We start from the raw sequence: 41,182 nt of genomic DNA, 5'->3' as shown, positions 1-41,182 counted from the left end.
GAGCAATCACCTGAACGGGTCAAAAGTTACTTTCAGGATATCCACGTAAAATATGCCGCATGAAAAATTCAAACTTCATCTGGCCGGATCAATAAAGACAAGCCCGATCAGCCCGATAATGGCGAACATGGGGTGAAGCAGAAGAAGCTCACCGGGAGCATGGCGGGCAAACTGGTAGTGCCCGATGATTTTGACACGATGGCGCGCGATGAGATTGAAAGACTATTTTCCGGTGAAGATCAGGTGAAAGAGAAGAAGTGAGTTTGCGTTACCTATACTATTTTGAGTCCACAAAACACTCGAAGAAATGAAGCCGTCGGTTAATGCCTGAGGGCTTTTTTTTCGCCCCGCTTATGTCTAACACGCTGCCGGGCTGGGGGTTTAGGTAGCAATTCGGCATCTAGTTCACGTTGAACATCGTCGAGTGTGCGCGTTTGTCTGCGACACGGGATCGCGGCCAGCTCTAAGCCGACAGTCCGGAGCATATTGCTAAGCGTAAGTACGCCGATATCTAAGCCATTCCCACGCTCAAAGTCAGATATAGTTGTGGTACTTATACGTGATAGTTTCGATACGTCCTTTTGCGTCAACCCGGCTGCAATCCGGGCAGTACGGAAGATTTCTGAGAGTTCGAATAAGTACATGTTTAATTCCCGGCAAAGCGTGTTTTAACGTTAAATTCTAGCTTAATTAGCAGTATAGTAGTAGTTATTTGTAGCCGAAGTGGTTAAAGGCCAGGTTGCCAGTTGCAGAACCGGAAATATCGGCTGCGCCTCTATTTTGCCCGCGACGAGAACGGAATGGGTCGGAAGTGATCGGCAGACGTGAAATAGCTGGAAAACGACATTTATAGTGATTTGATTGGTTAAATTAGCTGAAATACGACAAGCCAACCGCCTATAAAAAAGCCCTGGATTAGCGGGAATTTCGGGAAATAGGTCGTAAAGGCCCTAAAACACGAACCCTCAGCAGATACAGGCCTTGCTATGCGCGGAGGCTCGAAGTTCTAATCGTGTTCCTAGAGATTTGAACATGTGCAAAATTTGCACATGTTTCCTCATGCCGGACGGTTAAATCGTTGATTTGCTTACCGAGGGGCTAGCGCTAATCTGAATTAGCAACCAGGAGATATGTTTTGTGAGCAAAATAGAACTTGAAAAGAATCAGGTTGATCACCCGAAAAAGCCCAATCGACTGGGCTTTATGGCGGATGCCGAGACTGCTCTAAAAGACTTGTTAGCAACCGGACAAGGGTATGATGCGGAAGATGTTCATTCGTACATCCGCAATAAAATAGAAGGTAAGAACCCTGCCAAGCCCAAATCGAAATATATCTTATAGCGTATCTTCTGCGGCATGGAATACACCTTGAAATTCCCGGATCAACTGAAGGCTTATTTACGCTCGTTCCGAAAAGCCCGGGGGCTTACCCAGATTGAGCTTGCAGTAAGATTGGGGGTTGCTCAATCAAGGATTTCGGCAATCGGAAAGAACCTCGGTGTGCTAAGTGTTGATAACCATTTCGAGCTTTTATCAGTGCTAAATGTAGAATTGGTACTTAGAGATCGTCACCCTGGGCCAACATCAAAAGACCAGGACACTTGGTGAAATTCATAGTTTAGTATAGCAAGCGTAAAATTAATATATACAAATCATATAGATACAGTATGTAGATTAGAATATAATATTCATTTTTGAACGTTATATATGAGCGAAGAATCTGACTCTTTCAATGAAAAACTTAAAGCAGTTATCGATGAAATGACGCCCCGGTGTCTCGACGACATCATCCGCGAAAATCGGGAGCTGGCTGAGTTGAGAATGGCTACAGATGCGGATATCCAAGGAGTTCCGGCAGAGATCGAGGAAGCCAGGATGGTGACCGATGCGGTTGAGAACTGGCGTTTGATCACATTGTACGTGCCACCACTGGAGTTGGCTCACGTCCTGCTGCTGGGCAAAAGCGAAAAGAAAAAAGGACCTGTACTAAGCTCAAAAATACTAGAAATCGACTTAAATAAAGGTCTGGTAGGTACTGAAAGCGGCTCGCTCTATAAGCTCGGGAAGCCAGGGGCCGGTGAACCGCCGACCGAACATTTGGTACAGGTATGCGCTACCCTACATTTTTGGGGCAGCGGTGAAATTCTGGGTGTGCCGACGTTTATATAAGTGCTGAGGATCTTCCAGAATCGGATGCCGTAAATTTTGCAACCGCTTGTTGCAAAATTAACAAAAAGCAGAAAATGCGCCGGAAAGGCTTATGGGATAAGGCTTTCGAGCAGACTTAACCGAATCCTTCGCGGGCAAAGCAACGTGAGCCGCAGGCAGGTGTATGCAAATTTTGCATACGCTCATTTTGATTTTAAGTATGCGCGCATTTCACGCATGACGCGATCCGATTCCGCCGCGTCCAGCACTGACTCGGCACACGCAGGGCAGAAGTCGCCTGTCACCGCCGCAATAATAGTGCTTTCGCTCATGTAAGTGTAGGGCAGGTAGCGCGTGTCGTGTATTAGTTCCGCCGCGCCGCAAATAGGACATTTCATTTTCAGATCCGGTCGAACTCTTTACCAGCCAATCCGCCCGTCTGGGCAATATCCGCAGCATGTTGGGTTAACTCCCGCGCTTCTTTGAGATCCGCATCCCATTTTGCCTTGAATCTCTTATCAAAAACCAGGCGCCCGAACAAAACAAGCACTCCCAACACCTTAGCGGCTTTGATCAGCATCATGCCGCCCCGGTACCTTCGTCTATCGCGCTTTGTAGCGATTCCGCATCAGTCAAATTGCCGTCAACCGGAATGCCCTTTAGAATCCCTTTTGCCGCTTCTGGTTGGTCGTCGTCGTCCATGATCCCGTTGCGCCGAAAAATATCAGGTAACGCTCTTCTTTCTTCTTCCGTCACTTCTCTATACCCGGCCGCGATGGCCTTGGGTGTCATAAGAGGGAAATCGTTCCTGTCAGTTTCTTTGTAGTCAAGGATTTCTTTTCCAACGTCCGGCATATCCAGCCATTTCCGCTCTTCTGCCGTTAGCTCCGGGAAATCGTTTCTGTCTTCAGATTTCATATTAGTCTCTTCCTTTTTCACTCTTATATTTCCAGTATAGCCACATGTCCAAGCCCTTTAAAGCCCTTGCCCCTGTTGCCCCGTCTAAAGCCGAGCGGCAAGCTTTCTATCACCAAAAAGTAAAAGACTCCGGGCTATCAAACCAGGTAGCCGCCAGGCAGGCAGAGCTAACCCCGGCCGATGTTGAACGTCAGTTCCGGCTTATTGCCTGGCACCGTTAGACCTCTCTAATCTTTGCTGAGACTCTCATCGAGCGCCGCCATTTTTGCCTCTTCGTACGCCTGAACCTGCGCCAACACCCGCATTTCTTTAAGCTGCCTGATCACCTTGTTCCAATATTCCGCGCCCAAATCGCCATCATTTGAGCCCAATTGAAAAAGTCTATTCAGCAATTCATTGAACTCTTCATCTGTCATCATCGCATTTTCCTCAATCAAACAATCTCAGTCTCTGGTGTGGTGGGGCAATATTCGTAAAACGTTGCAATGCTCACGCTCAAATCCCACGCAGATTTCCCGGATTTCAACAGTATCTTCGCGCTCTCCATTTCCGCCAAGGAAGTCGGGACATGCAAAACACCGGCCTATTTCCCCATTATTCTAGAAGAAAATAATACTTGAAAAAACCACTTAAGCCACATTAATCAGGCTTTGTATAAAACTGGCACAAATAAAGAGACAGTACGGTTATCTGGGAATAATTGCGCGCTTATTTACAGGATATGCCCCCTTTCATCACCATGACTCATTATCCAGAGGATTTATAGTGCCTGAATTCATTGAATTGGGATCAGTCCCTTCGGTCAAAATTCGTGCACGCTTATCTTGTAGTAAAATTTCAACTTCCAACGCGGACAGCACCCGAAAAAGCTGGTCGACACTTAGCACACCGGGGTTCTTCTCAATGACGGCTATTCGTGATTGATTCACACCGAGCATTTTAGCAAGCTGGGCTTGTGTAAGCCCATGTGCTTTGCGGAATGAACGCAATTGCGGCGTAAGCTGGTTAGCAAATTTGAGTGCATAGTTCATGATGCATAATATACTCTATAGCGTATATTATGCACTTGACACATCCTGTTAACGATGTAGATTGTTATGCGTATCCCTGGTTCAAAGGAGTTGATGCACTATGCAAAATCAGCCGGTTAATTTAACAGCTCATGTTGAGCAGTTACCCACAAAAATACTCGAAGAACTTGATAATCGCGCCTGGGCGGATCGCAATGCAGAAGCCTTGTCGGCGCATGGAGTGAACATCGCTAGCACAGGATTGGCGGGCACCGAGTTTGATAGGATTTAAACTTTGGCAAAATTGACTTCTATTCAAACTCAAGCATCGCGAGTGCCGTGATACTCTATCTAGTCACTATTCAGAACGACCACATCTAAGATCAAAACCCGTGCGACTGCTCAATTACAATTAATTATATCATTATGATATAATTTTGCTTTGTACATCATTATGTTCAATATTCATCATGAGTTCTTTCATTTTGCCGACTATACGCAAGAAGCAATGACGCAATGAATGACAACGATTTGAACAAGCACTATCGGAAAGGTAAGGTGCAATCATGCGTATATCAGCAGCTCAGTTTGATATCCCGACTATTCAGGCAACCTGGCAAGCTTTTGAAACAATGACAGGCATTCGGCCAATTTACGATGAAACCGACTACGATCACATGGTTATTTTCATGAATGTTTTGTTGGATACCATAGGTGATAGCGAAACTCATCCTCTGTCCGGGTTGCTGGACCTTGTGAGTGATCTCGTTTCGAATTATGAACAAAAACAATTCGCCATTGAACTCGTTGAACCTAAAGAAGCTCTACGGTTTTTGATGGAGGCGCGCGGCCTAAAACAAGAAGACCTGTCAGCGATTGTTCCCCAGAGTAATCTATCGACCATACTGGCAGGAAAACGGAAAATTAGCGCATCTCTTGCTGGTAAGCTGGGTAAATTCTTCGGGATCAGCCCAGCCGTATTTGTACCAGTCTCTACATAACACATGGTTCACATGTCAGTAGCCGGGTAACCCTGTAAAAACCGCTGTCTACCTACCCTGCCGGAAGTTAAGTAAACCCAACAATCTCGGGTATTGTTCTGCGCAGTACTTAACATATTTCACACACTTATGATTTCTGTTTTACACTAAAATCTATATGGCACATGTCAGTGTGTGCGGTATGTGTGCGGCAGCGCTCTACCGGTGGTTATTTTGGCCATTTAACAAGTTTGAACTGAGCAACAATCTCCGGGGGGATTAATTCGGCACGACGAACGGCATCTTTATTAGATAAACTTTCCTGCTGAACCTTTAGACGAAATGCTGCTTGCCTCTCGGATTTCGATGGGATTGCTGGCGTTTGCTTGTTTTCTTTTGGCTTGTCCATGAGTGTATGATAGTGCAAATCCTATGAATTTTCATCGTGAAAGTGACCGAGTAAACATGGAATCGAAGCCGAGTGCAAAGCCCTTTTGATCTTTACAGAAAAGTGGGGTTTCAGAACTGGAGGCAGGTGAGTGAAAGATCTCCAGTCGCGGATCATTTTGACCAAGTTAATCTACAGCAAGCGCTACCGGGCTGGATGGCAATAAATAATTGACCATGCGCGCCAGCGGACGCCAAATAGATGAAATTCAATATGGTAGCAAGCCGTATTGGGTAATTGCTGACCATACTCCCATTTATCCTCCCCTGCATCCCCAATCATTATGCAAAATTCCCTGCATTGCTTTGCCGTTAAATTGAACCAAAGACTCTTTAAAAGCCACCTTTAATATAAAATAAATGTTAGTTTATAGCTGAACGTTATTAAGTTAATTGTTATGCTGTAGACTAACAAAAATGAACACTCAAAAACTTCGGCAGCACCAAGTAGATAAACATTTAGAGCCATTTAGACAGTTGGCGAGAAGACGCGTGCCTACTGGAGGATGGCTTAAAACAATCCGGCTTGCATTAGGGCTGACTCTTAGGCAGCAAGCCAAGCGCTGCAATATCGCGTTTCCAACTTTACATAGCACAGAGCATTCGGAAGCTGAGGACAGAATCACCTTGGGACAGCTTCGCAAAATGGCTGCGGCCCTAGATTGTGAATTGGTTTACGCCCTGGTGCCTAGCAAGCCACTTAGTGAAATCACTGAAACCCAAGCCGAGAAAATTGCGCAAGAAGAAGTGTTTAGCGTCGCTCATTCGATGGCACTGGAAAATCAACGGCCAACGGATACTTTTCTTGCCGAACAGATTGAGTCTCGAAAACGAGAGTTGCTCACAGGGAAGTGGTCCAAACTCTGGGGCTGAGTGAAAAGCTATCGAACGCACCTAGCCATTTGCGAATCAATTCAATCCAAAAGTCCTCCCACAGCTCCAAATACTTTCATATGATTCATATTCAAGCATATCAGTGACCGATCTTGGCTGCACCCACTTAAATAGTTGCATGCTGTGAAAAAGCAAACATATTTCCTCATTACGCTGCTGTCTTGCGATAATTTACAGCATAGCGGTCGAAGTCCGCCCATGACCCAAACAAGTTATCAACCGCCATCAAAAGATCGGAATAACGCCTGAATCTGAGTGTCCATGGACCAAACTCGCCGCGATTAAACTTTTCCCGATGAAATGCATCCTTTAGCCAGTCACCACGGACATCCTTCTCTTTCTGGTAAATTGACTTAAAATATGCAGAGCCATAGCTTGCCTCCATATCATTGCATGCTGCTGCTGTGTTGCCTCCCGTGATAGCTGACACCACTTTTGCAAATAAAACCAGGTCTGTCCCTTCCATTTTTCCACTGTTACAAGTGACATAAGCCAGATTTGCCAATCGGTTCACCGACTCTGAAAAACTGTACGTAGGTAGCCAGCGCTTACCGCAACCTAGACAATGGCTTTCTGGCAGCTCCATGCTACGCGGATGGCGTGCCTGACGCCCGCAATACGGACAATTCTGGATCAGATCGCAGCCATGCTTGTGGCAGGTTGCCACTCCGTGCAATTGGTGGCTACGATGCCAGTATGCGAAGCCCATCTCATTTTGTTCTTCTTGAATACATAATGGACAGCATTGAAGTGAATGCTGTAGCAGCAAAGTGTGACAGCAGTAATAAATCCGATCAGTTCCAAATCGAGCGCCGCTTTCGGTATTTAATATTGCTTGTTTAATATGGTTTTCACCGAAAATCCTGTGTAGTGCAGGCAAAAGCAAGTGTTTAGCCAAAATATCCTGCCTTTCCTTGAATAAATGTGGTGGAACCTTGGCTAGCAAATGGCTAGTATGATTAGTCATCAACTTGGGTACTACTTGGCAAAATTTGCCGAATAGCTCATTAAATGTCTGACGGGGAGAAGCATGACCCGCAAGTTGGTGGTAACGGTAGACCACACTATCGAGCAACTCATCCGATTGCGGCATGGGAAAGAAACTTACGTGTGCTTTGTGTTGCTGCATCATCGTGCGACCTCCTTAAATGTGCGTAAACTCAGGATAACGTTGGCGATAGCGGTTGCATGTTCAGGACTCCCATCCCACACGGAACTGAGCGCATCCATCAGCAGCGTATTCCGACGGGGATCGTGCATACCGAATACAGCGAGCTGATTTGCAAATTTGCATAATTTCTGAACATTTGACGAGGCCCGGATTAACTGGCCTGCGAGGATTCTTGAAACTTGGGACTGATCAACACCAATGGCGCTTGCAATCTGGGTTTGCGTAATCACCTTTGCTTCGACTGCGTGGCGTAGCCGATCAAGGGTTGCAATATGTTCGGGAGATAAATCATTTTTCATAATTGCATACTATAATATGCAATTATGAAAATAAATACCAGCACAATCACATCATTTCATGACAGTGAACATCAAACCTGATCTTTTCGAAGCCGCACCTTCCTTCCTGCCGATATTGCTGCCAGGCGAGACGCTTTATAGTTGGTGCGCACGCTATCACCGATTAAGCGGAAATCACTTGGCAGCACACACCAGCAAACAACTTTTCGGATCACCCACTGCTGGGCTTATGCAAGACTTCCCGTCACACCTGTCTGTTTTTGTGGAGCGATCGGGAGGACTACTGGGGGATATCGAAGCGTTGGCACATCACCATACTTTGCTTGGCTTTTATACTGCCTTCCGCCCTGCGGAGGTGAGTCAAAGCGCGCTGGCTTCTATGGCAGGGACCAGTGTTGAACGCCTTAAATTCCGATTAGGTCTTCCCGCCAGCCGTTTAGGCGCGACTCATCCATTGAAAGCCTGTCCCGTTTGCATGCTGGAAGATCAGCACCGCTTTGGGAATGCCTATTGGCACTTGGAACACCAGTGGCCAGCAGTCTGGGCATGCCTCGCCCATCAGCAGCCACTTTGGTCATGCGCTGCGAAGACAAAAGCTCTCAACAACCTGCAATGGCTGCTTCCTGGGGATATCCAGGAGAAATACTGGAATATCCCGGAGCAAGCCATAAATAGCTGGCACATCCTTGAACGAATGGCAGATTTCGCCAACCAGTGCCAGCAGATCGCTGGTCTACACCTGGACCCGAAGATACTGCGCCAAACCTATCTGGTGGGGCTGAAACAGCGAGGATGGCTAACGCGGTCTGGAATGATCAGGATGATAGAGACGCGAACGAACTTCCTTCACCAGGCCCACGCGCTGGAAGCCATTCCCGGCTTCGAATTCATAGCTTCCGTGCGAGATGAATCGAGCGGTTTCCTGGGCGTATTACTGCGTGCAGTACGCGGCCATAAACACCCAGTCAAACATCTGCTGCTGATGGCATTCCTGTTCAGCAGCTGGCAAATATTTTGGGAGATTTATCAGGCCATGCTGGCTGTAACGGCTAAAAAGCGGTCACAAAACCCACTTACAGACGATGACCCTCGTCGCCAGAGATTGACTGAACTAATAAAACAGGAAGGGCTATCCGTCAGCGAATCGGCCAGACGACTTGGGGTGAAACTGGATCTCGCCTTGTTTTGGGCCAGACAGGATGGCCTGCCCTATCGTCGTCGTCCCCGTGCGATCCACGCAACGTTACTGCCTGTTCTGCATGAGGCATTAAGCACCGGTGAGAACCGAGACGAAGTAGCTAAGCGTGTGGGCATCTCTGTCGATGCTGTGACGCGCTTTCTGAATAGCCACCCTGATCTCAAAACAAGCTGGACCGAAGCCCATCTGGGCAAACAGCGTGAAACTTATCGGGCACATTACCTAGCGATTTTGGCAGAAAACCCGGGAGCCTCGCTGACTTTCCTGCGAACGCTCCCTGGTTGTGGTTACAAATGGCTTTACCGCAATGACCGAGACTGGTTATCCGAACACCTACCCAGCCTTTGGCAAACTAGACCAATGAAGTAACGCCATTCAGCCTCAACCAATCTGGTCATCACCCATCATCATTTTTTTTGCACTTACTCTGGAAAAAAGCATCCAGCTCATCCAGTAAGTTACTCCCCTGCGCGGTTATTGATGCACTTCCGTTTGACTGCAAGTTTTTGTTGGCACGACGTGTCTGACTGACTTTGAACGCCCGCTGATCTTTAGCGACGATATCCCTGGAAGTAGCAGGGGAACGCAGCGAAGAGCTAACTTCACCGCCACTCAGTAGATCGCCATTGTTTCGGCTATGGCCTGTCGCCCATTTGCTCTGGAAGTAGCACCAGTCGATATCGCTGTAAGCATTGAGCCGGACTGCGTCCTTGGCGACAAAAGCATCGATGATCGGCTTCATCTCTTTCAGAAACGGACTGATCTTGGCTGCATTCATTATTATCGCCACAGTCAGAAATTCCTGACCCTGGTGTGCTGCCAGTTGCTGGCTTTCTGCCAGCAGGCGAATCAGCGCAGCAGGAAACCCTCCCGTTAGCCGGAATAACAATTCCTCCACTTCACGAGTGAGCGGCCCGCGTTCAGGCAACAATTGGCAACGCCACAAGCCACGCACCAGTATCCGCCAGCCATCCTCATCCGGCCCCTCCGCAGGATCCAGGCGAATCCTGTCTGTAGCGGCCAGGCGGCGTACAAGTTGCGATGATTTGCCGTCCTTTTCCTCAAAGGTAAAACCTCGTGGGTTGCCAGCCAGCACAATAGGGATACCATTATTCAACAGTTTCATGACGAAGTTTCTGACTCGTTCGGTGATTCCGCTCTTGCCAAAATTGATGTTCTGCACCTCGTCAAAAACGAGTATTCCGCAGAAGTGGGTCTTCAATTTCCGGATAATCTCCGGAATCATTTTGGGAAGATTCAGCCTATCCGGCTGCTCATCAGTACGCTGAAGACAGGTGTCGATTGCACTCCACAGTTCCCGCAAAAGTTCTTCCAGTCCACCCGCCGTGCTCATATCCAGTTTGAGCCAGACTATTTGCGTGACCGATGCCAATTGACTGCCAACCTCTTTAAGTTGAATCGTTTGTGGCAATCTGGAGAGAACACGATCAATAATACGTGTCTTGCCAACCCCGGTGATTCCGGAGATAGAGGTCCCCTCAGCCTGGAATGCATTTGGCTCGGAATAGGTCAACTCCGGGTTAACCATGTTGTGATAGTAGCTTGTCCAGAATTCAGACTTGCGGGGGTCGCGTTGAGCGTAATTTTTTCTCAGAACTGTCAGCAACGTACGTGCCAGTTTCACCGCCGAAGGTGTTGGCACAAAAACCTCGTTCAAATAATTAGGCAAGAGACTGAAATCCCGGCGGGTCTCGCACCAGACAGGATCCCGAAAGGGATCAGCAGCAAGCCATTTGATCATGTCCTCATCATCCTTGATATTTGGAATCCATTTCAGGAGCGGATTACCCTCCTCGGCACCAGTCAGATTAACCTTTTCATGGTTCAGGTCACGCTTCATTGTGAATCACCTTCATCCAACCATTTATCGTAAGGATTGAGTACGTCCTTGTCCTCGCTGAAATCATACTTGGATTCATTTGTCGTCATTGAATCCAATGTGGTGGGTGTATCCTCCTCTTCATTGTTTGTAACCAGCTGAGTGAGGAGTGTGGCAGCTTTCCCCGTTTGTGCGATTTCATCAATGCGATTATTCCGCCTATTTTTCAGTCGAGAACTTTTGCTAGGCGGTTTTGACAGGCGTTTAACAGCCAGATCTTTCTCATCCTGGGCATTTTTTACTACTGCCTCGCGTTCCACTGCCATTTCAATCCGTGATTGCCTCGCTTTTTTTTCCAGCTGCCGGGTCTTTTCACTTAGCCTTCCTTGTGTAAGAAGGATATCTTGCAAGGTGGATTCTTCGAGCTGTGGATCATTGCTAACAAGCTCAAGCGATTGCAGGCCGACTTCCGGATCGAGATACCACACACGGCGCAGATCATATGGATTGTGGTACAGCTGTATACGAAAACTTCCTCTTCTGCGAGCCGTTTCCAACCAGTTATGTTGCTCGGCTATCGGCCCAAGATAACGCAATTCTCTGACGACAATCTCATAACCCCCCGTGGATTCACTCTTGGCAATGAGGTACACACCATCCGCATGCACCACGGCATCGATTATTTGACACAAATTAGTCACCAGGCGATCTTCGTCGCAATCCAGATAGGCGACATACCCTTTTTTACGGGCCCATTGCCAGATACTCATGCGAGTCGGCTGCACACCATCTTGCAACATTTCGGTGCTCAATTGCTTGGGCACCGGATCCTTGGTGTTGTGATGAATTATGGCCCGGATAAGATCAGCCGTGAATTCGTAAATAGTGAGGCAGGCATCCAGGGCAGGATCGGATTCGCCACGCTTGCGGTGCTTGCCGCGGGTGGTGCCGGGGAGCCGGTGGGATGAGGTGGCGTGCAACGCATGATGTTTTCCCTCGACCAATGGCTTAAAATCCCCGCGCCCAGTCTGCACATACTCCAAAGAGGTATTGATACCACTCAGAGCCGTGCGCACGTCATTGCAGTTAAACTCCCCCCGATCAACAAGCAGTGTGTTGAAATGAATTTTGGGAAATGCATCTTCAGTGATCTGGATACCATAGCGAGCGCAATAATCCACCTTTGAACTAGCAGCGTTAAGCATAGCCAGCTTGGCCGCCGCACCATCGACCGACCACCCCACGTAGAGCCCGGCGATTATCCCAGTAAACTCGTCAACAATTATCACCCAAGAACATTTCCCGACATTTTTGCTGCGATCGAACATGGAAATAAGATGGACATCGTTGGATGAGGCATCAGCCTGTCCGATCGCGCCGATTCGTCGCAGCCCTGCCGTTGGCATCCCAGCCATGGGGCGATGATTCATCAGCCAGTCCAATTTATACAAATGCTGTTTACAAGCCTTTTCTCCACCGTCCTGGCGTTCGCCGTGATATTGGAATTGATTGATAGATGGCGCCTCCTCCAAAGAGATCGGGACGGGTTCCGGTTTTCCATCGCGATGTTCCCAACTACTGGTATAGAAGGTTCGTATCATCTTGTCGTAGGCAGCCTCGACACTAACACCCGGAATGACATAAGTTCGCCAACCAAATTGCAGATGGTCAATGTCCTCTCTGGTCAGGGCAAAATTACTGTTGGTATCCCCATTGCGCTTGGCGGCAAGAGTTTTCCTGCCGAGGCTGATCTTTTTCCCAGCTCGATGTTTTCCCTTACCGCCACAACGTGTAGTTTGTGGCAGGATAGCCGAAACGACTGAGCCTGCTGCCCAGTACCGATATAACGCCAGATAGACACTCTGCTTGCTGACGCCAAATTCGCGGACGCTAAGCATAACTAGGCTATTCAGTGTACATAACCCACAAAAATAGCGTTCTTCCTGAGACACGATCGGCTCGATGATTGACCACCAGCGGTTGCGATAAGCCACAACAAACGGCGGATAACCCGGCTTCCTGGAAGGATAGAGGCCTGCAAGCTGTGCTTCGCCCATTAACGAACGGGGATCTGGTTTCAATGTGCTGCTCTTGGCTTCTCCACGTTTCAGCGCCGATTGTATTAAGTCGAATGAAAATAAACACGGAGAATTGCGCTTTGTCTGATTGATCGGGATCAGCACTATCTGGTCGTTTTTCGCATTAATCCAGAGCACTCTCACCAGTTCTTCCATGGGGAAAATTCCAGGTATGCTCAAAATCTGGTTACGCAAGAGTTCAGTCATGGCTGCCTCCCAGAATCTGTTCGGCGCTTTGTTTCACCCACGCAAAATCTGTCAGTTTGGCGGGACGCCTCATGATGATAGGGTGCCGCAAGTCAATGGGAATATGCCGCCACCACAGGCCGTGATTAAAAAGAGCATTTGCCTGATTATCATCGAGATTCAGCTTTGATGCGGTCATCTGCCGCGCTTTACCAACAGGTAGACCAGCGCGTAGCAGCTCGGTAATGGCGCCACAATAGGCTACAACAATTCCTTTAGACAAGCTGTCTGGCAAAATTGAGGCTGGAAAAGCCAGCTCCAGATTCTCCCGCAAAGCACTGGAAATTTCACCATTGGATAGCAGCAGCCAGCGTATACCCAGTTCTTTGGCATAGGCCATCTCCAGGATCAACCTTTCTTTGACGCGCGGCTTGGCAGCAACCTTGCCGTTCACTATGTCAGCAGGCTTTGCGGCAATGGCAACAGCCTTCAACATGCCGTCATGGAATACAGTGAGCATCAAATCCGTGGTGGCGAAATAAGGGATATTGCTGCCCGCAAAACGTCCGTGAGCGATACCCAGCTCCTTGGCAATCGCCAGGGTACCGCTACTGCTTGGCAACCGAATCTGTTCCATCTCGGTTCGTCCTGACAGTGGGTGAGAATGCGGAAATGGCCAAAGGGGAAACTGCTCGCGCAGATCCTCCACCCCAAGCCACATGACCCACAAGGCTATATGCCATTCGTTGCGAGACAGGAAGTGGCCGTGGCGCCCCAGTATAGGCAGGTGCCGATAGTTCATATTTCCGTTCGAAGGAGAGCCACGTCTGGATATGATTAACCAGGGCTGATAATCAGCGCCATGTCCCATACCGCGTCCTGATTTGATCTGGTCGCGCAGATTTTTTTCGATAGTATTCATTAAGAAAGTCCTTTTCGTGAGGTGAAAATACCCGGACAGGCGCCAAAGGCTTTAGTCCGGCACAGAAAAGACCTAACCCCGTTAACATCCCAATAGGGCGAGTGCTCCCCTCAGTAAAAACACAGAGTTTCAGCTGATGACAAAATAGGGCGAAAAGGGGCTTGACTTCGAAATGAAACAGCAAGATACTTACGTTACAAGTTCGTTAGTATTTTTCTGGATTCAGACGAAGCCGGTCAGGCCTTTATGGTTTGGTTGGCTTTTGTTTTTCCAGGGTGGGCATTCTCCTTAATTTACTGAAGTTGATTATTCGGACGCTGGCGCAATACGCGACAGATCCCTCTCCAGAATTGCCCAACTTCCCAAGCTGGGCAATTCCACGCATTGCGTTAACCGGACAAATTCTCGTCGCAACGAAAGCGGCATTCCATCAGGAAACCGCAGCACCCCTCGGCTGAATTCAGCGGCTTCAAGCAAGGCCACAACCTCACTTTCTGAAGCACCCAGTGCAATACTCAATCGGCCCAGCCATGTTGAACTTGGAATCTTGGTACCACGTTCAATCTGGCTGATGAACGCGCGTGTACAGCCCATCTGAACCGCGATATCCGCCTGCCGCAAGCCATGCTGCCTGCGCAGTTTGCCCAGTAGTGAGCCAAAGCTGAGTAGTTTTTCAGAGGAAAGCATGTGCATCCGGGAAATCTAATTTGGTAACAAAACAACTATAATACCAGCCAGATAAAATGTCTATTTGTTCTTTTATTACAATATGTTATTTCGGGCGATCGCCCGGTTTTTTTCGGGCGATCGCCCGATTTTTTTGTGTATATTTTTCACCTGTTGAAAAATCGATCACCATGGAAATACCTTTTTAATGAAAAACACAATGCGCAAAGCATAAGAATAAAGAATTTTAGTGCTATGATTACCCTGCATAAAGGGAGGGTCATAGCGCATCTACAGCGTGGCCCAATAATAAGTATTTTTGAGTCTGGTACCTGGCAAAATATGCCATGCTGGGCTCAGGTATGTCTGCTCGTCAGGCACTACCCCATAGGAAAACGGATGGCGAAGAAAGCTGCAAAGAACAACGACAGTTCTGCAACCATCGGCTTCGAGGCCAAACTCTGGCTCGCTGCCGACAAGCTCCGAAACAACATGGACGCGGCGGAATACAAGCACGTTGTCCTTGGCCTCATCTTCATCAAATATATTTCGGACGCTTTTGAGGAAATGCGCGCCAAGCTGCTTGAGGGTAAAGGTGACTACGAAGGCGCCGACCCCGAGGACGCTGATGAATACAAAGCTGAAAACGTTTTCTGGGTGCCCAAGGAAGCACGCTGGTACGAGCTTCAGGCGGCAGCCAAGCAGCCCACCATCGGTAAGGTGGTGGACGACGCCATGGTCGCCCTCGAACGCGATAATCCGCGCCTCAAAGGCGTGCTCCCGAAAGATTATGCCCGCCCTGCGCTCGACAAGCACCGCCTCGGCGAGCTCATCGATCTAATCGGCACCATCACGCTTATCGCCACCGCTACAGAGGGCGAGGATGCCAAATCCCACCGCTCGGTTGATCTGCTTGGCCGCGTTTATGAATACTTCCTCACCCGCTTTGCCAGTGCAGAAGGCAAGAACGGCGGCCAGTTCTACACTCCTAGTTGCATCGTTCGTACCATCGTCGAAATGCTTGCCCCTTACAAAGGACGTGTCTACGACCCCGCTTGTGGTTCCGGTGGTATGTTCGTGCAGTCTGAAAAATTCGTCGTTGAACACGGCGGTCGCATCGGCGATCTCAGCATCTACGGCCAGGAGAGTAACGCCACCACGCGCCGTCTGGCGATCATGAACCTCGCCATTCGCGGGATTGAAGCGGATTTCGGCCCGGAGCAGGCCGACACCTTCCGGCGCGATTTGCACAAAGACCTCAAGGCTCAGTTCGTCATCGCCAACCCGCCTTTCAATGACTCCGACTGGCACCGCGTGGATGATGACGTGCGCTGGCAATACGGCGTGCCACCCAAGGGCAACGCCAACTTCGCCTGGGTGCAGCATTTCATCCATCACCTCGCACCCGACGGCTTCGCCGGCTTTGTGCTCGCCAACGGGAGCATGTCCTCCAACCAGTCCGGCGAAGGTGATATCCGCAAAGCCATTATCGAGGCGGACCTGGTGGACTGCATGGTGGCGCTGCCCGGCCAGCTCTTCTACAGCACGCAAATTCCGGTCTGCCTGTGGTTTCTCACGAAAAGTAAAAATGCCCGAACGGTTGGGCATCCCGATGACGATGTGCCGGATTTTCTGCGCGACCATCGACGCGAAACGCTCTTCATTGATGCGCGAAAAATGGGCACGCTCATTGACCGTGTGCATCGTGAACTGACAGAAGAGGACATTAAAAAGATCGCAGAAACTTACCACGCATGGCGTTCCGACGATCTGGCGTGGCGAGGCGCGGCAAATACGGCTGGATACACACTGCCCGCTGAACCTGGGTCGGGCTACCAGAATATTCCCGGTTTCTGCAAATCCACCACTACCGCAGAAATCGCCGCCCATGGTTACGTCCTCACACCTGGCCGTTATGTCGGCGCCGAGGAGGTCGAAGACGACGGCGAACCCTTCGAGGAAAAGATGGCGCGCCTCGTGGCCGAACTGAATGAGCAATTCGCTGAGTCCGCAAAACTAGAGCAGACCATCAAGGTGAACCTGAGGGGGTTAGGATATGACAGGTGAGTGGGCAGGGACAATTCTCGGCGAGCTGATCAAAGCCGGTGATGCTCACCTTCAAACCGGGCCGTTCGGAACGGCATTGAAGGCTGCGGAATACTCGGCAGAAGGTGTTCCGCTCATTTCAGTTGGTGAAGTCCGGCAGGGCCACTTTGAAGTTAGTGACAAAACGCCTCGTGTTAGTAAAGAAACCACGAAACGGCTTCCAAAGTTCATCTTGGAAATTGGCGACATCGTGTTTGGCCGCAAAGGGGGCATCGACCGTAACGCAATTGTCCACCCGCAGCAGCAGGGCTGGTTCTTGGGTTCGGACGGTATTCGCCTTCGTCTTTCTGAGAAGTACAGCAGTCTGTTCTTTAGCTATCAGATGCGCAGTCCCGCCACCCGCGCGTGGCTTCTACAAAACTGCGAAGGTACAACTATGCCATCGCTAAATCAGCAGATTCTTGGCCGTGTTCCCATCGTGCTTCCACCCATCACCGAACAAAAAGCCATAGCGCACATCCTCGGGGCGCTGGACAACAAGATAGAGTTGAACCGGCGAATGAACGTGACGTTGGAGGCGATGGCGCGGGCGCTGTTCCAGAGCTGGTTTGTCGATTTCGACCCCGTCCGCGCCAAACTCGACGGGTGCGAACCTGCTAGACTGGATGCATATACCGCTGCTCTTTTCCCCGCATATTTCCAAGACTCCCCCCTCGGCCATATCCCACAGGGGTGGGAAATTTCCACGATAGGAACGAAACTTTCTACTGTGCTCGGCGGCACTCCTTCGCGCGAGAAGCCAGAATATTGGACGGGGGGCACTGTGGCTTGGATCAACTCCGGAAAGACGAATGAATTTCGGATCACCGCCCCTTCGGAAATGATCACAAGGGAAGCGCTGGAGAATTCATCAACGAAGCTTTTGCCGCGCCGAACCACTGTTCTCGCAATTACAGGAGCCACATTGGGCCAAGTAAGTATCACGGAAATTGAGTGTTGTGCGAACCAATCCGTGGTTGCCATCCCGGCGTCCGAAGAATTCCCCACTGAATTCATTTACCCTTGGATTCAGGAGAACATAGAGAAACTCATCTCCTCACAGACAGGTGGTGCCCAGCAGCACATCAACAAAGGGAACGTCAACGAACTCGTTCTACTCTGTCCCGACCACCAAGTCATGAATGCCTATCTGACAAAAGCGAAACCACTCTTCGACCAGATCGCCGCCAACTGCTTCCAATCCCGCACCCTCGCCACCCTGCGCGATGCGCTGCTTCCCAAGCTCGTTTCTGGCGAGTTGCGGACAAGGCCTTCAACCACGTTAGTACAAGGGGAGGCTTTTTGAGCGCCGAAGCCACACTCTTACCGAAAGAAGTAGCAGCATTGGTTCATCACATCGAACTGAATCGCTCGGGTTGGTGGGACAAAGTGGTTCAACGGCTCACGTTAGCCGCTGTGTGGTGGTCAGATCATCCAGCGAGCGTCAATGAAATCAAAAAAACACTGTTACAGGAGTTCAAACTGTCGTTGAGCCATGACAAACTACGTGCAGTGCTCAGTGTTTTGGAGAAGCAAGACCTCTTGGTCGCGCTTCACGAAGGGCAATACCGCATTCCGGATGCACAACGTTTAGTGTTTGAGCAGGATATCGCAGCGGCTGAGAAAGTCGAATTAAATGCGCGCGAGTTCTTTTGCAAACTTGCGAGTGAGCTTTGCGCAGGCATCGACGCAATTAGTGTCTGGAGCGCATTTCAGACGGAGTTACTGACACCACTCATTAAAGAGCTTGGTGCCAACGCATACCACCTTATTACTGGCGAAAGTCTGCATGTAAACCATAATTTAGTTAATTATTTCTTAAAGAAATTTAAGCCGGAATTTCATTCAGGCTTAAGAGAACTTGTAACCAGTTTTCTGGACCCAAAGCAAGATGAAGTGCGCGCGCATGTCAGCCGCATGCTGCATGCACGCTTTTGCGTGGAGGCCGGAGGGCTTCCAGAGTCCGCAATTCAGAAACTAAGTGCCACCGTCAGCAAACAAGCTAAGTTTCGAGTATTTGTAGACACTAACCTCTTGTTTTCACTGCTTGAATTGCACGAGAATCCTTCGAATGACGCCGCACGTGAGCTCCTTGAGCTGATCACGCAGCTGAAATCTAACCCCAAGGTACAGCTATTCATCGTTCCAAGGACGATTGAGGAAGCAAAAACGTCGATTGCCTCGGCAAAGTATCGCCTCTCAGGAATTCCCGCTGGCGAAAATTTTACTCAAGCTGCCTTGAACGTAGGCGTCTCGGGAATGGTGGAGAGGTTCCTATCTGAGCGTCTGCGCCGTGGTGGTAAGTTAACTACCGAAGACTGGTTCGACCCATATCTAAATGATTTCGTGACGATTGCACGTGGGAAAGGGGTGGAATTCTTTAATGAAAGCCTTGACTCATATGCGATTCGGCAAGATGTTATCGACGATATTCTTTATGTCCAGGATTCTGAGAAACGATTTGACGAAGGCAGGAGGAAATCTTACCAAAAAGTGGCGCACGATATGATCCTGTGGCACTTTGTTAGCGACCAACGCCCATCCTACATCGAATCCCCAATCGATTCTCGGGATTGGATCCTCACCGTCGATTACCGACTGATTGGTTTTGATGAATATAAACAGAAGAATTCAGGATCGAAGATACCTCTTTGCCTCCATCCAACCTCGCTAATTCAGCTTCTACAGTTTTGGGTACCCCGTACCAAAGAATTTGAGGAAGCCATGCTTGGTAGCATGCGCCTCCCATTCTTATTTCAAGAGTTTGACGCTGAAGGAGAACGCACCAGCCTAAGAATCCTCAAGGGTCTTGGGCGATTCGAGGGGCGCGACGATATTTCCGTGCAAACGTTAACCAGCGTCATCCTCAATGACGGGTTGCGTGCTCGGCTTCCATCCAAAAAAACGGGGGACGGGGAGGCCGAGATTGCTTACATACGCGATGCCCTCGTCGAAGAGATGAAGGCACGCACTACTGCTGAAGCCAATAAGGCGCAACAGTTGCAGACTATTGTGAACGAAAAGGAGGCTGCACTTAATGCACTAGATGCCAGTGAGCGATTGAAGACTGCGGAAGTCATTAGGTTAAACAAAAAAATTGAAGAGAAAGAAACTCGAGAGAAAGCAACAGATGAAAGACTCACCACGCAAGGCGCTGAAATTGAAGAACTGAAAACACAATTGAAGCGTACCGATGAGAACAATAGGCAGCGCTTCGCCCTATTCGCCTATTTTGGACTGCTCTCATTGGTGCTTCTGGGTGCGGGTGTTGCCGCATGGCAAGCGGATCGATTGTTTCCTGATTGGGCAAAATTCATCGGGAAAAATCCCCTCAGGGGGCTGGTGGCTGTTCTCGTGTTCGTAGTTGGTCACCTGCTGCTAGAGTACTGGTCGAGAAGAAATCAGCGGATTGCGCAGCTCTGGTTCTTGAAGCAGATTGGAAGGTTTAGGAGGTGGCTATGGGCATTGGTGGTTTTGAGTTTTATGCTTGGGGTGATCGGCAACCTATACGCCAATCAGATACAGAAACAGATTGATCAGGAACAGAGCGCCCTATCCAGTCCAGAACGTAGGCCTTCACCCGTTTATGTTCCAGACTCTAAAAAGACGCCAAGCCTGAACTAATGCGAGATTTCACCAAATTCATCGTAGAAGACTTCACCTATAACAAATGCTATGACACGCTTCAGACACGTTCCATTCTGGGCATGATTTTCATTTAGACGCAAATCGCCAATGCCCACACTCAATGAATCTATCGTAGAAGACGCTGCCTTGACCTGGTTCGAGGAGTTGGGCTACACCATCAGCCACGGCCCACACATGGCCCCAGGCGAGCCCGCGACGGAAAGGGATTCGTTTAACGATGTGGTACTGACAGGGCGGCTGCGCGAGGCCATTTGGCGGTTGAATCCGGCCATCCCGGAAGAGGCGCGCGAGGATGCGCTTCGCAAGATACTGCGGGTTGGAACGCCTTCGCCAACGCAGACCAACCGAAACTTTCACGCCATGCTGCGCGATGGGGTGCCGGTGGAATACCAGCGTGCTGATGGCAGCATCGCGGGCGATCATGCGCGGCTGATGGATTTCGATAACGCCAAGAACAATGACTGGCTGGCGGTGAACCAGCTCACAGTGATCGAAGGTCAAAATAATCGTCGGCCTGACATCGTGGTTTTCGTCAACGGCTTGCCACTGGCGGTGATCGAACTGAAGAACGCGGCGGATGAGGATGCAACGATCTGGTCGGCGTTCAATCAACTGCAAACCTACAAGCAGCAAATCGGCAGTCTGTTTCACTATAACGAAGTGATGGTGGTGTCCGATGGCACAAATGCGCGTATCGGCTCGCTCACGGCGAATCAGGAATGGTTCAAGGTGTGGCGCACGATAGACGGCGAGGGCGATGCACCGAAGACTGCGCTGGAGTTGGACGTGCTGGTGCGCGGGGTGTTCGAGCCGCGCCGCTTCCTCGACCTGCTCCAGCATTTCATCGTCTTTGAGGAAGACACGGACAGCGACCGCCTTCACAAAATCATCGCAGGCTATCATCAATTTCATGCGGTGAATGCAGCCGTAGAGGAAACGGTGCGCGCAAGCAGCATGGCAGACGAGAGCCATCTGCGCCAGGACCTCGGCACCTATTGGGCAGGCAGAATGCACGGCGGCAAGCCGGGCGACCGCCGCGCTGGGGTGGTGTGGCATACACAGGGCTCTGGAAAGAGCTTCTCCATGCTCTTTTACGCCGCGCGTGTCGTGCGGCATCCGGCGATGCAGAATCCCACACTGGTTGTGCTTACTGACCGCAATGATCTCGACGACCAACTCTTTGGCCAATTCCTGCGCTGCCACGAATTACTGCGCCAGATGCCGGTCCAGGCTGAGAGTCGTGAGAAGCTGCGCGATCTACTACAAGTGGCTAGCGGCGGCGTGGTTTTTACTACCATCCAGAAATTCATGCCGGACAAGGGCGAGAAAATGCCCGAGCTGTCGCCACGGCGGAACATCGTGGTGATCGCCGATGAAGCCCACCGCAGCCAATACGACCTGATTGACGGTCTGGCGCGCAACCTGCGGGATGCGCTGCCAAATGCGTCTTTTATCGGTTTTACCGGCACGCCTGTCGAGAAGAACGATGCCAACACACGGGCGATCTTTGGTGATTACATCAGCATCTATGATATCCAGCGCGCCGTGGCGGATAAAGCAACGGTGCCAATCTACTATGAGAGCCGTATCGCCAAGCTGGCGCTGAACCAGGCCGCGCTGCCGAAGATCGACGAAGAATTCGACGAGATCACTGAGGGCGAAGAAGAAGACAAGAAACAGAAGCTCAAATCCAAATGGGCCGCACTAGAGGCGCTGGTTGGTGATCCAAAACGTATCTCGCTCATTGCAGAAGATCTCGTGCAGCACTATGAACGCCGCCTGGAAGCCATGGATGGCAAGGCGATGGCTGTGTGCATGAGCCGTCGTATCTGCGTGGACCTCTACAATGCCATCATTAAGCTTCGCCCCGACTGGGCTAGTGCCAAGGACGACGATATCGAGGCTGAGAAAAAGCAGGCGTGCTTGGTGAAGATTATAATGACCGGCAGCGCTGATGATGGCCCTGACTGGCAACCACATATTCGCAACAAGCCGCGCCGGCGCGAACTGGCAACCCGCTTCAAGGACAGCAAAGACCCGTTTCGCATCGTCATCGTGCGTGATATGTGGCTGACGGGCTTCGACGCGCCCTGTCTGCACACAATGTATGCCGATAAACCAATGCGCGGCCACGGCCTGATGCAGGCAATAGCACGGGTTAACCGTGTATTCCGCGATAAACCCGGTGGCTTGGTGGTGGATTACCTGGGCCTCGCCGATCAGCTAAAGCACGCCCTCGCCACCTATACCGAAAGCGGCGGCCAAGGCAGCCCGAGCATTGATACCGCCCAGGCCATCGCGGTAATGCAAGAGAAACACGATGTAGCCTGTGCCATCATGCACGGTTTCATCTGGGATAACTGGACGATTGGCACTTCCGCTGAACGTTTAGGATTGATTCCCGCTGGACAAGAACATGTGTTGCAGCAAGAAGAAGGAAAACAGCGCTTCGTACAAGTGGTGACCGATCTCTCCCGTACCTTTGCGCTGTGCGCAGCGACAGATGAAGCCATTGAGTTACGCGACGACATCGCTTTCTTCCAGGCCATCAAGGCCCAGCTCGCAAAAACCTCCGGCACACAACGTCCACCTGAAGAACTTGACCATGCCATCCGCCAACTCGTGTCTACGGCGATCATGGCCGACGAAGGCATCATCGATGTCTTCACCGCCGCTGGATTGAAAAAACCAGATATATCAATTCTCTCGGAACAGTTCCTCACCGAAGTGCGGGGACTAAAACACAAGAACGTTGCCGCCGAATTACTTGCCAAGCTGCTTAAGGATGAGATCAAGCTACGTTCAGTGCGCAATCTTGTACAAAGCCGCCAGTTCAGCGAGATGCTCAAGAGCACGCTCAACGCCTACCACAACCGAGCCATTGCAACGCAGGAAGTGATCGAGGAGCTCATTAAGCTTGCCAAGCAGATGAGTGAAGCAAACAAGCGCGGCCAAGATCTCGGCCTGAACGACGATGAGATCGCCTTCTACGATGCCCTAGCCGCTAACGAAAGCGCGGTGATAGCTATGGGCAATGATGAATTGAAAGTCATTGCCGCCGAACTCGTGACCCAAGTGCGCAAGAGCGTGACCATCGACTGGTCCGTCCGAGAAAGTGCAAGAGCCAGAATCAAAGTAATGGTGAAACGTATCCTGAAAAAGCACGGCTTCCCACCGGACTTGCAAGAGGAAGCGACGAAAACTGTTCTGGCACAGGCGGAGTTGCTATCGGCAATGTGGGCGGCAGCATAAATGTGGAAGTGTAGTTTTTTTATGAGGATCGCCATTCATAATTGCAAATCGTAGTCGTAGTTATTAATTGATCACCGCAATTTTTCCACTACAGATTGTGCGTTCATAAAAAAAGGGGTTCGAAGATAAACTTCGCACCCCTTAATTACATCATTTGTTCAAAACTTTATTGTTTGGGTTGCCCCGAAATTACCTCAAAAGTTCAAAACTTTATTCTTCTGTTCAAAACTTTATTACCACGAAACAACAAATCAGAATTAAGCAAAGTTCTTTGCTACGAAATCCCAATTTACCAAGTTGTTCATGAATGTCTCAACGAACTTTGGACGCATATTGCGGTAATCGATGTAATAAGCATGTTCCCAAACATCAACGCACAATAATGCTTTGTCGGCTGTAGTCAACGGTGTACCGGCAGCGCCCATGTTGACGATATCAACAGAGCCGTCAGCTTTCTTTACCAACCATGTCCAGCCTGAACCGAAGTTGCCAACAGCTGATGCCTGGAAAGCTTTTTTGAATTCATCCACTGAACCCCATTTTGCCTTGATTGCGTCAGCCAGTGCGCCGGTAGGTTCACCGCCGCCATTTGGCTTCATGCAGCTCCAGAAGAATGTGTGGTTTGAAACTTGCGCAGCATTATTGTAAATACCGCCAGCTGGCGCTTTCTTGACAATGGCTTCCAGATCCAGGTTCTCGTATTCGGTTCCCTTGATCAGGTTGTTCAGGTTTGTGACATAAGCCTGATGATGCTTGGCATAGTGGTACTCAAATGTTTCCTTGGACATATGTGGCTGTAGTGCGTCCATGGCGTAAGGCAGTTCTGGTAACTTATGTTCCAATTGAATTCTCCTTTAATCAACATAAAAACCGGGATAAACCCGGTACGAGGCAAAATAGTTAACTTCAAATTATATACTAGCCTATTGGCTGCAACAATAGTTGACTGAATTCATCATGTATTCCACTTTCCGCTTGTATCTTGCCATTTAACTATGACACAACCATTAAATAGAGCAGCAGCAGGTTAATCACGATTGAAACAGTGGCTACAGCCTGCCATGTCCGCATGGGGTTTCTTCCTGCCAGCGGTGTACGTTGCGGTGCCAGCAGAGGATTAAACTCCCCGCGTTCCAAGGCAATTAAAAATTCATCAGTGGTTTCAAAGCGCTGATTGATATCTTTTGCTACGGCTTTCAGCAGTATATTTTCCAGCCATTGGGGAATATCCGGTCGATAACGGGTGGGGGGCACCGGCTCACCAAAGCGGGGATGCTGAAACGGTTCGATTTCGCCGTATGGATACTTGCGCGTTAACAGGTAGTAGAGGCTGACACCCGCTGCATAGATGTCTGTTTGCACCGTAGCTGGCTCCCCGACAAATAGCTCTGGTGCCATATAACTCGGTGTGCCCGCATTGCCTTCAACCTTCTCGGAGATCATACTGGGATTCAGCGCTACGCCAAGATCCAGTATCCGCAGCTTGCCATCTTCGCCACTGTGTAAATTATCCGGCTTGATATCACGATGAATGATATTGAGGCGATGCAGTGCACTCAACCCTTTCATCAGGCGAATGCCTATCTGCGAGGTATCTGCGATGGAAAAGTGTTGCCCACTATCAATCTTTTGCTGAAGGGTAGCACCTTCGTGAAAAGTCATGACATAGTACAAATAGTGACGATTTTCAGATGAAAGCGGAATGATTTGCGGAAAATAATGAGCTAAAACGCGTTTTGCCAGCCACTCTTCGCTGATCAAACCATTACAGCTTTCTGGATCATCCTTGAGTATGGGTTGCAACGTTTTCAGCACGAGGATCTGGTTGCTGACGCTATGCTTTACTTTATACAGCAGTGTTGCGCGCGAGTCGTGTATGACTTCCAGCACTTCAAACTCGTCGATTTGTTGCCCGGGCTTGAGGCGAGGAGGTACGGGCAGATCACGTCCTTCAGCCAGTAAATCCAGCAGGTTTTCATCTGGCAGTTTATTGACCCGTACAACTAACGCCGTGGCGTTGTCATGCCCGCCTTTGGTAAGCGCCTCATTGACCAGTTGGTCGGCCGCTCGCTGGGGGTCCTGGTGCAAATGCAGCAGTTCATGAATAACCTTGTCGCCCAAAGGTTCCCATACACCATCTGAAACCAGCAGGTAGCAATCCCCTTCCTGCAACTCACCATCTGCATAATCCATGACCAGATGCTGATCCAGCCCGATCGCGCGCTTTAACACGTGGCTCATGTCCGGGCGATCCCATACATGATCCGTTGTCAGTCTTTCCAGCTGTTGCCCGCGTAACCGGTAAACACGGCTATCACCAATATGAGCAGTGTAAAAACGATTACCACGTAGCACCAGCATGCTCAAAGTGCATGCCATACCTGCAAGTTCACGGTGAGAAGCACCTTGAGCAAGTAACCAGCGATTGATCGCGACCAGCAATTTATCTAACGCAAAGGGGATTTCCCAGGTATCGGGAGTTGCATAATAATCTGACAGTACGCCACGCACGGCAAATTCCGACGCTTCACGCCCGCCATTCCCACCACCCACACCATCTGCCACCGCCAGAATCGCGCCTTTTGTGGTGAGCTGACTATCATCCGGAGTAACGATTCCGCAATAATCTTCATTGCGGTCACGCGGTCCTGTTTGACTTGATTGCCCAACACTGATTTCTAACGGCATGATGTTTGAGGTTTATAAAGGCAAAATAAAATACAGATTAGCAGGGTTTCCTTGATTCAAGAATACCCTGCTAATCCGGGAGGAGAATTTGTTTAAATTTTTGCAGAGGTTAAATGTGCAGCGCCCCAAGTGGTACGCCAGCGTGTTTTCACTCTCAGCAATCCCACCAGCGCAAGTACGGCCAATGCAGCAAAAATCAGGAAGCCGATCTGATAACTGCCTGTGGCCTGTTTTGAATAGCCCAGACTGGAAGCAAGATAAAATCCACCAACACCCCCCGCCATACCGACCATGCCGGTCATTACACCAATTTCCTTGCGGAAGCGTTGAGGCACCAATTGAAATACCGCACCATTGCCCATGCCCAGTGACAGCATCGCGCCTACAAACAGGGCAAGTGCAACATATTGGCTGCTTGGTCCGGCACTCACCGATACCAGAAAGATAGCTGCCAATGTGTACATAACCAACAGGGATCGTATACCTCCTACGCGATCTGCAAATGCACCACCCATGGGTCGCACCATCGATCCGGCAAAAACGCATGCAGCGGTAAAATAGCCGGCAACAACAGGGCTGAGACCATACTGATCATGGAAATAAATTGTCAGAGAAGATGCGAGGCCAACGAAGCCACCAAATGTCACGCTATAAAAGAACATGAACCACCATGCATCTTTATCTTTCAACACTTCCATGTACTGGCTCATTGATTTAGCTGGTGGGCATTCCGGGCTGTCTTTAGCCATCAGCATATATACAGCAAATGCTACACCCAGCGGAATCATGGCCAATCCGAATACATTGTTCCATCCGTACCAGACTGCCAGCGTAGGAGCAAACAAGGCAGCCAGAACTGTTCCGGAGTTACCTGCACCCGCAATACCCAGTGCCGTACCCTGATGCTCTGGAGGATACCAGCGTGATGCCAGCGGTAGTGCTACAGCAAACGAAGCTCCCGCAAATCCGAGAAACACGCCAAGCAATAGAATTTGCTGGTAGCTGTGTATGCCAAGCTGCCAGGCTACACCTAATGCGGACAGTACAATGACCTGCCCGATGATGCCTGCCATTTTTGGTTTCAAATGATCAACCAGTATCCCCATGACGAATCGCAACAATGCACCTGCCAGAACAGGCGTTGCGACCATCAGCCCTTTCTGGGCGGGAGAGAGTTGCAGGTCTGCGGCAATTTGCACACCCAGCGGGCCCAACAACACCCAAACCATAAAAGACAGGTCAAAGTAGAAAAACGCTGCAAATAGTGTAGGCGGATGCCCGGCTTTCCAAAAACTCGTTTTCATCATAACTCCTTAAACTTCCATGAAGACAACACCGTCTTCCACCTTGGTTGGGTAAGTGGCTACACAGCCTTCATCAGGCTCCATCACTTTGCCATCGTTCAGGCAGATATTCATGCCATGCAACGGGCAAGTCACTTTATTGCCGGACACAATACCTTGCGATAAGGGGCCACCTTTATGGGGGCATTTATTATTTACGGCAAAGACATCATCGCCATCAGTACGGAAGATCGCAATATCCACGCCGCCATGAGTGACTACTCTTGCGCCTAATTTAGGGACTTCATTCAAAGGTACCACTTTCATCCATGTAGCCATATTTTTTTCCATCCAATACAAATAGTTAAATTTAAATCTATCTTTCTAGTGCGTATTTGGCAACACACCCACCTGAGGCATATTAGCCAGGCCGGTTTCACGTGCATGCTCTTCAAAACCCCGATTTTTCCAGAAAAATGCACCAGGCATAGTGGTAGGTATAACCAGTACGTAAAATAATGCGCGACCCACCATTGCCGTTGCCAGAATGATGGCTGCAACACTCGCCCAGGCTATCAGCCCGGCCATCCCAGCTGGTTGGGTCACGCTCAGAAAGATCACCATAAAAGCACTAAAAATCAAACCCAGATTACGTGCATGATAGCTCTTGCCAAAAGAAGTGGTTTGTTCAAGCTGGGAGGCTGATGCTTCCCCGCCGCTACGCTTCAGATAATTGGCATGCGCCACCAGCCCTGCACCTTCCATGATAAGCCCCAGCACCACCGGTACTGCCAGCACTGAAAGCAGATGAGTGTAAGACTGCCCTGCATTTAACAACACAGCTGCATAGGTCATTCCCACTACCAGGCTACCCAAAACAAGCGTATTACCGTAGAAAGAGGTAAAGACTTGCCAGTGATTCCAGAACGGACGCGCCTTGATTCGGTAAATGCGGTTCATGGCATAGATAGCCAGTGGCCCGGTGACCACTGCGAACCAGCCACTCAGCATTTGCAACCCTTGTACGATATTTTCCGGCAACCAGCTCACCAGACCAGGGAAAATACTTAACACAGTATATAACCCAAGGCCATTGTAAAACAGGGCCAAGGCAGCCACTTCCCGGCTGACCGGCGAATAACGCAGATTGTTGAACGCACGATAAAAACGGTGTGGCTTTCCGAGATGAGAAGTAGACAATGCCAAAGCAAATGTCTCCAGGCCCAGCAACGAAATCAGCAAAGCCGAATGAACATTTGGGTATGCTGAAGCCGACAGCACTTCCAGGCCAAACAATGGGCCTAAAAATAATGCCAGAAATCCGCCTACTACCGCCTGGGATATCAGTGTAAATATCACCAGCGGGTCTTCGCGTGAGCGTAATTTTTTCAGACTCCAGAGCATTTGCGAATTTTTAACCGCTACCACTGGTTGATGAAATCCTCCATCCTGAACATCTTTAACGTACTTCAGTGGCATGCTATCGGTACGGTGCATTTCACGCGGTAATGATTTCTTTTGTTCAAACCGGATATTGGGATGGGTAATATCGGTTGAAGGGAAACCGGGAATACTGAGTTTTGCCTGCTCCCTGTTTTCCGGAGTGGATTCGATCACGCCAAAATCCAGCGCGCCCCCCAGACAGGCCGCAGCACAAGCTGGCTTAAGCCCCACTTCCAGGCGATCAACACACATATTGCATTTAGATACCTGACCCTTGACAGGGTCAAGTTGCGGTGCATTGTACGGACACACCCAAGTGCAATAACCGCAACCAAAACAAATATCCGGGTCTTGCAACACCGCACCGTATTCAGCAAATTTGGTATAGGCACGAGTCGGACAGCCTTTCAGACAAACCGGGTCATCGCAATGGTTACAGGCCATGGAAATATTGACCCTTTTGAAATCTGGATATGTTCCCCCTTCCACATAGCCCACGGAACGGAAGCTGATATGCGCCGGCAGATCGTTCTTTTCACTGCAAGCGGCTTCGCAAGCATGACAACCAATGCAATTATCAGCCGAAAAATGGAAGCCGTGTTGCTTGTAGCGATCAGGATTGGTTCCGATTCCCGCATCACCATTAATATTTAAACTTTTTCCGGCAAGCTCATCATCTTCATCTACAAGCTGAATCGCTTTGCCGTGTTGATTGACGCTAGAGCACTTTCCTTGCGGCAAAAATGCATATTCTGGTTCATTTGCACGTACATTAAACATAAATATCCCTGACTAGAATGTGCGTGACGCAACGTTGGTTGATGCAGCTGTCTGTTGACACACAGCCGGTTCAATTTTAACCGCGCACTGCTTGAATGCAGGCTGGCGAGAATGAGGATCCAGCAGCCCCAGCGTCAAACGGTTAACACATTCATGAAAATGGAATGGAATAAACGCCATATTGGGTGGCACACGCTGGGTGAGTTGCACCATTACCACGGCATCGCCACGACGTGAGATCAGCCTTGCATAACCCATGTGTTCAATACCCAGTTTTTTTGCAGCATCCGGATTCATTTCCATATACGGAGTCGGGCTGAATTTATTCATATTTCCGATTTTTCCGGTACGGGTACGGGTGTGGAAATGTTCCACTACCCGGCCTGAATTCATCCAGAAGGGATAGTCGTCATCGGGCCGTTCGTTATTGTCGATGAACGGCAAGGGAATCAGCTTGGCCTTTCCATCCGGGTACTGGAAAACACCATCAGTATACAAACGCGGCGAACCGGCTTCCGCACCTTCGGTACATGGCCACTGCAAGCCTCTATGCTTTTCGATCTTGTCGTGATCCATGCCGGAGTAATCCAGCATGCGCCCCTTCGATAGCTCACGCATTTCATCAAATACTTCGGATGGCTTTTCCGGAAAACGCATCTTGCGGCCTTGTTCAAAACGCTTGGCAAGCTGGTTAAATATCCACATATCCGACTTGGCATCACCATGGGGCTCCATGACTTTACGCACCAGATTGACGCGACGTTCAGTGTTGGTAAATACGCCTTCTTTTTCGCCCCACAACGCTGCTGGCAAATACACATGGGCATATTGCGTAGTTTCTACGTCTGAATAAGCATCCTGCACCACCAGAAACTCCAGCTTTTCCAGTGTTTTGCGGATACGCGGTGTATTTGGCATAGAAGTCATCGGATTGGTGGCAATCAACCATAAGCCCTTAATTTGCCCGGTTTCAATTGCTGGCAAAATATCAGTCATGAACATGCCGCGCTTCTCAGGGAAAAATGAAGCATCTATACCCCAGAATTTGGCAATTTCTTCGCGGTCTTTTTCTTTTTCCAGCGCGCGATATCCTGGCAAGCCAGAACAGGAAGACCACTCACGGGTACCCATCGCATTGCACTGACCGGTGATTGACAAACTGGTACCGCCCGGCTTGCCGATATTGCCGGTAATCAGGTTCAAACTGTTAATTCCAACAACGCCATCACTGCCATGAGTACTCTGGTTGATACCCATGGTCCAGATGCTCATTGCCGCACCTGCCTTGGCATAAACTCGTGCCACATGACGAATGGTGTCTTCATCAATACCGCAGATTTTGGAAGCCGTGACTGGGTCGTATTGCTCTACCAACTTTGAAAACTCTTCAAAACCGGTGGTATGCGCGTCTATATAAATCTGTTCTGCCAGCCCTTCCTTGAGGATGACATGAGCCATTGCATTCAGCAGCACCACATCGGTGCCTGGCGTAATCGGCAGGTGAATATCGGCCATCTGGGCGAACATGGTGACGCGTGGGTCAACCACGATCACGGGGAACTTGCGTTTCTCCAGCGCCATTTTCAGACGCCAGTAAATAATCGGGTGTTGCTCCGGCAGATTGGAACCAAACGCCATCAGACATTCGGTATGATCGAAATCGTCGTAGCACCCTGGAGGGCCGTCTGAACCAAACGAACGCTTATAACCGGAAACTGCTGAAGACATGCACAGCGTGGTATTGCCGTCATAATTATTGGTCCCGATGACACCGCGCGCCAGCTTGCCCAGGGTATAAAACTCTTCAGTCAGAATCTGGCCGGTTGAGATGATGGCGAAGCTGTCGCGGCCATATTTTTCCTGGATACGCGTAATTTCCTGTGCGGTAAAATCCAGCGATTTATCCCAGGTTGATTCAAGGAAAGGACGATAAACCTTATCCCGCATTAAAGGTACTTTGCCACGATTAGCTGAGTTGAACAGTTCGTATTCGAAAATGCCTTTGATACACAACTTGCCTTGATTAACAGGCGCATCTCCTACACCACGACCGGCTACGCCTTTGCCTTCTGCGTTCAGGCCAACTTCAATAGAGCACCCTGTAGAACAATATCCACACGTGGTGTATTTCCATTCCACTACCTTTTTATCGGCAATCTTAATTGGGTTTTTTTTATTACGACCGAAAAGCATCAGAGACTCCTTTAAATTTTTAGACGACTATCTTCCACCTTGAGGTGCAGGGAAATTTAAACTGCGAATTTCCTTGCCCTCACGGTTAACAGCGTTGCAAATTTAAATTTCTATCGTCTCGAAATCGTGCTTGGCTACGCCTTCTTTAGCACGCTCATGCCATGGATCTTTTTCGATTGCCTGAATTGCATACTGTAAGCGCTGGAATAATGCCTTGCGGTTTTCATCATCTTCCAGTACTTTTTTCTTCACATAATCCAGACCAACACGCTCCAGCCAATGTACGGTGCGGTCCAGATAGCGGGCTTCTTCACGATACAGCTGAAGGAATGCACCGCTATATTCAAGCACTTCTTTATCTGTCTTTACTTTGACCAGGAACTGCGCAACTTCAGTTTTGATACCACCGTTACCACCTACATAAATTTCCCAACCGGAATCCACACCGATAATCCCTACGTCTTTTATACCGGACTCAGCGCAATTCCGAGGGCAACCGGAAACGGCCAGTTTGACTTTATGTGGCGCCCACATTTTGTAAAACTCTTTTTCCAGATCGATACCCATTTGCGTAGAATTTTGTGTGCCAAAGCGGCAAAATTCGCTACCAATACAGGTTTTTACCGTACGTAATGCTTTTGCATAAGCATGGCCGGAAGGCATATCCAGATCAGCCCAAACTTTTGGCAGATCGTCTTTCTTGATACCAAACAGATCAATACGCTGACCGCCCGTAACACGGATCATCGGCACTTTATATTTGTCTGCCACATCCGCAATTTTGCGTAAATCGTTTGCTGTGGTCGTGCCACCCCACATACGCGGCACCACGGAATAGGTGCCGTCTTTCTGAATATTGGCATGCACCCGTTCGTTGATGAAGCGGGATTGCGGATCATCCTTCACTTCATGTGGCCATGCTGTAAGCAGATAGTAATTCAACGCTGGGCGGCAGGATGCACAGCCATTGGGTGTACGCCATTCCAGAAATTTCATGGTATCCGGGATAGACAACAGTTTTTGTTCGGTGATGACTTTACGCACTTCTTCATGGGTATGATCGGTACAGCCGCACATCGGCTTAACGGCTGGGGCTGCAGAATAATCACCGCCCAGTGTAGAAGCCAGTATCTGTTCTACCAGACCGGTACATGAACCGCAGGAACTGGATGCCTTGGTATGTTTACGCACATCATCCAGGGTAAATAACCCCTTCTCCTTAATCGCGTTAACGATCGTTCCCTTGCATACGCCATTACAACCACATACTTCCATTTCATCCGTCATGGCAGCAGCTTTGCTTTGACCTTGATGACCTGCATTCCCTAAATGATCTTGCCCGAACATCAAATGATCACGTATTTCCGTGATATTTCGCCCTTCGCGTAACAACTGAAAGTACCAGGCACCATCGGCAGTGTCACCATAAAGCACTGCACCCGCCAGCTTGTTATCTTTGATGACAAGTTTTTTGTATACACCACCCATTGGGTCAGACAACACAATTTCTTCACAACCTTCACCGCCATCAAATTCACCAGCAGAAAACAGATCAATTCCGGTTACTTTCAGTTTGGTTGAGACGACAGAACCCACATAGCGACCAATACCCATTTCTGCAAGATGATTGGCGCACACTTTAGCCATCTCAAATAGTGGCGCTACCAGGCCATATGCAATACCGCGATGAGACACACATTCACCAATTGCGTAAATACGCGGATCATAGGTCTGCATGGTGTCATTCACCACAATACCGCGGTTACAATGAATACCGGCTGACTCAGCAAGCGTCGTATTGGGGCGAATTCCCACAGCCATCACCACCAGATCAGCGGGTACTTCCAGCCCATCCTTGAAGCGAATTGCTGACACATGCCCATCTTTTCCGATGAGTTGTTCAGTCTGTTTTTGCAACAGAAACTTAAGCCCTTTTTCTTCCAGACTCTTCTGCAACATTTTCCCGGAAACCTTGTCAAGCTGGCGCTCCATGAGCCATTCACCAATATGCACCACGCTCACGTCCATACCGCGTAACTTCAGCCCATTGGCAGCTTCCAGACCCAACAAGCCTCCGCCGATCACGACAGCATGTTTGTGGTTTTTTGAAGCTTCAATCATTTTTTCCACGTCATATACATCGCGGAAACTGATTACTCCATCCAGCTCATTGCCAGGAATGGGCAACATAAACGGATTGGAGCCGGTAGCCAGAATCAGGCGATCATATTCAGCAGAAGTACCATCCTCCGCATAAACCACACGGTTTTTACGATCAATCTTATTTACTTTCTTGTTAAGGTGAAGGGTGATACCGTTTTCAGCATACCAATCCACATCATTCAACATAATATCTTGAACGGTCTGCTCACCAGCCAGTACAGGCGAGAGCAGAATCCGATTGTAGTTAGCATAGGATTCTGCACCAAACACTGTTATCTCATACAAATCTGGAGCCAGCTTCAACAATTCTTCCAGGGTTCGCACCCCGGCCATTCCATTTCCTACCATGACTAGTTTCATTTTCTGCATTACCGACTCCTTGGTCCCGATATTTAATTGCACTTTGTTGCCACCTAAACGGGCAACAAGTTATATACACACTTATAAGCAATCATCGTGCCAACACAGAAAATCATACACAACTTATTGTTATATAGAAGTTTTAAAAACATATTGGGGATTAAAGTAATAAATTATTAAAAAAAACACGCACAGAACTGGTGCACACACTGTTCTTTTGCACCAAAAATGTGTCTGCTTAATTTTTGAGAATTAATTCCTTATGCCGCCCCCCTTTTATTCCATTTGACGCAATATCGGGTACGCCATATCACCAACAATCCCGCAACAAGACATCGCGGCAGATTCGCGCTATGCTAATCGCTGCTAAAAAACTCAAATTACTAACAGGAAAGAAACATGAGCAAATTAATAGAGAATATTGCTACCACCGTAGCCTTTCTGGGCGTGGCCCTGACCATAGGTTCTGGTCTTGCCAGGTTGTTTGGTATGTATCATCTGGGTGGCTTGCAGACGATGACAGTTTTCAATGGGGGTATGGGCTTGATGTTGATCGGCATTGTCGGCAAGTTGCACACTCTCAAACGCTAGCCCCTTCCTATATTCGTCCAGAAAATAACCGTCCACTGATCTTTCAGAGACGAGGATTTCACGCTGCGGAAAGACTACCGGTTTCCACTGCCACAATGGCTTTTGCCTGAATCAGATCATCCGTCACTCCTGCGCCGTAAAGACAACAGGCCAACTGATTCACCAGAGGAAGAGGCAAAGGAGCCTCCCCAGCCAGCAGTTGTCTCGTCAAGACCGCTGTAGTTTTATCATCATGTTGCTGCGAAAGATGATTCAGGTTTCTGGTTACACCTGCCTCCTCTTCAAAAAGTATTTGTCTTTCATAATTTGAAAACAATTCCATCCTTGGCCGCTTCACCGGGTCCACCACCGGCTCGCCTTCAGCATTGCTCAACAATAAAGCGGTTCCACCTGAAGCCAGCATTAATTCGCCCATCATTGCCAGAGACTCAGGGCTGTTTGCTCCAATTACACGCAAACTGTTACCACCAAAGGGATCAATTGTTGCAGCCAGAATGTGCGCAGTATTCCGGATACCCAGTCGATTTCTTAACCCAAGCAAAGTGGCCAATCCGGGAGCTAATGCTGCTGTGGGCACAAATGCAAATTTGTCATTGTTCAGCGCCAATTGCGCCTGTGCAAGACTGGCGCATGGCATGATACCTAGCGCCCTGAGCACATAGGCACTGGCAACGCGTCCATTCGCTTCCAGGGAACCATGCATCAGAACCGGCACACCCAACTTCCGCAACCACAAAGCCAACAAAGGAACGAGATTGGGCTGCTGAAAAGTCCCGTAATAACTGGGCAAAACGACTGTACGCAATTCATCTACCGGGGAGTCCAGATGATAGAGCCTTTCATTAAGCGCATCGTAAAAACCCAGCAATTCAGAAAGCCCTTCTGTTTTCATCTGAAGCGCAGCAAGAATGGCACCAAGCTCCAGCTCAGGTACGCCGCCGTCCAGCATGGCCGAATAGAGTTCGTGCGCTTCATCAATAGCCAAGGCATTCCCAACCTGGACCCCATGCACTATTTCCTTGATCGTTGCGGTCAGATTCATCGACATAATATGTTTACCACAATCTTCCAGTTAAAATTATTCACTGATGCCCTCTGCTATTGTCTCGTTACATGCCACCATACGCTTCAATTCCGGCACACAGGAACCACAATCCGTTCCACATTTAAGCTGCTCTTTTAAAGTCTCAAGATCAGCGCCTTTAGCCAGCGCTTCCAGTATTTCCTTCTCTGAAACATCTTTACAGTTACAAACAATCCGCCCCCGATTTTTCCCACCTGCCGGTGGCACGCTCACTGGTGCCAGAGCCCAAGCTCTGATGTACTCAGCAGAAACGTTTTGCGCCATCAAGTCTTTCAACCAATCTTTAGCCGCAGTTTCTCCTGTCAAACGGACACCTTCTATTTGCTGCCCCACCACCAACACACGTTTTGAAATACCCCGTTTCTGATCTACATAAATCATGGACTGGCTGTCATCATCCAGTTCCAGCAACCTGTCCATTTCGAGAATCAGTGATTCGTCGGCTGCTGCTGTATTAGCAACATGGACAACCAACACAGGTTCGTCACGCCCATACAGGCCACAGCGCGCGTAATCAAAACGAGCCAGATACGGTTGGATTTTCTCCATTAAGGCAACCACGTTACCTCGCCGCATCATGACCATATTCCAGCCATAATCCAGTTTTTCCACCTGAACGGCAGCATGTTTCAATTCAGGCTGTTTTGAGACCGGGTCAAAGCTGCTCGTAGTCAATGCATTGCTGCCTGCGCCATTCATAAACTGACCGCCCCAATGCATGGGAATAAACACTTGGGATACACGCATTTCAATCGAAGTCTGAACACGAATAACCAACTCACCCCGACGGCTTTTTACACGAACAATATCCCCGTCTTTCAATCCTCTACGGTGCATATCATCTGCATGCATTGACACCACAGGCTCCTGTGCATGATTAAACAGACGTGCTACCGAGCCGGTTCGGCTCATGCTATGCCACTGATCTCGCAATCGTCCTGTGTTCAAGTGCAACGGATAGCGCGCATCAGTTTGCTCTGCAGTCTGCAAATATTGCGCATTGGCAAAACGAGCATGTCCGCTTGCCGTTGGAAAAACGCCCTCTTCGTATAAACGCACTTTGCCCTGAGTTGCACCCTCAGGAAACGGCCATTGTTGCGGCCCCTTTTGATCTAGCAGGGCATAAGACAGACCTGTAATATCCAGATCACGCCCCCGCGTGGTTTCACGATGCTCATTGAACACCTCTTCAACATTCTGATAAGGGAACAACGTCTCAGCATCGACTTTCCCCAGCCTTTGCCCGAGACGACGAGCAAAGTCCACCATAATTTCCCAGTCCGGCCGCGCATCACCAGGTGCATTGACGGCTGGAATGACGTGCGTGATACAACGTTCAGAATTTGTAACCGTCCCTTCTTTTTCAGACCAGCTCGCTGCCGGCAATAAAATATCGGCATACGCTGCAGTATCCGTATTGCGATACGCCTCTTGCAACACCACCAATTCCGCGCGTTCTAATGCTTCACGCACCAGCGTTTGATTTGGCATGGAATGTGCGGGGTTAGTACAGGCAATCCAGACCGCCTTGATTTCCCCTTTATGCAGCGCCTCAAAGAGCTCTACCGCACTTTTTCCAGGGTTTTCAGGTACAGAATCCACGCCCCACAGATTAGCCATTTCCTGCCTGTGTACGGGATTATCAAGACTGCGATGAGCAGATAGCAAGTTCGCCATGCCGCCTACTTCACGGCCACCCATGGCATTTGCCTGACCCGTCAGCGAAAAAGGGCCCGCACCAGGTTTGCCGATTTGACCTGTCGCCAGATGCAAGTTAATCAGCGCACCATTTTTGTCTGTACCGTGACTGGACTGATTGAGTCCCTGACAATAGAAAGAGAGTGTGGCACCTGATTCACCAAACCATTTCGCTGCCTGAATAATCGACTCCGGCTCGATCCCACACATTTGCGCTACTGCCTGAGGGGTGTATTCGCGCACCGTTTCTTTCAGCTCGTCAAATCCTTCCGTATGTGCACGGATATAAGCCATATCACACAAACCTTCCCATAGCATGACATGTAGCATGCCATTAAACAGGGCAACATCCGTGCCCGGAAGAATAGGGAGGAACAGATCAGCACTTTGGGCAGTGTCTGTTTTACGCGGATCAACAACAATTAATCTAAGATCAGGATTTTTGGCCCGTGCATCTTCAATACGACGAAAAATAACCGGATGCGCAAAAGCCGTATTTGAACCCGCGATGAAAATACATTTCGCATGGTCTATATCCTCATAACTGGCTGGGGGCGCATCCATCCCGAGTGTCGATTTATAGCCTGTTACTGCAGATGACATACACAAGCGCGAATTGGTATCAACGTTATTCGTGCCAATCAATCCTTTAGCCAGCTTATTGAAAACGTAATAATCTTCAGTCAACAACTGTCCGGAAATATAAAAAGCAACGGCGTCAGGGCCATGCTCTTTAATAATGGCCGCAAATTTATCTGCTGCCGCATCAAGCGCACGATCCCAGCTAGCGGTTTCCCTGATCTGAAGCTTGCCTTCTCTCACCTCTGGAAATAATGCTCGCGTGTCGTTTTGCGCTACTGCCAGATGTAATGTCGCCCCTTTCGTACATAACCGCCCAAAATTTGCAGGATGATCCAGATCACCCTTAACACCCACAACGCGCTGGCCATCGGTTTCAATAATGACACCGCAACCTACTCCGCAATAACAGCATGTCGATTTAAACTGCACTATTACTTCTCCTGACTTAATACCAAAGTTATAAGCAATGGTCATGCCAGAATTCAATCTTTGTAAAAACAACAAGTTACAAATACGCATCCACTGCCAGGATAGAACAACGCAAGAAGATGGTGCGCAGCCAACACTTCATGCCTCACATTGGTGCGCCAATGCAAAAAAGAAGCCCGCTATAAAGCGGGCTTAGTCCTATATTTCGTTTAACGCTTACCGCCACCGGGCCCCATTCCACCGCCAGGTCCCATACCACCACCTGCTGGACCCATACCACCGCCAGGTCCCATACCTCCACTCGCTGGACCCATTCCACCACCGGGTCCCATACCTCCACCAGACATAGGCGGCTCATCCGGCAAAGTCACTCCTTTTGCCTTAGCACGTTCCTGCATTTGTTTATGGTGCTCAAGCCGGAGCTGCTCCCGCTCTTCCTGTGTCTTTGTATTGCGCATCTTGTTACGATATTCCATGCGCTCCGTGTTATTCATTAATTGAGACCCATAAATTTTGTCTTGAGTCTGTTCACGCACCTTTTCCTGCTGCTTCACTTGCGGCTTGGTGGCACCTTGCTCTTTTTGCTGGGTTTGCTGATCTTCGGCCCAAGCTGACGTTGCAACAAGGCCTGAAATCATTGCTGCAACCATTGTCAATCTAAACATTACCATCTCCTTGAAAATAGAAACTATATTGCTACTGATTTGTTGCTTTTTCAGTATAGGAGATGCCAACACAAATTCAATGAATAATTACAGGACTTGAGGCAATGCGGGACAGCCATTCCAGCAGAACGAGATAGTCATTCGGCAAATTATTGCCAGAGTAACTTTTAAAGAGAAGAAATATATGAAGTACAGCGATTGCAATTTACATCGATTCTGAAAGCACCCACGTAATAGTAAACGCTTCATGAAAATATCAAATAAACCAAGGGCCAATCTGAGCTCACAACTGAGCGTGTTTATTCACTGCAGAGCGATTTCCCCATATAGACAGGTCAGCCACTTCAACCCCAACCCACCAGAGTTCACCAATACTGTCTTCATCAAAGCCGCCAACAATTGATTGACCATCACCAAGAAAAATGTGGTCAGCATACTCATCTGCCTGTTTGGCATCTCGGAACACATGCCACTGCACAACTTTATTTTCAGCGTTATGGGAGGGAAGTTGTCGATGATTCACTAAAAACGCATGTTTCATTATGGTATTCCTCCAAATACATCTGGAAAATACCATTATAGACTATGAAAATACTGATGCTTCGGCTGCGAGAGTAATGTCGTTCTAAAAAATTACTGAAGCTGACGAAGGTCTGTTACCCTCTTCAGCCCATTCAGGTTTAGCGCTCCAGCAGATGCAACTTATCTGTCACTTCAGCCCATTGATCAGCATCAGAAGGAGCGTCTTTACGTTCAATGATGGGTTTCCAGTTCTTGGATAATTCAGCGTTCAGCGCGATAAAATGAAGCTGGTTTTCCGGCACATCATCCTCGGCAAATATGGCCTCTACCGGGCATTCAGCCACGCACAAAGTGCAATCAATACATTCCTCCGGATCTATGGTGAGGAAGTTTGGTCCTTCACGGAAGCAATCCACTGGACAAACATCAACACAATCAGTGTATTTGCACTTGATACAGGATTCAGTTACTACGTAAGTCATTTCTTATTCCTTTGAACAATTTTGCCGCTATTTTATCAGAAACTTGATCAATAGCATTGCCACAACCATAAATAGTGTGCCAATTATAAAATTCTGCCAAAAAGATAAATGTGTACGGGAGGAAAATACGAACGGAACAAAAAAAAGCAGTGAGGGTGGCACCAAATAAAAAATATCCCGGGCAAATTCACTTACCCTGGCTGAATCCTGCGTATCCCAGTACAACCAAACCATGGAAAGCATCGAAGTGATTGGCAATGCAATAATCAAGGCGCCAAAAAAAGGGGACCTTTTGGCCGTTTCTGCAGCGCCTAACAATATTGCAACACTCAAAAAAAGCTTCAGAAAAAACATTGGCGCTTCCCATGTTAAATTATTTTAGTTATTGATCCGGCCAGATGAAGTTTGAATTTTTCATGCGGCATATTTTACGTGGATATCCTGAAAGTAACTTTTGACCCGTTCAGGTGATTGCTC

General features: G+C 49.0%; 41 protein-coding genes. 16 read left to right on the top strand and 25 right to left on the bottom strand.

The window, feature by feature from the left end; translation table 11 throughout:
* Positions 1 to 132: 132 nt before the first annotated feature.
* Complete coding sequence (locus EDC63_RS19020) at positions 133 to 261, top strand: hypothetical protein (protein ID WP_262982219.1); 129 nt, start codon at positions 133 to 135, stop codon at positions 259 to 261.
* 59 nt (positions 262 to 320) lie between these two features.
* On the opposite strand, the gene EDC63_RS16840 is transcribed toward EDC63_RS19020, so the two are convergent.
* Positions 321 to 644, bottom strand: coding sequence for a helix-turn-helix domain-containing protein (locus tag EDC63_RS16840; RefSeq protein ID WP_124944939.1), 324 nt, complete (start codon positions 642 to 644; stop codon positions 321 to 323).
* A gap of 493 nt (positions 645 to 1,137) precedes the next feature.
* Between EDC63_RS16840 and EDC63_RS16835 the strand changes: the two genes are divergently transcribed.
* The 3 genes from EDC63_RS16835 (at position 1,138) to EDC63_RS16825 (ending at position 2,169) form a co-directional block, all read left to right on the top strand.
* On the top strand, positions 1,138 to 1,341 hold the full coding sequence (locus EDC63_RS16835; protein WP_124944940.1) for a hypothetical protein: 204 nt from the start codon (positions 1,138 to 1,140) through the stop codon (positions 1,339 to 1,341).
* A 15-nt stretch (positions 1,342 to 1,356) separates the two neighbouring features.
* Positions 1,357 to 1,608, top strand: a complete 252-nt coding sequence (locus tag EDC63_RS19135; protein WP_124944941.1) for a helix-turn-helix domain-containing protein — start codon at positions 1,357 to 1,359, stop codon at positions 1,606 to 1,608.
* Between the two features lie 99 nt (positions 1,609 to 1,707).
* Entirely contained in the window at positions 1,708 to 2,169 is a 462-nt protein-coding gene (locus EDC63_RS16825) for a hypothetical protein (RefSeq protein WP_124944942.1), read from the top strand.
* Between the two features lie 182 nt (positions 2,170 to 2,351).
* On the opposite strand, the gene EDC63_RS16820 is transcribed toward EDC63_RS16825, so the two are convergent.
* Genes EDC63_RS16820 through EDC63_RS16810 form a run of 3 tightly spaced genes read right to left on the bottom strand, consistent with a single transcriptional unit; the run spans position 2,352 to position 3,066 of the window.
* Positions 2,352 to 2,546 carry a type II toxin-antitoxin system MqsA family antitoxin gene (locus tag EDC63_RS16820; protein WP_223248148.1) on the bottom strand — a complete coding sequence of 65 codons (195 nt, stop codon included), beginning with the start codon at positions 2,544 to 2,546 and terminating at the stop codon, positions 2,352 to 2,354.
* A 2-nt stretch (positions 2,547 to 2,548) separates the two neighbouring features.
* Positions 2,549 to 2,728 (bottom strand): hypothetical protein, encoded by a 180-nt coding sequence (locus tag EDC63_RS16815; protein ID WP_124944943.1) that lies wholly within the window; start codon positions 2,726 to 2,728, stop codon positions 2,549 to 2,551.
* Complete coding sequence (locus EDC63_RS16810) at positions 2,728 to 3,066, bottom strand: hypothetical protein (RefSeq protein WP_124944944.1); 339 nt, start codon at positions 3,064 to 3,066, stop codon at positions 2,728 to 2,730. Before EDC63_RS16810 ends, EDC63_RS16815 begins: the two co-directional genes overlap by 1 nt.
* A gap of 44 nt (positions 3,067 to 3,110) precedes the next feature.
* On the opposite strand from EDC63_RS16810, the gene EDC63_RS18615 reads away from it, so the two are divergent.
* Positions 3,111 to 3,287: a hypothetical protein gene (locus EDC63_RS18615; RefSeq protein WP_165923030.1), complete on the top strand. Its 177-nt coding sequence runs from the start codon at positions 3,111 to 3,113 to the stop codon at positions 3,285 to 3,287.
* A 6-nt stretch (positions 3,288 to 3,293) separates the two neighbouring features.
* Here EDC63_RS18615 and EDC63_RS16805 read toward each other — a convergent pair whose 3' ends face one another.
* Positions 3,294 to 3,485: a hypothetical protein gene (locus EDC63_RS16805; protein WP_124944945.1), complete on the bottom strand. Its 192-nt coding sequence runs from the start codon at positions 3,483 to 3,485 to the stop codon at positions 3,294 to 3,296.
* A gap of 66 nt (positions 3,486 to 3,551) precedes the next feature.
* Here EDC63_RS16805 and EDC63_RS19015 point away from each other — a divergent pair, with 66 nt between their 5' ends.
* Positions 3,552 to 3,686 (top strand): hypothetical protein, encoded by a 135-nt coding sequence (locus EDC63_RS19015; protein ID WP_262982419.1) that lies wholly within the window; start codon positions 3,552 to 3,554, stop codon positions 3,684 to 3,686.
* Positions 3,687 to 3,800: 114 nt separating this feature from the next.
* Here the strand turns inward: EDC63_RS19015 and EDC63_RS16800 are convergent, their stop codons facing one another.
* Positions 3,801 to 4,097, bottom strand: a complete 297-nt coding sequence (locus EDC63_RS16800; RefSeq protein WP_124944946.1) for a helix-turn-helix transcriptional regulator — start codon at positions 4,095 to 4,097, stop codon at positions 3,801 to 3,803.
* A gap of 100 nt (positions 4,098 to 4,197) precedes the next feature.
* On the opposite strand from EDC63_RS16800, the gene EDC63_RS18610 reads away from it, so the two are divergent.
* Both EDC63_RS18610 and EDC63_RS16795 read left to right on the top strand, forming a co-directional pair.
* A complete protein-coding gene (locus tag EDC63_RS18610) occupies positions 4,198 to 4,368 on the top strand; it encodes a hypothetical protein (protein WP_165923029.1) in 171 nt (56 codons plus the stop codon).
* 274 nt (positions 4,369 to 4,642) lie between these two features.
* Positions 4,643 to 5,077: a helix-turn-helix domain-containing protein gene (locus tag EDC63_RS16795; protein ID WP_124944947.1), complete on the top strand. Its 435-nt coding sequence runs from the start codon at positions 4,643 to 4,645 to the stop codon at positions 5,075 to 5,077.
* 208 nt (positions 5,078 to 5,285) lie between these two features.
* Here EDC63_RS16795 and EDC63_RS16790 read toward each other — a convergent pair whose 3' ends face one another.
* Positions 5,286 to 5,465, bottom strand: a complete 180-nt coding sequence (locus EDC63_RS16790; RefSeq protein ID WP_124944948.1) for a hypothetical protein — start codon at positions 5,463 to 5,465, stop codon at positions 5,286 to 5,288.
* 455 nt (positions 5,466 to 5,920) lie between these two features.
* Between EDC63_RS16790 and EDC63_RS16785 the strand changes: the two genes are divergently transcribed.
* Positions 5,921 to 6,376 carry a mobile mystery protein A gene (locus tag EDC63_RS16785; RefSeq protein WP_124944949.1) on the top strand — a complete coding sequence of 152 codons (456 nt, stop codon included), beginning with the start codon at positions 5,921 to 5,923 and terminating at the stop codon, positions 6,374 to 6,376.
* Positions 6,377 to 6,545: 169 nt separating this feature from the next.
* Here EDC63_RS16785 and EDC63_RS16780 read toward each other — a convergent pair whose 3' ends face one another.
* Complete coding sequence (locus EDC63_RS16780) at positions 6,546 to 7,529, bottom strand: TniQ family protein (protein ID WP_124944950.1); 984 nt, start codon at positions 7,527 to 7,529, stop codon at positions 6,546 to 6,548.
* Complete coding sequence (locus EDC63_RS16775; protein WP_124944951.1) at positions 7,526 to 7,867, bottom strand: helix-turn-helix domain-containing protein; 342 nt, start codon at positions 7,865 to 7,867, stop codon at positions 7,526 to 7,528. The genes EDC63_RS16780 and EDC63_RS16775 overlap by 4 nt, the downstream gene beginning before the upstream one ends.
* Before the next feature lie 58 nt (positions 7,868 to 7,925).
* Between EDC63_RS16775 and EDC63_RS16770 the strand changes: the two genes are divergently transcribed.
* Entirely contained in the window at positions 7,926 to 9,434 is a 1,509-nt protein-coding gene (locus EDC63_RS16770; protein ID WP_124944952.1) for a TnsD family Tn7-like transposition protein, read from the top strand.
* A 28-nt stretch (positions 9,435 to 9,462) separates the two neighbouring features.
* Here EDC63_RS16770 and EDC63_RS16765 read toward each other — a convergent pair whose 3' ends face one another.
* From EDC63_RS16765 to EDC63_RS16750, 4 genes are all read right to left on the bottom strand, one after another.
* Positions 9,463 to 10,926 (bottom strand): ATP-binding protein, encoded by a 1,464-nt coding sequence (locus EDC63_RS16765; protein ID WP_124944953.1) that lies wholly within the window; start codon positions 10,924 to 10,926, stop codon positions 9,463 to 9,465.
* The gene (locus EDC63_RS16760; RefSeq protein WP_132920965.1) at positions 10,923 to 12,803 is read right to left on the bottom strand and encodes a hypothetical protein; all 1,881 of its coding nucleotides are present in this window, start codon (positions 12,801 to 12,803) and stop codon (positions 10,923 to 10,925) included. Before EDC63_RS16760 ends, EDC63_RS16765 begins: the two co-directional genes overlap by 4 nt.
* A gap of 379 nt (positions 12,804 to 13,182) precedes the next feature.
* Positions 13,183 to 14,091 (bottom strand): PDDEXK family nuclease, encoded by a 909-nt coding sequence (locus tag EDC63_RS16755; protein ID WP_124944955.1) that lies wholly within the window; start codon positions 14,089 to 14,091, stop codon positions 13,183 to 13,185.
* Between the two features lie 306 nt (positions 14,092 to 14,397).
* Positions 14,398 to 14,778 (bottom strand): helix-turn-helix domain-containing protein, encoded by a 381-nt coding sequence (locus EDC63_RS16750; protein WP_165923028.1) that lies wholly within the window; start codon positions 14,776 to 14,778, stop codon positions 14,398 to 14,400.
* 378 nt (positions 14,779 to 15,156) lie between these two features.
* On the opposite strand from EDC63_RS16750, the gene EDC63_RS16745 reads away from it, so the two are divergent.
* The 4 genes from EDC63_RS16745 to EDC63_RS16730 all read left to right on the top strand — a co-directional run bounded on the left by EDC63_RS16745 (position 15,157) and on the right by EDC63_RS16730 (position 23,742).
* A complete protein-coding gene (locus EDC63_RS16745) occupies positions 15,157 to 16,824 on the top strand; it encodes a type I restriction-modification system subunit M (RefSeq protein ID WP_124944957.1) in 1,668 nt (555 codons plus the stop codon).
* The gene (locus EDC63_RS16740) at positions 16,814 to 18,148 is read left to right on the top strand and encodes a restriction endonuclease subunit S (RefSeq protein WP_124944958.1); all 1,335 of its coding nucleotides are present in this window, start codon (positions 16,814 to 16,816) and stop codon (positions 18,146 to 18,148) included. The genes EDC63_RS16745 and EDC63_RS16740 overlap by 11 nt, the downstream gene beginning before the upstream one ends.
* Positions 18,145 to 20,466 carry a hypothetical protein gene (locus EDC63_RS16735; protein WP_124944959.1) on the top strand — a complete coding sequence of 774 codons (2,322 nt, stop codon included), beginning with the start codon at positions 18,145 to 18,147 and terminating at the stop codon, positions 20,464 to 20,466. Before EDC63_RS16740 ends, EDC63_RS16735 begins: the two co-directional genes overlap by 4 nt.
* 111 nt (positions 20,467 to 20,577) lie before the next feature.
* A complete protein-coding gene (locus EDC63_RS16730; protein ID WP_124944960.1) occupies positions 20,578 to 23,742 on the top strand; it encodes a type I restriction endonuclease subunit R in 3,165 nt (1,054 codons plus the stop codon).
* Between the two features lie 257 nt (positions 23,743 to 23,999).
* Here EDC63_RS16730 and EDC63_RS16725 read toward each other — a convergent pair whose 3' ends face one another.
* From EDC63_RS16725 to nirB, 7 genes are all read right to left on the bottom strand, one after another.
* On the bottom strand, positions 24,000 to 24,584 hold the full coding sequence (locus tag EDC63_RS16725; RefSeq protein WP_124944961.1) for a superoxide dismutase: 585 nt from the start codon (positions 24,582 to 24,584) through the stop codon (positions 24,000 to 24,002).
* Between the two features lie 151 nt (positions 24,585 to 24,735).
* The gene (locus EDC63_RS16720; RefSeq protein ID WP_124944962.1) at positions 24,736 to 26,430 is read right to left on the bottom strand and encodes a bifunctional protein-serine/threonine kinase/phosphatase; all 1,695 of its coding nucleotides are present in this window, start codon (positions 26,428 to 26,430) and stop codon (positions 24,736 to 24,738) included.
* Between the two features lie 92 nt (positions 26,431 to 26,522).
* Complete coding sequence (locus tag EDC63_RS16715) at positions 26,523 to 27,734, bottom strand: nitrate/nitrite transporter (protein WP_223248149.1); 1,212 nt, start codon at positions 27,732 to 27,734, stop codon at positions 26,523 to 26,525.
* Positions 27,735 to 27,743: 9 nt separating this feature from the next.
* Positions 27,744 to 28,052, bottom strand: a complete 309-nt coding sequence (nirD, locus tag EDC63_RS16710) for a nitrite reductase small subunit NirD (RefSeq protein ID WP_124944964.1) — start codon at positions 28,050 to 28,052, stop codon at positions 27,744 to 27,746.
* A gap of 45 nt (positions 28,053 to 28,097) precedes the next feature.
* Positions 28,098 to 29,936 (bottom strand): DmsC/YnfH family molybdoenzyme membrane anchor subunit, encoded by a 1,839-nt coding sequence (locus EDC63_RS16705; RefSeq protein WP_124944965.1) that lies wholly within the window; start codon positions 29,934 to 29,936, stop codon positions 28,098 to 28,100.
* 12 nt (positions 29,937 to 29,948) lie between these two features.
* On the bottom strand, positions 29,949 to 32,129 hold the full coding sequence (locus EDC63_RS16700; RefSeq protein ID WP_124944966.1) for a molybdopterin oxidoreductase family protein: 2,181 nt from the start codon (positions 32,127 to 32,129) through the stop codon (positions 29,949 to 29,951).
* A 102-nt stretch (positions 32,130 to 32,231) separates the two neighbouring features.
* On the bottom strand, positions 32,232 to 34,661 hold the full coding sequence (gene nirB / locus EDC63_RS16695; protein WP_124944967.1) for a nitrite reductase large subunit NirB: 2,430 nt from the start codon (positions 34,659 to 34,661) through the stop codon (positions 32,232 to 32,234).
* A gap of 390 nt (positions 34,662 to 35,051) precedes the next feature.
* Between nirB and EDC63_RS16690 the strand changes: the two genes are divergently transcribed.
* A complete protein-coding gene (locus EDC63_RS16690) occupies positions 35,052 to 35,243 on the top strand; it encodes a hypothetical protein (protein ID WP_124944968.1) in 192 nt (63 codons plus the stop codon).
* 58 nt (positions 35,244 to 35,301) lie between these two features.
* Here EDC63_RS16690 and ybiB read toward each other — a convergent pair whose 3' ends face one another.
* From ybiB to fdxA, 5 genes are all read right to left on the bottom strand, one after another.
* The gene (gene ybiB, locus EDC63_RS16685) at positions 35,302 to 36,291 is read right to left on the bottom strand and encodes a DNA-binding protein YbiB (RefSeq protein WP_124944969.1); all 990 of its coding nucleotides are present in this window, start codon (positions 36,289 to 36,291) and stop codon (positions 35,302 to 35,304) included.
* A 30-nt stretch (positions 36,292 to 36,321) separates the two neighbouring features.
* Positions 36,322 to 39,081, bottom strand: coding sequence for a nitrate reductase (locus EDC63_RS16680; protein ID WP_124944970.1), 2,760 nt, complete (start codon positions 39,079 to 39,081; stop codon positions 36,322 to 36,324).
* Positions 39,082 to 39,245: 164 nt separating this feature from the next.
* On the bottom strand, positions 39,246 to 39,701 hold the full coding sequence (locus tag EDC63_RS16675; RefSeq protein ID WP_124944971.1) for a hypothetical protein: 456 nt from the start codon (positions 39,699 to 39,701) through the stop codon (positions 39,246 to 39,248).
* A gap of 283 nt (positions 39,702 to 39,984) precedes the next feature.
* Entirely contained in the window at positions 39,985 to 40,242 is a 258-nt protein-coding gene (locus EDC63_RS16670) for a hypothetical protein (RefSeq protein WP_124944972.1), read from the bottom strand.
* A 139-nt stretch (positions 40,243 to 40,381) separates the two neighbouring features.
* A complete protein-coding gene (gene fdxA / locus EDC63_RS16665; RefSeq protein WP_124944973.1) occupies positions 40,382 to 40,705 on the bottom strand; it encodes a ferredoxin FdxA in 324 nt (107 codons plus the stop codon).
* A gap of 232 nt (positions 40,706 to 40,937) precedes the next feature.
* Here fdxA and EDC63_RS18605 point away from each other — a divergent pair, with 232 nt between their 5' ends.
* Positions 40,938 to 41,087, top strand: coding sequence for a hypothetical protein (locus EDC63_RS18605; protein WP_165923026.1), 150 nt, complete (start codon positions 40,938 to 40,940; stop codon positions 41,085 to 41,087).
* The last annotated feature ends 95 nt before the right edge of the window (positions 41,088 to 41,182 follow it).

It is taken from the genome of Sulfurirhabdus autotrophica, assembly GCF_004346685.1.
Taxonomy (GTDB): Bacteria; Pseudomonadota; Gammaproteobacteria; order Burkholderiales; family SMCO01; genus Sulfurirhabdus; species Sulfurirhabdus autotrophica.
Note: the sequence above shows the minus strand (reverse complement) of the source record. Positions and strands in the feature narration are given on the sequence as shown.

Bases quoted from the DNA above. Each gene is read 5' to 3' on its own strand.
- EDC63_RS16840 (WP_124944939.1), bottom strand. From the start codon at position 644: ATGTACTTATTCGAACTCTCAGAAATCTTCCGTACTGCCCGGATTGCA.
- EDC63_RS19135 (WP_124944941.1), top strand. From the start codon at position 1,357: ATGGAATACACCTTGAAATTCCCGGATCAACTGAAGGCTTATTTACGC.
- EDC63_RS16825 (WP_124944942.1), top strand. From the start codon at position 1,708: ATGAGCGAAGAATCTGACTCTTTCAATGAAAAACTTAAAGCAGTTATC.
- EDC63_RS16820 (WP_223248148.1), bottom strand. From the start codon at position 2,546: ATGAAATGTCCTATTTGCGGCGCGGCGGAACTAATACACGACACGCGC.
- EDC63_RS16815 (WP_124944943.1), bottom strand. From the start codon at position 2,728: ATGCTGATCAAAGCCGCTAAGGTGTTGGGAGTGCTTGTTTTGTTCGGG.
- EDC63_RS16810 (WP_124944944.1), bottom strand. From the start codon at position 3,066: ATGAAATCTGAAGACAGAAACGATTTCCCGGAGCTAACGGCAGAAGAG.
- EDC63_RS18615 (WP_165923030.1), top strand. From the start codon at position 3,111: ATGTCCAAGCCCTTTAAAGCCCTTGCCCCTGTTGCCCCGTCTAAAGCC.
- EDC63_RS16805 (WP_124944945.1), bottom strand. From the start codon at position 3,485: ATGATGACAGATGAAGAGTTCAATGAATTGCTGAATAGACTTTTTCAA.
- EDC63_RS19015 (WP_262982419.1), top strand. From the start codon at position 3,552: ATGCTCACGCTCAAATCCCACGCAGATTTCCCGGATTTCAACAGTATC.
- EDC63_RS16800 (WP_124944946.1), bottom strand. From the start codon at position 4,097: ATGAACTATGCACTCAAATTTGCTAACCAGCTTACGCCGCAATTGCGT.
- EDC63_RS18610 (WP_165923029.1), top strand. From the start codon at position 4,198: ATGCAAAATCAGCCGGTTAATTTAACAGCTCATGTTGAGCAGTTACCC.
- EDC63_RS16795 (WP_124944947.1), top strand. From the start codon at position 4,643: ATGCGTATATCAGCAGCTCAGTTTGATATCCCGACTATTCAGGCAACC.
- EDC63_RS16790 (WP_124944948.1), bottom strand. From the start codon at position 5,465: ATGGACAAGCCAAAAGAAAACAAGCAAACGCCAGCAATCCCATCGAAA.
- EDC63_RS16785 (WP_124944949.1), top strand. From the start codon at position 5,921: ATGAACACTCAAAAACTTCGGCAGCACCAAGTAGATAAACATTTAGAG.
- EDC63_RS16780 (WP_124944950.1), bottom strand. From the start codon at position 7,529: ATGATGCAGCAACACAAAGCACACGTAAGTTTCTTTCCCATGCCGCAA.
- EDC63_RS16775 (WP_124944951.1), bottom strand. From the start codon at position 7,867: ATGAAAAATGATTTATCTCCCGAACATATTGCAACCCTTGATCGGCTA.
- EDC63_RS16770 (WP_124944952.1), top strand. From the start codon at position 7,926: ATGACAGTGAACATCAAACCTGATCTTTTCGAAGCCGCACCTTCCTTC.
- EDC63_RS16765 (WP_124944953.1), bottom strand. From the start codon at position 10,926: ATGAAGCGTGACCTGAACCATGAAAAGGTTAATCTGACTGGTGCCGAG.
- EDC63_RS16760 (WP_132920965.1), bottom strand. From the start codon at position 12,803: ATGCTTAGCGTCCGCGAATTTGGCGTCAGCAAGCAGAGTGTCTATCTG.
- EDC63_RS16755 (WP_124944955.1), bottom strand. From the start codon at position 14,091: ATGAATACTATCGAAAAAAATCTGCGCGACCAGATCAAATCAGGACGC.
- EDC63_RS16750 (WP_165923028.1), bottom strand. From the start codon at position 14,778: ATGCTTTCCTCTGAAAAACTACTCAGCTTTGGCTCACTACTGGGCAAA.
- EDC63_RS16745 (WP_124944957.1), top strand. From the start codon at position 15,157: ATGGCGAAGAAAGCTGCAAAGAACAACGACAGTTCTGCAACCATCGGC.
- EDC63_RS16740 (WP_124944958.1), top strand. From the start codon at position 16,814: ATGACAGGTGAGTGGGCAGGGACAATTCTCGGCGAGCTGATCAAAGCC.
- EDC63_RS16730 (WP_124944960.1), top strand. From the start codon at position 20,578: ATGCCCACACTCAATGAATCTATCGTAGAAGACGCTGCCTTGACCTGG.
- EDC63_RS16720 (WP_124944962.1), bottom strand. From the start codon at position 26,430: ATGCCGTTAGAAATCAGTGTTGGGCAATCAAGTCAAACAGGACCGCGT.
- EDC63_RS16715 (WP_223248149.1), bottom strand. From the start codon at position 27,734: ATGAAAACGAGTTTTTGGAAAGCCGGGCATCCGCCTACACTATTTGCA.
- nirD (WP_124944964.1), bottom strand. From the start codon at position 28,052: ATGGCTACATGGATGAAAGTGGTACCTTTGAATGAAGTCCCTAAATTA.
- EDC63_RS16705 (WP_124944965.1), bottom strand. From the start codon at position 29,936: ATGTTTAATGTACGTGCAAATGAACCAGAATATGCATTTTTGCCGCAA.
- EDC63_RS16700 (WP_124944966.1), bottom strand. From the start codon at position 32,129: ATGCTTTTCGGTCGTAATAAAAAAAACCCAATTAAGATTGCCGATAAA.
- nirB (WP_124944967.1), bottom strand. From the start codon at position 34,661: ATGCAGAAAATGAAACTAGTCATGGTAGGAAATGGAATGGCCGGGGTG.
- EDC63_RS16690 (WP_124944968.1), top strand. From the start codon at position 35,052: ATGAGCAAATTAATAGAGAATATTGCTACCACCGTAGCCTTTCTGGGC.
- ybiB (WP_124944969.1), bottom strand. From the start codon at position 36,291: ATGTCGATGAATCTGACCGCAACGATCAAGGAAATAGTGCATGGGGTC.
- EDC63_RS16680 (WP_124944970.1), bottom strand. From the start codon at position 39,081: ATGACCATTGCTTATAACTTTGGTATTAAGTCAGGAGAAGTAATAGTG.
- EDC63_RS16675 (WP_124944971.1), bottom strand. From the start codon at position 39,701: ATGTTTAGATTGACAATGGTTGCAGCAATGATTTCAGGCCTTGTTGCA.
- EDC63_RS16670 (WP_124944972.1), bottom strand. From the start codon at position 40,242: ATGAAACATGCGTTTTTAGTGAATCATCGACAACTTCCCTCCCATAAC.
- fdxA (WP_124944973.1), bottom strand. From the start codon at position 40,705: ATGACTTACGTAGTAACTGAATCCTGTATCAAGTGCAAATACACTGAT.
- EDC63_RS18605 (WP_165923026.1), top strand. From the start codon at position 40,938: ATGGAAAGCATCGAAGTGATTGGCAATGCAATAATCAAGGCGCCAAAA.